Origin of the sequence: Bacillus rhizoplanae (assembly GCF_917563915.1) — a bacterium.
GTDB lineage: Bacteria > Bacillota > Bacilli > Bacillales > Bacillaceae_G > Bacillus_A > Bacillus_A rhizoplanae.
Genome location: NZ_CAKJTI010000003.1, coordinates 1 through 57,671, shown reverse-complemented (window position 1 = coordinate 57,671; position 57,671 = coordinate 1). Strand labels below are relative to the sequence as shown.

Annotated in this window: 57 protein-coding genes, 4 pseudogenes and 1 other annotated feature (1 of these 62 running past the window's edge); of the genes and pseudogenes, 17 read left to right on the top strand and 44 right to left on the bottom strand. The window is 36.7% G+C overall.

Annotated features, from left to right (window positions below; all coding sequences use genetic code 11):
• From hisF to ilvE, 16 genes are all read right to left on the bottom strand, one after another.
• Window positions 1-37, bottom strand: partial view of an imidazole glycerol phosphate synthase subunit HisF gene (gene hisF, locus LRP84_RS04155; RefSeq protein WP_230573922.1) — the beginning only. Its footprint begins 722 nt before the window's first position; the window shows 37 of its 759 coding nt (coding positions 1-37); its start codon is at window positions 35-37; its stop codon lies beyond the left edge, outside the window.
• The gene (hisA, locus tag LRP84_RS04150) at window positions 31-750 is read right to left on the bottom strand and encodes a 1-(5-phosphoribosyl)-5-[(5-phosphoribosylamino)methylideneamino]imidazole-4-carboxamide isomerase (protein WP_230573921.1); all 720 of its coding nucleotides are present in this window, start codon (window positions 748-750) and stop codon (window positions 31-33) included. The genes hisF and hisA overlap by 7 nt, the downstream gene beginning before the upstream one ends.
• Window positions 723-1,352: an imidazole glycerol phosphate synthase subunit HisH gene (gene hisH / locus LRP84_RS04145; protein ID WP_230573920.1), complete on the bottom strand. Its 630-nt coding sequence runs from the start codon at window positions 1,350-1,352 to the stop codon at window positions 723-725. Before hisH ends, hisA begins: the two co-directional genes overlap by 28 nt.
• Before the next feature lies 1 nt (window position 1,353).
• Window positions 1,354-1,938, bottom strand: coding sequence for an imidazoleglycerol-phosphate dehydratase HisB (hisB, locus tag LRP84_RS04140; protein WP_230573919.1), 585 nt, complete (start codon window positions 1,936-1,938; stop codon window positions 1,354-1,356).
• Window positions 1,938-3,230 (bottom strand): histidinol dehydrogenase, encoded by a 1,293-nt coding sequence (gene hisD / locus LRP84_RS04135; protein ID WP_230573918.1) that lies wholly within the window; start codon window positions 3,228-3,230, stop codon window positions 1,938-1,940. Before hisD ends, hisB begins: the two co-directional genes overlap by 1 nt.
• 2 nt (window positions 3,231-3,232) lie before the next feature.
• Window positions 3,233-3,877, bottom strand: a complete 645-nt coding sequence (hisG, locus tag LRP84_RS04130) for an ATP phosphoribosyltransferase (RefSeq protein ID WP_230573917.1) — start codon at window positions 3,875-3,877, stop codon at window positions 3,233-3,235.
• Entirely contained in the window at window positions 3,853-5,115 is a 1,263-nt protein-coding gene (locus LRP84_RS04125; protein WP_230573916.1) for an ATP phosphoribosyltransferase regulatory subunit, read from the bottom strand. The genes hisG and LRP84_RS04125 overlap by 25 nt, the downstream gene beginning before the upstream one ends.
• Before the next feature lie 689 nt (window positions 5,116-5,804).
• The gene (leuD, locus tag LRP84_RS04120; RefSeq protein ID WP_230573915.1) at window positions 5,805-6,383 is read right to left on the bottom strand and encodes a 3-isopropylmalate dehydratase small subunit; all 579 of its coding nucleotides are present in this window, start codon (window positions 6,381-6,383) and stop codon (window positions 5,805-5,807) included.
• Window positions 6,361-7,755: a 3-isopropylmalate dehydratase large subunit gene (leuC, locus tag LRP84_RS04115; protein WP_230573914.1), complete on the bottom strand. Its 1,395-nt coding sequence runs from the start codon at window positions 7,753-7,755 to the stop codon at window positions 6,361-6,363. The genes leuD and leuC overlap by 23 nt, the downstream gene beginning before the upstream one ends.
• Window positions 7,755-8,819 (bottom strand): 3-isopropylmalate dehydrogenase, encoded by a 1,065-nt coding sequence (leuB, locus tag LRP84_RS04110; protein WP_230573913.1) that lies wholly within the window; start codon window positions 8,817-8,819, stop codon window positions 7,755-7,757. Before leuB ends, leuC begins: the two co-directional genes overlap by 1 nt.
• Window positions 8,820-8,833: 14 nt before the next feature.
• The gene (locus LRP84_RS04105) at window positions 8,834-10,357 is read right to left on the bottom strand and encodes a 2-isopropylmalate synthase (RefSeq protein ID WP_230573912.1); all 1,524 of its coding nucleotides are present in this window, start codon (window positions 10,355-10,357) and stop codon (window positions 8,834-8,836) included.
• A gap of 1 nt (window position 10,358) precedes the next feature.
• Window positions 10,359-11,369 carry a ketol-acid reductoisomerase gene (ilvC, locus tag LRP84_RS04100; protein WP_230573911.1) on the bottom strand — a complete coding sequence of 337 codons (1,011 nt, stop codon included), beginning with the start codon at window positions 11,367-11,369 and terminating at the stop codon, window positions 10,359-10,361.
• A gap of 27 nt (window positions 11,370-11,396) precedes the next feature.
• Window positions 11,397-11,912, bottom strand: a complete 516-nt coding sequence (gene ilvN, locus LRP84_RS04095) for an acetolactate synthase small subunit (protein WP_098309517.1) — start codon at window positions 11,910-11,912, stop codon at window positions 11,397-11,399.
• A complete protein-coding gene (gene ilvB, locus LRP84_RS04090) occupies window positions 11,909-13,606 on the bottom strand; it encodes an acetolactate synthase large subunit (RefSeq protein ID WP_230573910.1) in 1,698 nt (565 codons plus the stop codon). Before ilvB ends, ilvN begins: the two co-directional genes overlap by 4 nt.
• A 70-nt stretch (window positions 13,607-13,676) precedes the next feature.
• Window positions 13,677-13,904, bottom strand: a binding site (T-box leader).
• A 23-nt stretch (window positions 13,905-13,927) separates the two neighbouring features.
• Complete coding sequence (gene ilvD, locus LRP84_RS04085; protein ID WP_230573909.1) at window positions 13,928-15,595, bottom strand: dihydroxy-acid dehydratase; 1,668 nt, start codon at window positions 15,593-15,595, stop codon at window positions 13,928-13,930.
• A gap of 14 nt (window positions 15,596-15,609) precedes the next feature.
• The gene (gene ilvE / locus LRP84_RS04080) at window positions 15,610-16,506 is read right to left on the bottom strand and encodes a branched-chain-amino-acid transaminase (RefSeq protein ID WP_230573908.1); all 897 of its coding nucleotides are present in this window, start codon (window positions 16,504-16,506) and stop codon (window positions 15,610-15,612) included.
• A 411-nt stretch (window positions 16,507-16,917) separates the two neighbouring features.
• On the opposite strand from ilvE, the gene LRP84_RS04075 reads away from it, so the two are divergent.
• Together LRP84_RS04075 and LRP84_RS04070 are read left to right on the top strand one after the other, a co-directional pair.
• Window positions 16,918-17,172, top strand: coding sequence for a DUF3911 family protein (locus tag LRP84_RS04075; RefSeq protein ID WP_230573907.1), 255 nt, complete (start codon window positions 16,918-16,920; stop codon window positions 17,170-17,172).
• A 99-nt stretch (window positions 17,173-17,271) separates the two neighbouring features.
• Window positions 17,272-17,514, top strand: a complete 243-nt coding sequence (locus tag LRP84_RS04070; protein ID WP_230573906.1) for a YkuS family protein — start codon at window positions 17,272-17,274, stop codon at window positions 17,512-17,514.
• Window positions 17,515-18,136: 622 nt separating this feature from the next.
• Here LRP84_RS04070 and LRP84_RS04065 read toward each other — a convergent pair.
• Both LRP84_RS04065 and ytfJ read right to left on the bottom strand, forming a co-directional pair.
• Complete coding sequence (locus LRP84_RS04065; RefSeq protein WP_020063024.1) at window positions 18,137-18,226, bottom strand: hypothetical protein; 90 nt, start codon at window positions 18,224-18,226, stop codon at window positions 18,137-18,139.
• A gap of 126 nt (window positions 18,227-18,352) precedes the next feature.
• Window positions 18,353-18,727, bottom strand: a complete 375-nt coding sequence (gene ytfJ, locus LRP84_RS04060) for a GerW family sporulation protein (protein WP_230573905.1) — start codon at window positions 18,725-18,727, stop codon at window positions 18,353-18,355.
• Window positions 18,728-19,025: 298 nt separating this feature from the next.
• Here ytfJ and LRP84_RS04055 point away from each other — a divergent pair, with 298 nt between their 5' ends.
• Window positions 19,026-19,373, top strand: coding sequence for an imidazole glycerol phosphate synthase (locus LRP84_RS04055; protein ID WP_230573904.1), 348 nt, complete (start codon window positions 19,026-19,028; stop codon window positions 19,371-19,373).
• A gap of 237 nt (window positions 19,374-19,610) precedes the next feature.
• On the opposite strand, the gene LRP84_RS04050 is transcribed toward LRP84_RS04055, so the two are convergent.
• The 3 genes from LRP84_RS04050 to LRP84_RS04040 form a co-directional block, all read right to left on the bottom strand.
• A complete protein-coding gene (locus LRP84_RS04050; protein ID WP_230573903.1) occupies window positions 19,611-20,954 on the bottom strand; it encodes a TrkH family potassium uptake protein in 1,344 nt (447 codons plus the stop codon).
• Between the two features lie 436 nt (window positions 20,955-21,390).
• The gene (locus LRP84_RS04045) at window positions 21,391-21,546 is read right to left on the bottom strand and encodes an imidazoleglycerol-phosphate dehydratase (RefSeq protein ID WP_230573902.1); all 156 of its coding nucleotides are present in this window, start codon (window positions 21,544-21,546) and stop codon (window positions 21,391-21,393) included.
• Between the two features lie 359 nt (window positions 21,547-21,905).
• Window positions 21,906-22,325 (bottom strand): MarR family winged helix-turn-helix transcriptional regulator, encoded by a 420-nt coding sequence (locus LRP84_RS04040; RefSeq protein ID WP_230573901.1) that lies wholly within the window; start codon window positions 22,323-22,325, stop codon window positions 21,906-21,908.
• A gap of 481 nt (window positions 22,326-22,806) precedes the next feature.
• Here LRP84_RS04040 and LRP84_RS04035 point away from each other — a divergent pair, with 481 nt between their 5' ends.
• Window positions 22,807-23,361, top strand: coding sequence for a thioredoxin family protein (locus LRP84_RS04035; protein ID WP_230573900.1), 555 nt, complete (start codon window positions 22,807-22,809; stop codon window positions 23,359-23,361).
• Between the two features lie 26 nt (window positions 23,362-23,387).
• On the opposite strand, the gene bacA is transcribed toward LRP84_RS04035, so the two are convergent.
• Complete coding sequence (bacA, locus tag LRP84_RS04030; protein ID WP_230573899.1) at window positions 23,388-24,179, bottom strand: undecaprenyl-diphosphate phosphatase; 792 nt, start codon at window positions 24,177-24,179, stop codon at window positions 23,388-23,390.
• 194 nt (window positions 24,180-24,373) lie between these two features.
• On the opposite strand from bacA, the gene LRP84_RS04025 reads away from it, so the two are divergent.
• The 6 genes from LRP84_RS04025 to LRP84_RS04000 all read left to right on the top strand — a co-directional run bounded on the left by LRP84_RS04025 (window position 24,374) and on the right by LRP84_RS04000 (window position 28,618).
• Window positions 24,374-25,732: an MATE family efflux transporter gene (locus tag LRP84_RS04025; protein WP_230573898.1), complete on the top strand. Its 1,359-nt coding sequence runs from the start codon at window positions 24,374-24,376 to the stop codon at window positions 25,730-25,732.
• 117 nt (window positions 25,733-25,849) lie between these two features.
• Complete coding sequence (locus LRP84_RS04020; protein WP_230573897.1) at window positions 25,850-26,368, top strand: L,D-transpeptidase; 519 nt, start codon at window positions 25,850-25,852, stop codon at window positions 26,366-26,368.
• A 216-nt stretch (window positions 26,369-26,584) separates the two neighbouring features.
• Window positions 26,585-26,980 carry a DUF350 domain-containing protein gene (locus tag LRP84_RS04015; protein WP_230573896.1) on the top strand — a complete coding sequence of 132 codons (396 nt, stop codon included), beginning with the start codon at window positions 26,585-26,587 and terminating at the stop codon, window positions 26,978-26,980.
• 179 nt (window positions 26,981-27,159) lie between these two features.
• A complete protein-coding gene (locus LRP84_RS04010) occupies window positions 27,160-27,336 on the top strand; it encodes a 2-isopropylmalate synthase (RefSeq protein ID WP_098309585.1) in 177 nt (58 codons plus the stop codon).
• An 18-nt stretch (window positions 27,337-27,354) separates the two neighbouring features.
• The gene (locus LRP84_RS04005; protein WP_195933936.1) at window positions 27,355-27,504 is read left to right on the top strand and encodes a hypothetical protein; all 150 of its coding nucleotides are present in this window, start codon (window positions 27,355-27,357) and stop codon (window positions 27,502-27,504) included.
• Window positions 27,505-27,697: 193 nt separating this feature from the next.
• Complete coding sequence (locus tag LRP84_RS04000) at window positions 27,698-28,618, top strand: aminoglycoside phosphotransferase family protein (RefSeq protein ID WP_230573895.1); 921 nt, start codon at window positions 27,698-27,700, stop codon at window positions 28,616-28,618.
• 168 nt (window positions 28,619-28,786) lie between these two features.
• Here LRP84_RS04000 and LRP84_RS03995 read toward each other — a convergent pair whose 3' ends face one another.
• From LRP84_RS03995 to LRP84_RS03985, 3 genes are all read right to left on the bottom strand, one after another.
• Window positions 28,787-29,545: a hypothetical protein gene (locus tag LRP84_RS03995; protein WP_230573894.1), complete on the bottom strand. Its 759-nt coding sequence runs from the start codon at window positions 29,543-29,545 to the stop codon at window positions 28,787-28,789.
• Window positions 29,546-29,569: 24 nt separating this feature from the next.
• Entirely contained in the window at window positions 29,570-30,016 is a 447-nt protein-coding gene (locus LRP84_RS03990; protein WP_230573893.1) for a flavodoxin, read from the bottom strand.
• A gap of 326 nt (window positions 30,017-30,342) precedes the next feature.
• A complete protein-coding gene (locus LRP84_RS03985; protein WP_230573892.1) occupies window positions 30,343-31,521 on the bottom strand; it encodes a M20 metallopeptidase family protein in 1,179 nt (392 codons plus the stop codon).
• A gap of 319 nt (window positions 31,522-31,840) precedes the next feature.
• On the opposite strand from LRP84_RS03985, the gene LRP84_RS03980 reads away from it, so the two are divergent.
• The 5 genes from LRP84_RS03980 to dltD are packed head-to-tail and all read left to right on the top strand — an operon-like array spanning window position 31,841 to window position 36,171.
• Window positions 31,841-31,987: a teichoic acid D-Ala incorporation-associated protein DltX gene (locus LRP84_RS03980; RefSeq protein WP_230573891.1), complete on the top strand. Its 147-nt coding sequence runs from the start codon at window positions 31,841-31,843 to the stop codon at window positions 31,985-31,987.
• 12 nt (window positions 31,988-31,999) lie between these two features.
• Window positions 32,000-33,514: a D-alanine--poly(phosphoribitol) ligase subunit DltA gene (gene dltA / locus LRP84_RS03975; protein WP_230573890.1), complete on the top strand. Its 1,515-nt coding sequence runs from the start codon at window positions 32,000-32,002 to the stop codon at window positions 33,512-33,514.
• Complete coding sequence (gene dltB, locus LRP84_RS03970; RefSeq protein WP_230573889.1) at window positions 33,511-34,701, top strand: D-alanyl-lipoteichoic acid biosynthesis protein DltB; 1,191 nt, start codon at window positions 33,511-33,513, stop codon at window positions 34,699-34,701. The genes dltA and dltB overlap by 4 nt, the downstream gene beginning before the upstream one ends.
• A 58-nt stretch (window positions 34,702-34,759) precedes the next feature.
• Window positions 34,760-34,999, top strand: coding sequence for a D-alanine--poly(phosphoribitol) ligase subunit DltC (dltC, locus tag LRP84_RS03965; protein ID WP_098309540.1), 240 nt, complete (start codon window positions 34,760-34,762; stop codon window positions 34,997-34,999).
• Complete coding sequence (dltD, locus tag LRP84_RS03960; protein ID WP_230573888.1) at window positions 34,996-36,171, top strand: D-alanyl-lipoteichoic acid biosynthesis protein DltD; 1,176 nt, start codon at window positions 34,996-34,998, stop codon at window positions 36,169-36,171. The genes dltC and dltD overlap by 4 nt, the downstream gene beginning before the upstream one ends.
• 31 nt (window positions 36,172-36,202) lie before the next feature.
• On the opposite strand, the gene LRP84_RS03955 is transcribed toward dltD, so the two are convergent.
• Entirely contained in the window at window positions 36,203-37,288 is a 1,086-nt protein-coding gene (locus LRP84_RS03955; RefSeq protein ID WP_230573887.1) for an NAD(P)H-dependent flavin oxidoreductase, read from the bottom strand.
• Window positions 37,289-37,401: 113 nt separating this feature from the next.
• Here LRP84_RS03955 and LRP84_RS03950 point away from each other — a divergent pair, with 113 nt between their 5' ends.
• A complete protein-coding gene (locus LRP84_RS03950) occupies window positions 37,402-38,304 on the top strand; it encodes a S66 peptidase family protein (RefSeq protein WP_230573886.1) in 903 nt (300 codons plus the stop codon).
• 428 nt (window positions 38,305-38,732) lie between these two features.
• Here LRP84_RS03950 and LRP84_RS03945 read toward each other — a convergent pair whose 3' ends face one another.
• Window positions 38,733-39,131 (bottom strand): SseB family protein, encoded by a 399-nt coding sequence (locus tag LRP84_RS03945; RefSeq protein ID WP_230573885.1) that lies wholly within the window; start codon window positions 39,129-39,131, stop codon window positions 38,733-38,735.
• A 515-nt stretch (window positions 39,132-39,646) separates the two neighbouring features.
• Between LRP84_RS03945 and LRP84_RS03940 the strand changes: the two genes are divergently transcribed.
• Window positions 39,647-39,829 carry a DUF3913 family protein gene (locus LRP84_RS03940; protein WP_098309545.1) on the top strand — a complete coding sequence of 61 codons (183 nt, stop codon included), beginning with the start codon at window positions 39,647-39,649 and terminating at the stop codon, window positions 39,827-39,829.
• A gap of 24 nt (window positions 39,830-39,853) precedes the next feature.
• Here the strand turns inward: LRP84_RS03940 and LRP84_RS03935 are convergent, their stop codons facing one another.
• From LRP84_RS03935 to nrdI, 17 genes and pseudogenes are all read right to left on the bottom strand, one after another.
• Complete coding sequence (locus tag LRP84_RS03935) at window positions 39,854-40,882, bottom strand: CPBP family intramembrane glutamic endopeptidase (RefSeq protein ID WP_230574159.1); 1,029 nt, start codon at window positions 40,880-40,882, stop codon at window positions 39,854-39,856.
• A gap of 127 nt (window positions 40,883-41,009) precedes the next feature.
• A pseudogene (locus LRP84_RS03930) lies at window positions 41,010-41,186 on the bottom strand (ABC transporter permease); the annotation flags it as partial.
• Window positions 41,187-41,389: 203 nt separating this feature from the next.
• Window positions 41,390-41,512, bottom strand: a pseudogene (locus LRP84_RS22650) (class 1b ribonucleoside-diphosphate reductase subunit beta); the annotation flags it as partial.
• A gap of 6 nt (window positions 41,513-41,518) precedes the next feature.
• Window positions 41,519-42,736 (bottom strand): acyl-CoA dehydrogenase family protein, encoded by a 1,218-nt coding sequence (locus tag LRP84_RS03925; RefSeq protein WP_230573884.1) that lies wholly within the window; start codon window positions 42,734-42,736, stop codon window positions 41,519-41,521.
• Between the two features lie 13 nt (window positions 42,737-42,749).
• Window positions 42,750-43,937, bottom strand: a complete 1,188-nt coding sequence (locus LRP84_RS03920) for a CaiB/BaiF CoA transferase family protein (protein WP_230573883.1) — start codon at window positions 43,935-43,937, stop codon at window positions 42,750-42,752.
• A 100-nt stretch (window positions 43,938-44,037) separates the two neighbouring features.
• Window positions 44,038-45,420, bottom strand: a complete 1,383-nt coding sequence (locus LRP84_RS03915; protein WP_230573882.1) for a putrescine aminotransferase — start codon at window positions 45,418-45,420, stop codon at window positions 44,038-44,040.
• Window positions 45,421-46,914 carry an aldehyde dehydrogenase family protein gene (locus tag LRP84_RS03910; RefSeq protein WP_230573881.1) on the bottom strand — a complete coding sequence of 498 codons (1,494 nt, stop codon included), beginning with the start codon at window positions 46,912-46,914 and terminating at the stop codon, window positions 45,421-45,423.
• Between the two features lie 213 nt (window positions 46,915-47,127).
• Window positions 47,128-49,257, bottom strand: coding sequence for a sigma 54-interacting transcriptional regulator (locus tag LRP84_RS03905; protein WP_230573880.1), 2,130 nt, complete (start codon window positions 49,255-49,257; stop codon window positions 47,128-47,130).
• A 143-nt stretch (window positions 49,258-49,400) separates the two neighbouring features.
• Complete coding sequence (locus tag LRP84_RS03900) at window positions 49,401-49,649, bottom strand: biotin/lipoyl attachment domain-containing protein (protein WP_230573879.1); 249 nt, start codon at window positions 49,647-49,649, stop codon at window positions 49,401-49,403.
• Between the two features lie 27 nt (window positions 49,650-49,676).
• Window positions 49,677-49,967 carry an SAV0927 family protein gene (locus tag LRP84_RS03895; protein ID WP_230573878.1) on the bottom strand — a complete coding sequence of 97 codons (291 nt, stop codon included), beginning with the start codon at window positions 49,965-49,967 and terminating at the stop codon, window positions 49,677-49,679.
• Window positions 49,968-49,991: 24 nt separating this feature from the next.
• Entirely contained in the window at window positions 49,992-51,287 is a 1,296-nt protein-coding gene (locus LRP84_RS03890; protein WP_302850567.1) for a Glu/Leu/Phe/Val family dehydrogenase, read from the bottom strand.
• Between the two features lie 218 nt (window positions 51,288-51,505).
• The gene (locus LRP84_RS03885) at window positions 51,506-52,855 is read right to left on the bottom strand and encodes an APC family permease (RefSeq protein ID WP_230573877.1); all 1,350 of its coding nucleotides are present in this window, start codon (window positions 52,853-52,855) and stop codon (window positions 51,506-51,508) included.
• A 414-nt stretch (window positions 52,856-53,269) separates the two neighbouring features.
• Window positions 53,270-54,238 (bottom strand): class 1b ribonucleoside-diphosphate reductase subunit beta, encoded by a 969-nt coding sequence (gene nrdF, locus LRP84_RS03880; RefSeq protein WP_230573876.1) that lies wholly within the window; start codon window positions 54,236-54,238, stop codon window positions 53,270-53,272.
• 192 nt (window positions 54,239-54,430) lie between these two features.
• The gene (locus LRP84_RS03875) at window positions 54,431-55,381 is read right to left on the bottom strand and encodes a ribonucleotide reductase barrel domain-containing protein (protein WP_335379703.1); all 951 of its coding nucleotides are present in this window, start codon (window positions 55,379-55,381) and stop codon (window positions 54,431-54,433) included.
• Between the two features lie 384 nt (window positions 55,382-55,765).
• A pseudogene (locus tag LRP84_RS03870) lies at window positions 55,766-56,212 on the bottom strand (ribonucleotide reductase barrel domain-containing protein); the annotation flags it as partial.
• A 312-nt stretch (window positions 56,213-56,524) separates the two neighbouring features.
• Window positions 56,525-57,223, bottom strand: a pseudogene (locus LRP84_RS03865) (ribonucleotide reductase barrel domain-containing protein); the annotation flags it as partial.
• On the bottom strand, window positions 57,210-57,569 hold the full coding sequence (gene nrdI / locus LRP84_RS03860; RefSeq protein WP_230573875.1) for a class Ib ribonucleoside-diphosphate reductase assembly flavoprotein NrdI: 360 nt from the start codon (window positions 57,567-57,569) through the stop codon (window positions 57,210-57,212). The gene nrdI and the pseudogene LRP84_RS03865, both read right to left, overlap by 14 nt.
• Window positions 57,570-57,671: the final 102 nt, after the last annotated feature.

Sequence of the window (57,671 nt, the reverse complement as noted above, 5' to 3'; positions counted from 1 at the left end):
TCACATCTAAACATGGAATAATTCGCTTTGTTAACATATGCCTGTCACCTGCAATGCTTCTTCTAAAATAACTTTTTTATCATATAATGCTTTCCCAATAATAACGCCATATAAGTTCATATCCTGTAATTTCTCAACATCAGCAAGCGAGCTCACACCCCCGGAAGCAACAATTTGAAGCGAAACCTCATCTTGTAATTTTTGTAATTGTTCAAAATTTGGACCTGCAAGCGTTCCATCTCTAGAAATGTCAGTAAAAATAAGCGTCTGCACACCCACTTTCTCCATTTCCTTTGCCAGTTGTACATAAGACGTTTCAGACACATCTAGCCATCCTCGCGTGGCTACATAACCATTTTTAGCATCGATTCCAACAATAATTTTATCTCCATATAAACGAACTGCCTCTTCTACAAATGAACGATCATATAATGCTGCTGTTCCAAGAATTACTTTCATTACTCCAGCTGATAAAAGTGTTTCAATTGCAGCAACTGAGCGAATCCCGCCCCCCACTTGCACTGGAATTCGCACTGCCTTGCAAATATCTTCAATGACAGAAAGATTCTCTGAACGACCAGCAACTGCTCCGTCCAAATCAACAATGTGCAGTACGCGTGCACCAAGTTGTTCAAATAGTAATGCCTGGGCAACTGGGTTTTCATTCATTACTGTTTCTTGTTGAAATTGCCCTTGATACAAACGAACGCAACGACCATTCTTTAAATCGATAGCTGGGAAGATTTCCATGTTTCTATAACCTCCTTAAAATTTCGTAATATTTGAATTCCTATTTCACCACTTTTTTCAGGATGGAACTGAGCCCCAAATACATTTCCTCTTGAAACAATTCCTGGTACGAAAACACCATACTCACTAGCGCCTACTACAACATCATTTGGACATTGCGCATAATAAGAATGAACATAATAGACGAAAGCACCATCCTCTATTTCATCCCATAAAGGATGCTCCTTTTTCTTTTGTAACTTATTCCATCCCATATGAGGAATTTTATATGGTACGTCTAATTTTCTTACCGTTCCTGGAAGCAACCCTAACCCTTTCGTTCTTTCAATCTCTTCACTTTCTTCAAATAAAAGCTGCATCCCCAAACAAATTCCAAACAATGGTTTTCCTGCAATAGCAACTTGCTTCAAAACAGAAATAAGTCCTTTTTCCTCTAAACAACGCATCGCGCTTGGAAATGCACCAACTCCTGGCAAAATAACACCGTCGCTATTTACAAGTGCTTCTGCTTCATCTGTTACAATATACGCTGCTCCAATATGCCTTAACGCTTGCTCTACACTTCGAATGTTGCCCATTCCATAATCTACAATCGCAATCATATTACAACAGTCCTTTCGTGGAATTTACTCCTATAATCTTTTCATTTTTCTCGGCGGCATCACGCAGTGCACGTCCAAATGCTTTAAAAAGTGCTTCAATTTTGTGATGTGTGTTGCTTCCATATAAAACGCGTACGTGTAGTGTTATATTTGCTGCGTGAGCTACTGCACGAAAGAATTCTTCTGCTAGCTCTGTGTCAAAGTCACCAAGTTTTGGATTCATAAATTCACCATCAAATACGAGATAGGACCTTCCGCTTATATCAACAGTAACAAACCCTAATGCTTCATCCATCGGTACATAAGCTGTACCGTAACGATTAATTCCTGCTTTATCACCAAGGGCTTCTTTCAAACAATTCCCAAGAACAATTCCAACATCTTCTACCGTATGATGAGCATCAATATGCACATCGCCATCAGCTTCAATTTGCAACCCGAAGCGACCGTGCTTTGCGAATAATGTCAACATATGATCAAAAAAACCTACTCCTGTTTGAATTGAAACTTCTTGATTGCCATCTAGTTCCAGTGCTACGGAAATCTTTGTTTCAGTTGTGATTCTCGTTTGTTTTGCAGTGCGCATCACTTTTCCCCTCCTCTAAAACGAATCTCAATTGCTCTCGCATGAGCTTGTAATCCTTCTTTTTCTGCTAGATTGACAATATGCTGTTGCACTTGTCCAAGAGCTTCTTTTGTATAAAATAAAAAGCTCGATTTTTTCATAAAATCATCTACAGATAATGGTGAAAAAAACCTTGCTGTTCCACTCGTTGGTAACACGTGATTTGGACCTGCCATATAATCACCTAACGGTTCCGGCGCATACGGACCTAGAAAGATAGAACCTGCATGTTGAATATACGGAAGAGCTGTCATCGGTTCTTTTATGTGTAACTCTAAGTGTTCCGGCGCAATTTCATTTGAGAGCTCAAACGCTTGGTCCAACGACTCTACAACAAGAATCGCTCCGTTTCTGTTAATGGATTCACGAGCTATTTCACTTCTCGGGAGATTCATCAATTGTTTTTCTATTTCTCTATTCACTTCCTGCGCTAATTCTAAACAAGTGGTGATATAAATGGCAGTTGCCCGTATATCGTGCTCTGCTTGTGATAATAAATCAGCAGCAATATACGCTGCATTTCCTGTTTCATCAGAAATAACAACAATTTCGGACGGGCCAGCAATCATATCGATATGAACTGAACCGAATACTTCTCGCTTTGCTAATGCAACATAAATATTTCCTGGTCCTACAATCTTATCAACACGCGGAATCGATTCTGTTCCGTATGCTAGCGCAGCAATTGCTTGTGCTCCCCCTACTGTATATACTTCATCAACTCCAGCAACTTTTGCCGCTGCTAAAATATGCGGATCTACCCCTTCACAATTTGGGGGTGTTACCATGACAATTTTATTGACGCCCGCAATTTTTGCTGGTAAGACATTCATGAGAACTGATGATGGATACGCTGCCGTTCCTCCGGGTACATATACACCAACAGTTTGTAATGGCCGAACAAGCTGCCCGCGAATAATTCCCTCATTTTCTGTATCAATAAAAGCTTGTCTTTTTTGCTTTTCGTGGTATGAGATGATATTCTTCTTTGCTTCTTCCAATGCTGCCAAAAATGCTGGTTCGACACATTTATATGCTGATTCCAGTTCTTCTTTTGAAACTTGAAATTGAGTCAATTCTACTTTGTCAAAAGCCTTCGTATATGAAAAAAGCGCTTCATCTTTCTTTTCTTTTACACTTACAACAATTTTCCTCACATCTTGTTGAATCGTTTCTTCTATTGTGTTTGCCTGTTCTCTTAGCTGTTTTACCTTCCATAAAATATTAGAATAATCCTCATATACAATTTCCATATTTACCCTCCTTTATTTTTTTCTATTAAGACACTTTCCATTTTATTTATAACATTGAATATTTCGTCTTTTTTCATTTTTAAAGATGCTTTGTTTACAATTAATCGTGCTGAAATGTCGCAAATTTCTTCAAATACTACTAATCCATTTTCTTTTAATGTTTGTCCTGTTTCTACAATATCAACGATTGCATCTGTTAGTCCTAATAAAGGGGCAATCTCTACAGAACCTTCTATTTTAATAATCTCTACATCTTCTCCCTTCTTACGGAAATATGCAGAAGTAATATTCGGATACTTTGTTGCAATCCTCTTTTTGTTATAACCGTTTGGACTATACGACGAAACGGAAGCAACGCAAAATTTACAACGCCCTACCCCTAAATCAATCATTTCATATACATCGTTTTCATATTCAAGCAAAATATCTTTGCCGACAACACCAATATCAGCTATACCATGTTCTACATATGTTACGACATCAACTGCTTTTACAAGAATGAATGAAATTTTGGAATTATTACTTTGGAATACAAGCTTCCTTCCTTTATCTTTTAGTTCTGAACAATCAATACCGATTCGTTCAAATAACGGAATTACATGTTTTTCCAATCTTCCTTTCGTTAACGCAATTTGAATGTTACGCATGAGGATTCTCCTTTTTTCTGCATGATCCATTTCCCTTTCCAAACATATTCGACTAAAGCATCTCCCGATACATCAATCACAGTTTTCACATCGCGCGCTCTTGCAAATTGAAATGTACCTTGTAAATTTTCTAGCATTGACAGTTCTACTTTTACACCATCTTTTCCCAATAAAATACACAATTTTTCTGCTTCCGAAATCATATCTAACGAATAATATATGAGGGCATCTATTTGTTTTTGGGTTGAATTTTCTTTATGTTCTTGTAACGTACGTACAATTTGATTTACTTGTATCGCTAAGCCTACTGCAGGTAGAGACTCACCAAAATTCCCAATAAGTTCATCATATCTTCCACCGCTGACAATCTCTTCTCCAACATTACATATATATCCGCGAAAGATTACACCGGTATAATAATGAAGATGTTGAATCATCCCTAAATCAATAGATATATATTGACCATAACCAAGGCGATCAATGTTTTCATATATATTTTTTAACCTCGTAATTGCTCTCTTCATTTCTTTACTCACAGCAAGCTTTTCAGCTTCTTCAATCACCTCTAATCCGCCAAATAAACGAGGTAACTTTTGTAATAATTGCACCGTTTCATCTTGCATATCTAACTGCTTTTCTTGTAGAAAACGGGACAAAGCAGCAAAATTTTTACTCTCAATATATTCTCGCAATGCATATTCATCTTCTTCTCGCAAAGACAACTTTTTCACAATGGATTTATAAAGTTCCACTTGGCCAATTTCAATTTTAAATGATTGAATGCCAGCTGATTGCAAGGCTGCAATCGCACTTACAATACACTCAATTTCAGCACGTATATTATCAATACCAATAATTTCAATTCCAGTTTGTGTAATTTCATTATATTTCCCTGTTAAAGATTCATTTGCCCTAAAAACATTCCCACTATATGTTAACTTCAAAGGCGTTTCCATTCTTTTCGTTCCAATTACACGTGCTAGCGGAATTGTCATATCCGGTCTAAGAACAAGGATGCGTCCCTCAGAATCAAAAAACTTATACATTTTCTCCTCATCAATAGGACGGTTTTGAAATGCAAACACATCATAAAATTCAATCATAGGTGTCCGGATTTCTTCGTATCCTCTCTCGATAAATGTACGTCTTAATCTTTGTTCAATCTCTTCCATTAATGTACATTCTTGAAACAAAAAATCTTTTGTTCCATTTGGATTGGCTCTTTTCCATTTTTTCATCGTTACACCTCTACTTTCTTGGCACATATATACAAAAAATCTACAAAGATAACATATTTAATATGCTTCTCTTATATGTCCATTATGAATTTCTTTAACTACTCTCATTTACAAGTCAGCTAGCGTCCAAAACACATTTGAAGCGGGAAAATTTAGATACATTATTTGTTACGAGTTCATCTTCTCCAGTACTCATACATTCATAACATAGCGCTTAGAAAACGAAAAAAAGAGCTATGTAGATAAAAATACCTACATAGCTCTTTGGAGAATGTAGGTACAATGGAAATAACCCTTGTACCTACACGTTTTTTCACGCTAGGTTCAAGGGTTTATGTATGATGATGTTGTGTAAATAAAATGACTGATTGTAAAGTTAACATTGTCATTACTCCCTTTCTCCTCTTTGTTTGAAGTTAGTATACTACCAATTAAATCGAAAGTAAATAATTTTCTTTTATTTTTTTTGAAATAATATACGATTTATTCTCATATAAATACAAGTTTAAAAACTGAAATAATATCTTTCTTTTTAGATAGAAGAGAGCATCTAGCCATGCACAGAAGCGGCCAGCCCCTCTCTCTTCCCCATACAACGCTAAAACAAAGAGAGGAAACAAGTGCAGGTCACTTTTTCTTCTGCATAGCAGCGACTTATATGCTAAAAAACCAAAATGAATATATATACATTAACGACCTATTTTCATCTCGTATTCTGTAATCGTACTCTCATACTGAAGTGTAACTCCAATATCATCTAAACCACTGAGTAACTTTTCTTTCCACATGGGTTCAATGGAGAAAGAAAAACTATCCTCAGGAGTTCTTATTACTTCATTCTCTAAATTTATTTCTATCATCGTCTGGTGCGCTATAGATGCGAGCTGCTTACGAATTTCCTTTCCCATCACAATCGGAAGAATCCCATTTTTTGTACAATTCATATAAAAAATATCGGCAAAACTTCCTGCGATAATAGCACGAAATCCATAATCCGCAAGGGCCCACGGTGCATGTTCTCTAGAAGAACCGCAACCGAAGTTTTCTCCTGTAATTAGAATTGTAGCACCTTTTCGCTCGGGAGCGTTCAATGGAAATGCATGATTTTCTTGACGATTATCTAAATAGCGCCATTCATCAAACAAAAACTCTCCAAATCCTGTTCTTTCAATCCGCTTTAAATACTGCTTCGGAATAATTTGATCTGTATCAATATTATCATGCATCAATACTGCAGTCGTACCTTTATGAATACGAAATGGCTCCATCGTAGTTCTCCTTTCTCACATCAACAAAATGACCGTAAATTGCAGCTGCTGCAGCCATAGCTGGACTAACGAGATGCGTTCTTGCTCCTTTGCCTTGTCTTCCTTCAAAATTACGATTTGAAGTAGAAGCACAATGTTCACTTTCTGGCACTTGATCTGGATTCATCCCAAGACACATCGAACACCCTGGTTCCCTCCACTCAAATCCCGCCTCTTCAAAAATAAGATGTAATCCTTTTTTCATCGCTGCATCTCTCACTTGCTTTGACCCAGGGACAACAAGAGCCCTCACTCCTTCTTTTACCTTCTTTCCTTTCACAACCGCAGCTGCAATTTCTAAATCAGATAAGCGGGAATTTGTGCAAGAACCGATAAACACGTGGCGAATTGGAATATCCGCTGTACTTTGCCCTGGTTGAAGCCCCATATAAGCATACGCTCTTTCATCATTGATATCATTTGCCTGCGGAAGAACTTCATCAACGCGCAGCCCCATCCCTGGATTTGTTCCCCACGTAATATACGGCGCTAAACTTGCAACATCAACCGTAATAACCATGTCATACACCGCATCCGCATCCGTGTATAATTCACCCCACTTTGCGATCGCCTGTTCAAACTCTTTTGGTGCATGTTGTCGTCCTTTTACATAATCAAACGTCACTTCATCCGGCGCAATAATCCCAGCCTTTGCACCGCCCTCAATCGCCATATTACAAAGCGTCATCCGCTCTTCCATCGTCATCTCTTTTACGGTTTCACCATAAAACTCTATGACATGCCCCGTACCAACGGCTACTCCATATGCAGCAAGTACATGTAAAATAATGTCCTTTGCATATACTCCTTTTGGCAATAATCCTTTCAATTCAATTCCCATCGATTTTGGTTTTCGTTGCCATAATGTTTGCGTTGCTAAAACGTGTTCTACTTCACTTGTGCCAATTCCAAATGCTAATGCACCAAATGCTCCATGTGTTGATGTATGACTATCACCGCATACAATTGTTTTTCCCGGCTGTGTAAGTCCAAGTTCTGGACCAATGACATGTACAATCCCTTGTTCCTCATCACCCATATCAGCTAACGATACTCCAAATTCCTGACAATTTTTGCGAAGTGTATCCATTTGCTGTTTCGCAATTTCATCTGTAATATGCCAAACATCCTTTGTTGGAACGTTATGGTCCATCGTCGCAAATGTTAAATTAGATCTTCTAACTGTTCGATTCGCAAGCCGCAAGCCTTCAAATGCTTGCGGCGATGTCACCTCATGAACAAGATGCAGATCAATATATAGTAAATCCAGGCCGTTTTCATTCGTTGCTACAACATGTCGTTCCCATAGTTTATCTAATAATGTTTTTCCCATTATCTCTCTCTCCCTACCAGTGCCTGTTCCTCCATCGTTTGTAATACATACTTTGTAAACGAAGTTGTCGTTTCATTCCCGCCTAAATCTGCTGTACATTTTCCAGAACGAAGAACAGTAGAAATAGCTTCTTCAATTGCTTCTCCTTCTTTTCTTAATCCAAATGATTGCCCAAGCATCATTGCAGCGGAGCGAAGCATTGCGATTGGATTCACTTTGTTTTTCCCAGCAATATCCGGCGCTGATCCATGAATTGGTTCATAAAGAGACGGACCATTCTCCGCATGACTTGCAGACGGTAACATACCTAATGAACCCGCTAATACAGATGCTTCATCACTTAAAATATCGCCAAATAAATTTTCTGTAACGATAACATCAAATCGTCTTGGATTACGAATGAGTTCCATTGCTGCAACATCTACTAATAAATGTTCTAACTCTACTTCTGGAAAGCGAACTGCTACTTCTTCTGTTACTTGTCGCCATAGTTTACTAGATTCTAAAACATTTGCTTTGTCGATAGACGTTACTTTTTTACGACGTTTTTTTGCTAATTGAAATGCATATGAAACAATTCGTTCTACCTCACGGCGATGATAAGTAAGTGTATCTGTTGCCACTTCTTCTGTCCGCTCTTTCGGAAATGAAAAATAGATACCGCCTGTTAACTCACGAACAACGACAAAATCAACTTGCTCTGCTGCCTTTAGTGGTGATAAGTGCGCCGTTGCCTCTTCAACGGAAACCGGTCGAACATTTGCAAATACCCCTAAGCCTTTTCGAAGTGTTAAAAGTCCTTGTTCAGGACGCTCTTTTGCCTGATCCCAATATGGTCCTCCAACTGCACCAAGTAATACTGCATCACTTGCTAAACACGCTGTTAATGTGCGAGGTGGAAGCGGCTGGCCAAATGCATCAATGGCCGCTCCTCCAAACAATTCATCCTGCAAATAAAAATGATGACCGTATAACCTTTCTACCATCTCTAACACTTGCTTTGCGCTAGCCATAATTTCTGGTCCAACTCCATCACCAGCTAAACAAACGATTCGTTTTTCCATCTTCAAGCACTCCTTTACGATTTTGTAAGTGATCGTAATGTTTTTAATTTCCCTGCTGCATATACGTAGGCACGAGCTGAAGCTTCCAGTACATCTTGCGCTACACCAAAACCTGAAACTTGATGTCCGTCTTCTTTCAATTCAACATGAACATGAGCTAACGCATCTTGTCCTTGTGTAATCGATTGAATACGATAGTCAGCAAGTTCACATTGTAAATGAAGAATTCTTTGAATCGCATTATAAATTGCTTCAATGCTACCGGCCCCAGTCGCGGCATCCTCCAGCACATTTCCATCAGCATCTTCTAAACAGACGGTTGCACTTTGAATGCTGCTTGATACAAAATGAACTTGCAATTGTTTAATATCGTACTGCTGTTTAGCAAACGCAGTTTCTCCCAATACAAGCGCCTGTAAATCTTCTTCTGTAATTTCTTTCTTTCGATCAGCTAACCGTTTAAAAGCATGGAACGCTAAGTCCCGCTCTTCTTCTGTAAATTCATAGCCTAACTCTTTCATTTTTTCTGTAAAGGCATGGCGGCCAGAATGTTTTCCAAGTACAAATTTATTTTGTTCTTCCCCTACAAGAGAAGGTGAAATAATTTCATAAGTAGATGCTTCTTTTAAAACCCCATCTTGATGAATACCAGATTCATGGGCAAACGCATTTGCACCAACAATTGCTTTATTTTTCGGAACAATCATTCCTGTTAAACGGCTTACAAGTGTACTTGTTGCTTTAATTTCTTTTAATTGCATGGAAGATGACGCCCCGTAATAATCGTTTCGAATATGGAGAGCAACTGCAACTTCTTCGAGAGCAGCATTACCAGCGCGTTCTCCAATTCCATTAATCGTTCCTTCTACTTGAAGTGCACCGCCTTCAATTGCTGCTAATGAGTTGGCTACTGCCATGCCAAGATCATCGTGGCAATGGCAGGAGAAAATAGCTTTCTCATAAGATAGAACATGCTCTTTTAAATATCGAAAAAGAGAATAATATTCTTCTGGATTGGTATATCCTACTGTATCGGGAATGTTAATTACATCCGCTCCAGCACGAATCGCTACCTCTGCAGCTTCCGCTAAAAAAGAAGGTGTTGTTCGCGTTGCATCTTCTGCAGAAAACTGCACCGTTGGAAATAATGACTTTCCAAGCTTTACAGAACGATGAATTGTATCTAATACTTCATCCTTTGACATACGAAGCTTATATTTCATATGAATATCGCTCGTTGCTAGAAATACATGTAACCGAGGAGATACGCCTCCTTGTAACGCTTCATATGCAGTACGAATATCACTTTCCTTTGCACGGGCTAGGCTCATAACAGAAGCATTTTGAATTGTTTCAGCAATACGTTTCACTGACCGAAAATCACCTTCAGAAGCGGACGCAAAGCCCGCCTCCATCACATTAATTCCAAGCCTCTCTAACTGCCGTGCAATTTGTAATTTTTCTTGTTCATTTAAATTTACTCCAGGCGATTGCTCCCCATCGCGAAGCGTCGTATCCATGAACAAAATTTGCTTCATATTACTTAACCTCCATTTTCACTCTCGGCTTTACAAATGGCATCATCTCACGTAATTTACGACCTACCACTTCAATTTGATGCGCATTCTCCTCTGCATTAATTGCATGGAATTTTTGTCTTCCTGCTTTATGTTCAGCGATCCATCCTCTAGCAAACGTCCCATCTTGAATATCTTTTAATACTTCTTGCATCGCTTGTTTCGTATGCTCTGTTACAACGCGCGGCCCTGATACAAAATCCCCCCACTGCGCTGTGTCCGAAACTGAGTAGCGCATATTTTCTAATCCGCCTTCATACATAAGATCGACAATAAGCTTTAGTTCATGTAAACATTCAAAATATGCAAGTTCCGGTTGATAGCCAGCTTCTACTAATGTTTCAAAACCCGCTTTCACAAGAGCAGTTGCTCCTCCGCAAAGTACTGCTTGCTCTCCAAATAAATCTGTTTCTGTTTCTTCTTTAAATGTTGTTTGGAGTACACCGGCGCGAGTTGCTCCGATTCCATCTGCATACGATAGTGCCTTTTCATAAGCCGTTCCTGTTGCATCTTGATAAACCGCAAATAATGCCGGTACCGCTGCACCTTCTACAAATGTTCGGCGCACAAGATGCCCCGGTCCTTTTGGCGCTACAAGGAATACATCTACATCTTCCGGCGGTGTAATTTGATCAAAATGAACGTTAAACCCATGAGCAAACACGAGTGCATTTCCTTCTTGCAAATTCGGTGCAATTTCTGTTTCATATACATCCGGCTGTTGTTCATCTGGAAGCAATACCATTACAACATCTGCTAGTTTTGTAGCTTCAGCAACCTTATATACAGAAAATCCATCTTCTTTTGCCTTTTCCCAAGACTTTCCTTGACGAAGACCTACAACAACATCAAAACCGTTATCACGTAAATTTTGCGCATGAGCATGACCTTGAGACCCATATCCAACAATCGCTACTTTCTTTCCTTTTAATACATTTACTGTTACATCCTTTTCATAATAAACTTTTGCCATTTTCTTTCTCCTCCTATATTTTAAAAATTAATTAATTAACATTACTTGTTGTTTGTCTTGCTTTTTCATACTTCTTGTAAAGGCTGTTACTCCCGTTCTTGCAATTTCTTTTAAACCATATGGACGCAATAATTCAATAAGCGCTTCTACTTTTTCTTGTGCCCCTGTTACTTGAACGACGATGGAATCCTTTCCAACATCTATAACAGCTGCGCGAAACGGTTCAATTAAACTATATAATTCAGATCTAGAAGCAATTGTCGTAGACACTTTAATAAGTGCAAGTTCTCTTGCAATCATTGCTTCTTCTGTAATATCAGATACTTTTAATACATCAATTTGTTTATGAAGTTGCTTAATAAGCTGCTCTACTTGCTGGACATCTTCAACGTGAACAACAAATGTCATTCTTGAAATATGTGATGATTCTGTATGACCCACTGAAATACTTTCAATATTAAAATGTCTTCTCGTCATTACACCTGTAATACGGTTTAAAACCCCACTTTGATTTCGAACCGTTGCTGTAACAATCCGTTTCACTCTTCCACCCCCTCCATTTGGTGAACACCTTTTCCCGGAGCAACCATAGGCATAACTTTTTCAGATTGTAAAACACGGCAATCAATAAGCACAGGTTCTTGCAAACTCATCGCTTCTCGTAATTGTTCTTTTGCCGTTAGCGGATTTTCAATACGAATCCCTTTAATTCCATAAGCATGAGCTAGCATGGAGAAATCTGGTTGACAAGAAAGCACAGAATGAGAATAACGCTGATTATAAAACTCATCTTGCCATTGCCTTACCATACCAAGTGCTTCATTATTTAAAATCAGCACTTTAACAGGAAGATGATGTTCCTTTAAAACACTTAATTCTTGCAATGTCATTTGAAAACCGGCATCACCTACGATCGCTACAACAAGTTCATTGGGCTCGGCAATTTGCGCTCCAATCGCAGCTGGCAGACCAAACCCCATCGTTCCCAATCCTCCTGATGTAACCCATTTATCGGGCTGTTTCAATGCATAGTATTGTGCAGTCCACATTTGATGCTGTCCAACATCTGTCGTTATAATTGCATTTCCATTTGTAACTTCATGAAGCATTTGAATTACAGCCTGCGGTTTTAACATTTGTGAATCGTCTTTATAGCAAAATGGGTAACGATTCTTTCTTCTTCGTAAAAGCTGTAGCCATTCTTTATGATTTTGTTTCTCTCCTTCGCACTCTAACAACGCTTCTAGAGCATGTTTAGCACTGGCCACAATTGGAATTTCCGTCACAACGTTTTTTCCAATTTCTGCAGGATCAATATCAATATGCGCTACCGTTGCTCCCTTTGCAAAGTAAGCTAAATTTCCAGTTAGACGATCATCAAAACGGGCCCCTATATTTATTAACAAATCACATTCATACAAAGCCATATTTGCTGCGTAAGAACCATGCATACCACCCATTCCTAAAAACAATGTATCATCCGATGGAAATCCTCCAAGACCAAGTAATGTATGAACGACCGGAAGATGATACATGCGAGCAAATGTGGTTAATTCACTTGCTGCTTTCGCATGCAATACGCCAGCACCCGCTAAAATAAGTGGCTTCTTTGCTACTTCAATTGCTTGTAGCAGTTTGTTAATTTGTAGTTGATTCGGATGATAATTCGGCTGGTATCCAGGTAAATCCATCTCTACATTGCTACATCGCTCTCCCATTTCTACAACCATATCTTTCGGAAGATCAATGACGACCGGACCTGGTCTACCTGTTGCTGCAATATGGAATGCTTCTTTTATAATTCTTGGTAAATCCGAAACATTTCGTACTTGATAGTTGTGCTTTGTGACAGGCATTGTAAGTCCGATGATATCCGCTTCTTGAAAGGCATCACTTCCTATAAGCGTTGTTGAAACTTGCCCAGTAAATACGACAAGCGGTAAGGAATCCATCATCGCATCCGCTAAACCAGTAATCACATTTGTCGCCCCCGGCCCACTTGTAGCAATAACAACACCTGGCTTTCCAGTAATTCTTGCATATCCCTCTGCTGCATGAATTGCTCCTTGTTCATGCCTTGTTAAGATATGAGGAATTTCACAATCGTAAAGCGCATCATATAGCGGCAAAACAGCTCCTCCTGGATAGCCAAAAATGACTTCTACCTTTTCCTTTCTAAGCGCATTTAACAATAACTGTGCACCGGTTGCCATTTTCTCTTCCGTTTTTGAAGACATCGTTTCTACAAACCTCCTTTATGAAATACGCGTATAAAAAAAGTCTTTCGCCCACACTCCAGCTATGTGCTGAAGGGACGAAAGACTTCGTGGTACCACCCTTCTTTGCAAGAAATATCCTTGCCTCAGTGACTCTAATAGAGTCAAGCTAATAACGGAGCTACCGTCCAAACCTAAGCAAGTGCTTCAGCTTGGCACTCAAGGGCGATGTTCGTCAACGTGAACCATCGGTTTCCACCAACCACCGACTCTCTGTGAGGCTTCACAATCAACTACTCCTCCCTATCAACGCTTTATCCTCCCGCGAACGGAAGTTTTACTTTATACTTTCATAATTCCTCCTGTATTTGCCGAAGTAACAAGCTTTGCATATCGTGCTAAATATCCAGTTTTTACTTTCGGCTCTGGAGAAATAAATTGTTTTTTCCGTTGCTCTAATGCTTCTTTAGAAATTTCCCAATGAATAATGCCATCTTTTAAATTAATAATGATTGGATCACCGTCTGCCACATATGCAATCGGTCCTCCTTCAGCCGCTTCTGGTGATACATGACCAATCGCAATCCCCCTTGTTGCTCCGGAGAAGCGTCCATCGGTAATCAATGCAACCTTTGTTCCCAGTCCTCTTCCAACAATCGCTGATGTTGGAGCTAACATTTCCGGCATGCCAGGTCCTCCTTTTGGACCTTCATATCGAATGACAACAACATGCCCTTCTTTCACAACACCACTATGAATCGCAGCAACCGCTTCATCATGAGAATCAAAACAAATCGCTTCACCAACAAGTGATGTAACAGATTCATCGATAGCTCCAACTTTTAGGACAGAACCATCTGGTGCTAAATTTCCAAAGAGAATGGAAAGACCACCTGTTTTACGATATGGTCGTTCTTTCGGACGAATTACTTTTTCATCTAAGATTTTTCCTTCTTCTACTGTTTCATAAATGCTTTTCCCCGAAATTGTAATGCGCTCTGGATGAATTGCCCCTGGGATTTGTGAAAGCTCTTTAATAATAGCTGCCACTCCACCCGCTTCATGCACATCATGCATGGAATAATGAGAAGCTGGGCTAATTTTCGCTAAGTATGGAACACGCTTTGCAATATCATTAATACGCTGCAAATCATATTCAATACCAGCTTCATTCGCGATGGCTAACATATGTAAAACTGTATTTGTCGATCCCCCCATCGCCATATCTAATGCAAAAGCATCATCAATTGCTTCTTTCGTAATAATGTCGCGCGGCTTTATATCATGCTCAATTAAATCCATTAAATGAAAAGCAGCTTGACGAATTAAGTTATGTCGTTCTTCACTTGTTGCAACAATCGTTCCATTGCCAGGAAGTGCAACACCAAGCATTTCCATGATGGTATTCATAGAATTTGCTGTAAACATCCCTGAGCAAGAGCCACACGTTGGGCATGCTGATTTTTCCATATCAATCAGCTGCTCTAAAGTTAATTTCCCTGATTTATGAGCGCCCACTCCTTCAAATACAGATGCTAATGAAAGCGGAGTGCCATCTTTTGATTTCCCCGCTTCCATTGGTCCTCCAGATACAAAAACAGAAGGAACATTCGTCCGAACAGATGCCATTAGCATTCCCGGTGTAATTTTGTCACAATTCGGCATAAACATAACTCCATCAAACCAATGAGCTTGAATTACTGTTTCTGCTGCATCTGCAATGATTTCCCGACTTGGGAGTGAATATCGCATCCCGATATGTCCCATTGCAATTCCATCATCAACACCAATCGTATTAAATTCAAAAGGAACACCTCCTGCTTCACGAATGGCAGCTTTCGCTACATCAGCAAGATCTCTTAAATGAATATGCCCTGGAACAATATCGATATATGAATTACAAATTGCAATAAATGGTTTATGAAAATCTTCTTCTTTAACGCCTGCTGCATGAAGCAAACTTCGATGCGGCGCTCGGTCAATACCTTGTTTAATCATATTGCTTCGCATCGGTTACTCTCCTATCAACTTACTTTATTTTCTTCATAAATTTTTTCGCCATCTTCTACAACAAGCTTACGAAATTCTTCTAACAAACGATTTGTATGCGCTCCTGGTTTTCCAGCTCCAATTTCTCTGCCATCAACCATTGTTACCGCAATAACTTCAGCTGCTGTACCTGTTAAAAATACCTCATCTGCTACATATACATCATGACGTGTAAATAGTTCTTCCCTTACGTCATAACCAAGCTTCTTACCAATTTCCATAATCGCATTTCGCGTAATTCCTTCTAGTGCTCCAGCAGAACTTGGCGGTGTAATTAACTTATTACCTTTTACAATAAATACGTTATCACCAGAACCTTCTGCAACATATCCTTGCTCATTTAACATTAACGCTTCCGCCACACCGGCAAGTTTCGCTTCAATTCTCACTAAAATATTATTTAAGTAATTTAGTGATTTCACTTGTGGTGTTAATACATCTGGACGATTCCGTCTTGTTGCAACTGTTACAACCGGAATTCCTTTCTCGTAATATTCTGACGGAAATAATGCTAATTGTTCAGCGATTACAACAACATTTGGCTTTAAACACGAATCAGGATCTAAACCAAGATTTCCAGCTCCGCGTGATACAACTAAACGAATATATCCATTCGATAATTGATTACGTCGAATCGTTTCAACAACAATATTGGTCACTTCTTCCAACGTATATGGAATTTCTAGTAAAATGGATTTTGCTGATTCATACAAACGAATGAGGTGCTCTTTCAATCGAAAAACATTCCCACTATAGACACGAATGCCTTCAAATACCCCATCACCATATAAATATCCATGATCATAGACAGAAACTTTTGCTTCATCTTTTGGAACAAATTCTCCATTTAAGAAAATCCATTGCTCGTTCACTTGAAAGCGCCCCCTATATCTTTGAATTTTTTTTATTGGTTCCTAGTTTACGCCCCCTTTTCAAATAAATCAAAGAAATTTTTTGAAAATTTTAAATTTTAAAATTTATGAACAACCCTCTTTATATTGATATATCAACATTGTTAACGTTTACAAAATGTCAAAAAATTTTTTTCGACATTTTTCTTACAAAAAAATATTTGTTTAGGAGAAGGAATTTTGTCAAAAGATGCGAATCTATTGTATTCAATAAACGGACGTTTTATCACATGTTTTCCGAAAAAAAGAGTAGTAATAAAGCGAGGTGAAAAAATAAAAAATAAAATTTGAGGATAACACTCATATTTTTTTCTTATTACTCATAATCCTATTTTCAAAAATCATTTTGACGAATTTAAGGGGGCTAATAATATGGCATGTTTACAAATTAAAGGAACAAGACAAGAAGTAATGGAAATGCTTCAGTTATTTGATTTAATGAATACAAAAGGACTGTGTAAATTAGAAGATTATGTAGAATTACTTCCATATGCAGAGCAAAATAGAACAACGCAAAATCCTATGTACATTGCCTCAGTTGATGTACAATCAAATGATTATACGATGCAAGATGTACAAAACGATCGTTTTGTAAGCGACATGTTGACTGGGGTTTATAACGACTAACTCTTTCCTACTCCTGCCAAACATGTGAAACCTCTTTGTTAATTAGTGAATATTCTTCCGAAAAAGGAACATATTACTAGATGGCAGGAGGTGAATGATATGGCGAAAATTGGAGTAGAAAATTCTTTAACGAACGTAAAACAAGCACTAGAACAAAAAGGGCATGAAGTAGTCTCATTGCAATCTGAAAGTGACGTTCAAGGATGCAACTGCTGCGTTGTGACCGGGCTGGATTCTAATGTAGCGGGGATTAGCAACGCTGCGATAAAGGGATCTGTTATTGAAGCAAGCGGATTAACAACTGAAGAAATTTGTCAACAAGTTGAAAGTAGAATTCAATAAAGTGAAATTTTAATCAGCGGGGGTCTTCCTCATCCCTGCTGATTAAAAGCCCCACTAATCGGGCTCTTACGGGCTGTTTCATATTACAAGACTCCCTTAACATACTGTCCGTTTCGTTTAAGATAAAGTGAAACTTCCATCAGCGGGAGTTTTTTCATTCCCCACTGATGGTTAGTTGAACCAATCGGGCGCATGCCAGCAGTTATCCCCCACCTATCCTCTGCATCTTGAGGTGGGGATCTTACTGCCCAAAAATAGCGGGATAAAATAAAAAGAAGGCTACCTTTCACAAAAAGGCGCCTTCTTTTTTTATATTTAACTAACGGGAAAGTAACATATACTGGATGAAAGCCCTGCCTCTCTTTCATCATTGCGGTTCCAACGACCGCTCCTTATACACTAGTACGTGTGTACAGCTTACAAATACAATTCATCATATACACGATCACTAAAGTTGTTGGCATCATCGCCCGATCTTTAGCAAATTAGTGACTTGTATAAGTAAGGAATAACCAATATATACTAGCTGTAACCGAGACACGAAAATTAATTTTACTTCTTTCCGATAAAAATGTCAACACTTTTATCAAAATAAAAACAGACTGCCAAGTAAGCCTGTTTGTTAAAATTGTGCTTTTTCTTTTAATACGTACACAACAAATCCGCTCACTAACATACATAAACCGACAACAAAATTCTTGATGTTAATCATTTATACCTCTCCCTTGTTCCTTCTTAAATCATAATTCTCTATATAGTCATTTACTTTATATTCGTATAATTTTTAAACACACTTCATCTACTATATCATAATTTTCTTAAAATGCAAGGCATTGCGCTAACTCTTATTTACTAACCGCTGCACTGCATTAGGTACTGTTTCCAATGCTTTTTCTACAAGATGTGTACCGCTATGTAAGTGCATAACCTGAATTCCTTTTGCCCCAACTACTAAAAATGCAACAGGATTAATCGACACCCCTGCACCACTTCCACCACCAAACGGATGTAAACTCCGCCCTTCTTGTGGTTGTCCATTTCCTTTGAAATCACTTCCACCTGCACCAAAACCAAAAGCAACTTTTGAAACGGTTAAAATAACATTCCCATCAGCTGTTGATACTGGCTTTCCAACAATCGTATTCACATCCACCATTTCTTTTAAGTTTGCCATTGTTGTTTTCATTAAGTTTTCAATTGGATGTTGTGTCATACAAACCACCTCTTTTTCCTATCAATTCCTTTTTATCGTTTCCAAAAATGCGGAAGTCATACCAACTTTTGTAATTTAACCATCTCATGAAGTGAAACTTTCATCAGCGGGAGTTTTCTTCATCCCCACTGATGGAAAGCTCTTGCCAATCGGGCTCTTACGAACAGTTATCTTCCATTTTTCTTCTTTATTTTCTCAAAATCTTGACGTGAGGATCTTATTGCACGCGAAGAGGAGGATAAAAAAACAAAAGCAGTTCATACTAAACATGAAGCTCTTTATGAAAGGAGATATCAAATTGACTGATAAACATGAAGAACGTTATAGAGAAAGCGAAGACCATTTTGAAGAAGAATACGCAGCTGAAATTGCACCCAATGGTGTGCCTTACGATGGAAGAGAAGAAGTAACAACAAAAGCAGGAGGAGCAACAGCAGGATTTATCGCTCTTGCCCTTGCAGTCTTAGCTTTATTCGTTTTCCCAGTACTCTTTGGACTTCTTGCTGTCCTAATTGGCATATATGCCTATAACCGCGGTGCCACTGTTACAGGTGGAATTGCAGCAGTAATGGGCGGCGTAACCGCGATTGTTGCACTAATATTTCGAGCAGCTATTGTCAGCTTGCTGTACTCTCTTTTTACGTAATAAAGTGAAACTTCCATCAGTAGGGGAAGGTTTATCTCCTACTGATGGTTAGTTGAACCAATCGGGCTTTTATGGGCAGTTGTTCCCACCTCTCTGCTTTGCTTTTCTTTGAATATTGAGGTGGGATCTTACTGCCCGTTAATGCGGGATAAAGTGAAACTTCCATCAATTAGGATCTTCCAGACAATTTTTCATCACGGAACATAATAAAAGGTATCTCGCTTTTCGCGAGATACCTTATCCTGTAAACACATCCTCAGATGGATAGCGAATTTTTTGTTTTGCTGGCCGTGCAAGTGAAAACACAAGTGTTAATGGTCCAATTAATCCACAAAACATAACAAACATAATAACATATTTCCCAAAAACTGATAAATCAGCCGTAATTCCCATTGATAATCCAACTGTTCCAAAGGCTGAAATCGTTTCAAACAACAGTTCAATAAAACTAAAGTTTTCAGTAAGCATAAGTACAAATACTGCTACAAAAATTAAAAATTGACTTGCAATTACAATCGACAAAGCTCTCATCACTGTTGACATTTTAATTGTACGATGAAATAAAACAACATCTTCTTTTTTCTTAAAAAATGAAATAACAGATGTAATTAAAATAACAAAAGTCGTAAGCTTAATACCGCCTCCAGTTGAAACACTTCCGGCTCCAATAAACATAAGCACCATCGTAAAGAACAACGTTGATTCATTCATACTTCCGTAATCAATTGTATTAAACCCAGCTGTACGTGGTGTAATTCCTTGGAAGAATGATGCCCACAATTTTTCACTTAACGATAAAGAACCCAACGTTTCAACATTACTATACTCTAATATAAAGATGACAATCATTGAAAAAACACTCAACGCAATTGTACCAACAATCATGATTTTTGAATGCAGTGCTAATTTTCGAAAACTTCGACTGTACCATATATCAATTAGAACTGTAAAACCTAAACCACCTATTACAATTAAAGAACAAATACCAATATTAACGATAGGATCTCCAACATATCTTGTTAAATTATCTGGCCATAAGGCAAATCCTGCATTATTATAAGCAGCCACGACGTGAAACAAGCTGTAATATAGCCCTTTTCCCAATCCGAATTCAGGAACAAAGCGAATGGATAAAAATAAAACTCCCACTAATTCAATACAAATCGAGAAGAAGAACACTCGTTTTACTAATTTTACAAGTCCGCCAATATTCGTTTGATTTAATGCTTCCCCAATAAGAAGTCGATGACGTAATCCTATTTTTTTTCCGAGCACCCAAACTATTAAAATAGCAATTGTCATTAACCCTAAACCGCCTGTTTGTATAAGAAGCATGATGACAACTTGTCCAAATATTGTAAATGTACTATTTACATCTACTACACCTAAGCCTGTTACAGTCGCAGCTGAGGTTGCTGTGAAAAAAGCATCAACCCAACTAATAGACGTTTTCGTCGCAATCGGTAATTTCAATAATATGCCGCCAACAATAATTAAAGCAAAAAATCCAATCGCTAAAATTTGTGGTGGACTTAATCGTATAAAACGATCATTCAAGTCACGTTTTTCTATCATTTCCATAATACTAACTCCCTTAATCCGGCCTTCATACTCCATACATAGTTGAGCATAATCTTTTTTTATATGAATTTCAACTTTTATTTTCATATAAAAAAATAGAAAATTCCTTATTCCTTCACGCCAAATTCACATTGAATTCACATCAGTATTTTATAGTATAACTATCGAAGCTGTTCCTCCCTAATAATGAGACATCCCCTAATGTCTCGAACAGCTTTCTATCCCTAGCTTAAATTGACAGAAATTGTCCCCCCCCTTCCTAAGCCATCTTGCAATGACAAGATGGCTTTTTTTTATCCCGCTACGTGTAGGTCATAAAACTTCCGTCGCAAAATTCTTAAAAAAGAAAGCAGATAAGTGAGAAATACCTGCTACCATACACCCGATTGGTAAAAATTTTTACTTTATTTAATAATAAAGAAGAAGTGAATATGCTTCACTCCTTCCTTGATTTACTCCCTTTTTTCGAGCGATACTCTTTTCCTTTATTATCATCACCGATAACAAACTCTGTGCCGAACTCCTGTTGATATTGTCCTACTTTGGGTGCTCCTTGATTCCCGCTTCCTTTACTACCATTACGACTTGACATACTTCTTTCTTCCCTTCTTTATAATGATATTATTAGTATGCTCCATTCCATTCTAAATACACATGAAAAGCCTTCGCATTGATTGCGAAGGCTTTTGTATAGCAAGACCGCTCCTTAGTATGGAATTTATCCCTTATTAACGGGCAGTAAGACCCCCAACCTCAAGATGCAGAGAGAAACCAGGAAGATAGGTGGGGATAACTGCTGGCATGTGTCCGATTGGTTCAACTAACCATCAGTGGAAGATGAAGAACCCCCCCACTGATGGAAGTTTCACTTTGTTATCTTCAATACATCATATGATTCCCTAACTTTTCCACCATTTACTTAACAATATGAAATATTAACACTATTTCTTACTAAATTAGCTTTTGTAAAATAGAGATCATGACTTGCATTTCCTCTTCAGACAAAGTAGAAAATCGCTCTTTGAAATATGCCTTCTTTCGCATTTCCATCTCAGCCACTAATTCTTTCCCTTTATCAAGAATCTCCAAATACACAACACGACGGTCTGATGTACAGCGCGAACGCGTTACAAGTCCTTTTTTAATTAATTTTTCTGCAACAGCCGTAATGTGGCTATTCGATACGTTCAGTTCATTTGCAACATGGGAAACCATTTCTTTTTGGACCCGATTTAAAATACGCAACACGATAAATTCATTCCATGGAATATAATCACCGAAAATTTTGCCCATATCATTACGTAATGTACGAAACATAGCAAAAAAATTCGTAGACAAATCTTCCATTAGCAACTCGCGATTATTAGACATTTTGTACAGCACCTCTATTTATTTAATATGATTAAATAAAAACATTATGAATTATATTAACGTACTTTTTGGAATTTGTCATCCATTTTATTGGGAAAATCATGTATCTTTTTTTAGTTACTTGGCAATAGATGATAAAGGTTGCTTTCATAAAATGCTGTGAATTTTATCAGCAAGAAAACAGGGTGCACAGAAGCACCCTGTTTTCATTTTATCCCGCATTAACAGGCAGTAAGACCCCCACCTCAAGATGCAAGAGAGAAGCGAGGAAGATAGGTGGGGGATAACTGCCCATAAAAGCCCGATTGGTTCAACTAACCATCAGTGGGAGATGAAAAAACTCTCCACTGATGGAAGTTTCACTTTATTGTTCTAGCTTTTTACACTCGACAAAATATGGATTACCGATAAAAGTAACTTTACCAGCTTTCCCGTAAAATATTTGGTACAATATGAACAAATAGAGAAAGAGGTGTAGTACATGACATTACTTCAATGGTTTAAAAAAGGCATGTCCTTTGATGCATATGTAAATAATATGACAGTGAATCAACACGAATTACTACATATTTATAATAATTTCTTAATTCCAAATGAACTTCTTCCTGTTTTAGAGCAACATCAAAACGATCATTTAAAAGTTATCGTTTTAACAGCAGATTGGTGTGGTGATGCCCTTCTTTGCGTACCAATTATGAAACGCATTTGCGAAGTTGCCAATATCGAGATGAGCCTACTCATTCGTGATGATAACTTAGAATTGATGGATCAATATTTAACAAATGGTACAGCACGCGCGATTCCAATTTTCATTTTTATGGACGCAGCAGGAAATGAAAAATATGTTTGGGGGCCACGCGCTCCAAAAGTTCAAGAGTTCGTTACTTCTATGCGCGCTACATTACCAGAAAAAGATGATCCACAGTTTGAAGAAAAGCAAAAAGAAATGTATGCTGTGTTTCGTAAAACATTAACTTCTGATACTTCCATTTGGGAGCACGTAATGGAAAATATGATTGAAAAAATAGCAAAATAAAAAACTGCCAAATGGCAGTTTTTTTATTATAAAACAAAGAAGTAAAACACCGCGGCAACAATAAAACGATAATATGCAAATGGTGTTAATTTCACACGAGATAATAATTTTAAGAATGAAACAATTGCTAACATAGCAACTACAAATGCAGTAATAAATCCAGTTGCAAATAATGGGATATCTGCTGCGCTTAATTCATTCCAACTCTTAATTAAATCAAGACCTGTTGCAGCTACCATCATTGGTACCGCAAGAATAAATGTATATTCAGCAGCCGCTGTATGAGATACACGCGCTAACAAACCGCCACTAATTGTAGATCCTGAACGAGAAAAACCAGGCCATAATGCTAAACATTGAAACATCCCAATCGTAAACGCTTGTTTATACGTAATGTCATCAAGTGTTTTCGCTGTGCTTGGCTTTGAGAATTTCTCAGCAATAATCATTAAGATACCACCAGCAATTAAACTAATAACAACTGGACCTGGTCCAAATAAAACCTCTTTAATTTTGTCATGTAATAAAACACCAAGTAAGCCAGCTGGAATCATACCGATAATAATATGTAATAAGTTTAACGATGGCCCTTGCTTTACTCGTCCAATTCCAACTAACGACCATAATCGCTTCCAAAATACAACAACAACCGCTAAAATAGATCCTAATTGAACAACAATTTCAAATGTTTTTGCTTTATCGCCTTCAAATCCAATTAAATGCCCTGTTAAAATCATATGCCCTGTTGATGATACAGGTAAAAACTCCGTCAACCCTTCAACAGCACCCATGATTAATCCAATTAACCAATCAGCCACGACCGTGCCTCCTTAATACCTTATGGTACTTTTTTCATACTTTATCATAATACCTCATCTTCACTAAACACGCATCGTTTTTTTCATATTCGTTCAAAATGCACCAATGTTGTTATAAATACATATTACTTTTCTAAATTCCTATTCAATAGTATGATTGAAGCGGCCTATTCGTATTTTAGAAAGGAGTATATATGAAAGAAACTACATCGATTTCACAAAAAATAAAGCAATTTATCTTATTATTTTTCCCCATATTTGTTACACAAATGTCATTATTTTCAATGAGTTTTTTCGATACGACGATGTCAGGACATGCAAGTGCCACTGATTTAGCTGGAGTTGCAATTGGAACAAGTATATGGCTTCCAATTAGTACAGGATTAACAGGTATTTTAATGGCAACAACTCCTATTGTTGCTCACCTTGTCGGCTCCAAACAAAAAGAAAATGTAGCTCACGTTGTGACACAAGCCGTATACTTAGCAATCTTGGTCAGTGTTATTGTTCTAATCATTGGATTCCTTGTGGTTTCACCAATTTTACATGCCATGCATTTAGAGAAACAAGTAGCCCAAATTGCTGCTCAATTTTTAAGCATTATCGCATTTGGTATCATTCCGCTATTTGTATATACAGTACTCCGCTGTTTTATTGATGCCTTAGGAAAAACACGTACAACAATGATTATCACTTTACTATCTTTACCGATTAATATCATTTTGAACTATATATTCATTTTTGGTCATTTCGGTTTCCCAAAACTCGGTGGAGTTGGAGCTGCCATTGCTTCAACATCGACATATTGGTGTATTTTACTTATCACTACTGTCATTATCCGTACGAAAGAGCCTTTCTCTTCTTATGGTGTCTTTCAACGTTTGTATCGCCTCTCTATATCAAGCTGGAAGGAATTATTAAAACTTGGTGTACCAATTGGATTTGCAATCTTTTTTGAAACAAGTATTTTTGCTGCTGTTACATTATTTATGAGTAATTTTGACACAACAACCATTGCCGCTCACCAAGCCGCGATGAACTTCGCATCTCTTTTATATATGACACCACTCAGTTTATCCCTGGCAATGACAATTTCTGTCGGGTTTGAAGTCGGTGCTTCCCGATATAAAGATGCCAAGCATTATAGCTTTATTGGTATAGGATTAGCACTAGCTTTCGCACTGTTATATTCTATCTTACTGTTTTTATTTGATGACAATATTGCCTCTATTTATACAAATGATTCTGCAGTACACGACTTAGCGAAACAATTTCTCGTGTTTGCAATTTTATTCCAATTTTCTGATGCCATTGCAACACCAGTACAAGGTGCACTTCGCGGTTATAAAGATGTGAATGTAGCACTTGTTATGACACTAGTTGCATATTGGATAATAGGTCTCCCGCTCGGTTATACACTTGCAACATATACAACTTTGGCTGCAAAAGGTTATTGGATTGGTCTAATTTTAGGATTAGCTTTCGGTGCAATCTTTTTACTCGCTCGGCTATTTCAAGTACAGCAAAAATATATTACATTAAAAAGCCGCTGAATAGCGGCTTTTTTACATGTCCTTAATATTTTTTATATAAATAAAAAAGTAATAGGATTCCTTATAAAAGAAAGCTATAATAATTTTTGATATTTACACAAAGGAGACTAATTTAATATGAGGAAGATTGCGATTGCACTATTATTATTCTTTTCTTCTATGCTTCCTGTTAAGACGGCTGATGCAGAGACATACCGGCAAGAACATTTGTTAATTGTCAATGTAGCAACGAATAAGATGACATATTATGAAAAAGGTAAATTTGTAAAAGAGTTTACAGTTGCTACCGGAAAAAGCAGCACACCAACACCCCTAGGAAAATATGATATTGTCAACAAAATTAAAAATCGACCCTACTACGCCAAAAATATTCCTGGCGGTGATCCACGCAACCCATTAGGAGACCGCTGGCTCGGTCTGAATCTCAAAGGAACAAAAGGAACAACATATGCCATTCACGGAACTAATAATGCAAGCGCCATTGGAAAATGGACAACACTCGGTTGTGTTCGCATGTATAATAGTGACGTACATTGGCTATTTGATCGTGTTCCTATCGAAACAACTGTAATCATCACAAATAAAAAAACAACATATAAAGCAATTGCTGCTACATATGGATTCAAACTCACATAATGTTTTTTGGGAGAAAAGGTTCTTTAAGTAAGAACACCTTTTTTTCCTATAAATTATATATAAAATTTATAATAACGTGATATCCATATATAAAACAACTATTTTTATAATATCTCCCAAAAATAATTTCCCCACTATTTTTATAGAAGCATTTTTTTCATTCCATGTATAATACAAGGGAAATATTGGATTTTTAATAAAAGAAAGGAGAAAAACGTGAATTTATTCCTAAATTTTTTCATATATGCTGGAACGGGACTTGCTTTACTATGTATCGGTTTTCTTCTATTTGATTGGACGACAAAAGTAAAGGAATTTCAATTAATTGCAAAAGGAAATGTATCTGCAGCTATGTCAATTGGCGGAAAATTACTTGGCCTTACGTTTATAGTTGGGGCAACCATCGCTCAGTCTGTTTCACTCATCGATATGATCATTTGGAGTGCTATCGGTATCGTAGCGCAAATTATCCCTTTTTACATTGCAGAACTTGTTACAATGCGCTTCAGTATTAAGCAAGCAATTGAAGAAGATAATCGTGCTGTCGGACTTATGATTCTCCTATTATCCATATCTATCGGCTGGGTTCTCGCTCAGTGCTTAACATACTAAGAGTATATTTCTTCCTTATAACGTGCAACATATCAATAAAGTGAAACTTCCATCAGTGGAGGTTTAGTTGAACCAATCGGGCACATGCCAGCAGTTATCCCTCATCTATCTTCCTCGCTTCCCTCTGAATCTTGAGGTGGCCGTTAATGCGGGACAAAAAACATAAAGGAGTTGCAACAGTGGACGAAAAGGAAGAACAACAATCTTATCAAGAAGAGTTTGCACCGGAAATTTCACCTGGTTATCGTCAAGATGTACATAAATCACCTCGTTATTCTAACATGACGTTTTTAGTCGGCATTGTCATTTTTGGAGCTGTGCTGCTATTACTTATTACTTTCGTATATTTTAAGTAAAAGAAAAGGAGAATTCATATGAATAATAACTCAGCAAGTTCAAGTAAAAGGGTTATAAAAACACAAAAAGGATACGCTGGAGATTCTTTAGACAAACATAGAGCTATCGAAAATGCAAATCTTGATTTGAGTAAAAAGGAGATACAACAGCAAAACGAGAATTTATAAAGTGAAACTTCTATCAGTGGGGGTTCTTCATCCCTCACTGATGGTTAGTTGAACTAATCCTTACGTAAAATTGTCTCACCTTTCAATCAACTCTGCATCTTGAGGTGAAATTATCCGTTAAATACGGGATAAGAAAAGAAATCCCTAGCTAGGGATTTCTTTTCTATTATAACTAAACGAAAGAGGCAAAAAAATGACAGACTTAGACTATATGCAATATATTCAAAAAACACTCCCGAACTTGCCTATCCATTCCTTTCATCAAGATGAAAGCGGTTGGGATAATGTTGCTATTCTCATAAATGATGAATGGTTATTTCGATTTCCTAGAAAAGTTGAATACGCGAAAAAAATTCCTCGTGAAAAACAGTTATATGAAGTACTGTCTCCTATGCTGCAAACACAACAAATAGAAGTACCGAACTATCATATTCTATATGAAAATAAAGCAGATACAATTCCCGTTTGCAGTTACTATAAAATAATTCATGGTAAACCATTTAAACCATCTTACTTACATAACCTCTCAATTAATGAAAAAACGAAAATTGTTACACAACTTGCATCATTTCTTGCTGCTTTTCATACAGTTCCTACTACAATTGCAAAAGAGTGGGGATTTCAGGTTGAGCAAACAGCTGAATATTGGAAGAAGTTATATATGAAACTAAAACATTACCTGTTTACTACATTTATAATAGAAGAAACTAAACGATTGAATACATTATTTCAAACATTTTTTGAGCAATTATTTACAAGCTCCTCTCCACAAACAGTTATTCATGCCGACTTAACACATAATCATATTTTATTTCATCCTCTCCTGAGGCACATCGCTGGTATCATTGATATAGGAGATGCACAAATTGGTGATCCCGCATTTGATTTTGCTGGATTATACGCTGATTACGGCCATGCCTTTACATTAGAAGTATACGAGGAATATACTGCTTTAACGAATAGCACGGATACAACATTTTTTGAACGGATTATCTCCTTTTATCAATATAGTCCTATACTGCATGACCTTGTATATGGTTTTGAAACAAATAATTCAAAAATGATTGAACACAATACAAAACGACTGCTACATGTTTTAAGGGGAATACGCTAAACGTCTTCCCTTAATTTCTTTTCTTCAAACGTCATTATGTTTGTATCCATTTTGCTACTCCCTTAATGCAAGTCACCTTCCTTTCACTTTACCTCCATAACATATCAGTGTAATTCATGAAGATGTTTTCATCTCAACAATGAAAAAAGGCGCTTTTTCCGCACCTTTTTAATGTAAGATTTGATTTTTCTGTGGCTGATCACACTCACATTCATTACGAAATGCACAGCCTATGCATTCCGAGCTAAATGATCGTTTTGTATAATATTGAGGTTCCTGAAGCATTTCTTTCATTGTCTGTAAATAATTCATTCCTGCCGCAACGTCCTCTTGTTTTGGAATACAAATATGACTTATTCCTTCTATTAGATTAAACATTTCAATTCTCTCTGGAAGAACACCAAAAGCTTTGTAGCAAAATACAGCTGTCAGCTTCTGAAAAAGAGCGAGCATATCTTCATTAGTATCAATAACATATTTTCTTATAACAAATGATTGTGCAGACCATTCTCCAACTTCAAGTGTTAGCGCAATATGGATCCCAAGCTCTTCCATATATGTTTGTAATTTTTCATACAAAAATAATGGCGGTATTCCACTTTTATCGCTCTTTACATATTGCAATAAGTTGTTTGTTATCTTTGCAAGCACCACATAATATTCGCTCTTTGATGAAAACATGCGTATATGCACCTTACGCCAATGTTTCTCAAGTAATTCTAATAAAAGCAAAGATGTTTGTTTTTCATTTGGCGTAGTATAATACTCCCCTACAATACGGTTCACAATCACTTGCACAATTTGTGTCCACGGTAACGAAGACGGTTCTTTTCCCTTTATGTAACGAAAATAAAATTTGTACGGACAACGTATAAAATCATGTAAATGATAATCCGTCATTGTTTTAATCGAGATTTTCCCCTGCACTTGCTCTTCATCTCCCTATCGCCATTAAGAAAGGTGGTTTGTAAATTCTGTACCAAAACGAAGGCACGCTTCAACATCTTCGTCTTCTGGTGTTAATTCTACTTTTAATCCTTCAAGTACAACGCTAGCTCCGCGCTCCTGTAATTTTTCTATTAAAATATCAACAGCTGCCCCGTATTTTGGATATGCAGAATCACAAGAACCAAACACCGCTGCTTTTTTCCCCGTTAAATCCAATTTATCCATTTCATCATAGAAATCTAAGAAATCATCTGGTAAATCACCATCTCCCCATGTGTAAGCACCTAATACAATCCCCTCATAATCTTCTAAAACAGACGCTTCTGGTGATGTCATAATATCAATTACTTTAATCTCTTTTCCAGCCTTGCGAATTGCCCCGGCAATATGATCTGCCATCTCTTCTGTATTTCCACTCATACTTGCAAAAATCATTACTAACTTACTCATTTTACTCTCTCCCCTTATTATGTATCTCATTCTCTTATTTTTTATATTCTATATTTCCTTTAGTACAGAATAAATGAAAATGATAATTATTATCAATCAGAAAGATAACATTAGATTACTTGATAATAATTATCAAAGTCAATATTTTTTTTGAAAAATTAATGAAAAGATACAAGCTTGTCCGTAAGACATACATATATTATAAATGAGCATAGTTCTTTCTTAACCCTCTCTAACGGAAAGAAATAGAAGCAACTGCGATATTCGCAGTTGCCTTTTTTTATCTCGTAATATAATTTCAACTATCCACTGTTTGTTAATTTACTTTATCCTTTTAATAGCTTCATTGCCGCTTGTAAAAATAATTGTGCACCACGAATTAATGCCGTTTCATCCACATCAAATCTTGGATGATGATGCGGATAACAAGTATCTTTGTTTACATTTCCCGTTCCTAACTTTACAAAACAGCCTGGGGCCTTTTGTAAGTATGCAGAAAAATCCTCACCTCCCATAGAAGGGGAAAGTGAGATAATACTTTCTTTTCCAAACAATTCAATGGCACTATCTTCTACTATCTTCGTTACATAGGAATCATTTATTACCGGATTGTATCCGTAACGATACGTATATGAGTACGTTGCATCATGCGCTGCTGTAATCCCCTTCACAATTTGTTCAATAATTTCTTTAGATTCTTGTCGTAATGTGTTCTCAAAGCAACGCACCGTTCCTACAATCGTTGCTGTCTCAGGAATGATATTATCAGCTGTTCCTGCATGAAATTGCGTGACTGATACCACTCGTTGTTCAAACGCATCCGTACGTCTTGACACAAGATGTTGCAAATTCGTAATAATTTGTGCTCCAATTGCAATCGGATCCACTGTTTGTTTCGGATGAGCAGCATGTCCTCCTCTTCCTTTAACTTCAATTGTAAATACATCCGGTGCTGCCATCGTTGGTCCATAGGAAATTCCTATTTGTCCACTTCCTAGCCCTGACATTACATGAAGACCGATGACATAATCGACTCCATCCATAACTCCCGCTTCCACCATCTCTTGTCCTCCACCAGGATATTGTTCCTCAGCATGTTGAAACAAAAGACGAATTTCTCCACCCCACTCTTCATCATATTTCACTAAGGCCTCGGCTACACCTAACAAAATTGCCGTATGTGCATCATGACCGCAAGCATGCATAACTTCTGGTACACTAGATGCATACGGCTTCATCGTTTGTTCCTGAATCGGAAGTGCATCTATATCTGCTCGAATCGCAATGATATTACCTTTTCCTTTTCCTTTTCTTCTTGCCATCACACTATATGCTGTTGGTCTTGTTAGATCAAAATAAGAAAATGAGTGTAATGTATCATATATAAACTGTGATGTATGCTTCTCCTGAAACGACAATTCAGGATACTGATGTAAATGACGTCGCCACATTCGAATATTTTCTTCAGAAAGATATAATAACCAATCTACTTGAGATGACTTCATCCGTTTCAACCCCTTATTCTATTTTTAACAATCTAATTCCATCATAATGACCGTATTCCTTTGTATAACAAGAGTTTATGTGCGATTTTAGTTAAAGGGAATATAACCTTACCTCTTTCAATTGCAATGGAATTACAATTCTATCTAGAATGTAATATAATTGTTAAGTTAGGGATTTTCTTTTTTAACATTTAGTGCTACTATCAGAAAAGAGCCTTTTTGCCTTACACTTCCCTAAAATGTGGGATTTCTGTGTTTTTCAAAGTGATGTAGGATATGATACTTACATACGGATACTATTTTATAGAGGGGGAAAGACATGAAAATATTAAAAGAAATATGGTCTCAACCACTCACGCAATGGGTTGCAAAAACTTGTTACTACTTTGCGATTTTACTTGCTTTACTATGGTTGTATGGGTTCCAAGATACAAACACAAGTACATTTATTTACAATGAATTTTAGGGTGGGAGCGTTATGAAGTTATTAGAACAAATCGAAAAGTGGGCGGTTGAAACGCCTGACCAAACCGCTTTCGTTTGGCGAGATGCGAAAATTACATACAGACAATTAAAAGAAGACTCTGATGCATTAGCATATTGGATTTCTTCCCAATATGAAGATGATCGTTCACCAATTATGGTATACGGACATATGCAGCCAGAAATGATAGTCTGTTTCTTAGGGTGTATCAAAGCTGGACATGCGTATATTCCAGTAGACGTGTCAATTCCAACTGATCGTGTGCTGCGCATTGCAGAAAGTTCTGGTGCAAAGCTACTTTTATCTCCAACAGATGTTACAGTGGCTGATTTACCAGTTCAGATTGTTGATGGAAAGAAATTAGAAGATATTCTTCTTACTCATAAAGGAAACATTGCAAATCCTGAATATGCAGTACAGGGTGAAGACAACTTCTACATCATTTACACATCAGGGAGTACAGGAAACCCAAAAGGTGTACAAATTACGTATAATTGTCTTGTAAGTTTCACAAAATGGACAGTTGAAGATTTCAACTTACAAACTGGACAAGTCTTTTTAAACCAAGCGCCATTCTCATTTGACTTATCTGTTATGGACATTTATCCGTCATTAGTAACAGGTGGTACACTATGGGCAATTGATAAAGATATGATTGCACGTCCAAAAGATTTATTTACTTCTTTAGAACAATCAGATGTACAAGTTTGGACGTCTACACCATCCTTTGCAGAAATGTGTTTAATGGAGCCATCTTTCTCAGAAGGTATGCTTCCAAACATGAAAACATTCTTATTCTGCGGTGAAGTACTGTCTAATGATGTTGCAAGAAAACTGTTAGAGCGCTTCCCAAAAGCTACTATTATGAATACGTATGGACCAACAGAAGCGACTGTTGCTGTAACTGGTATTCATGTAACAAATGAAGTAGTAGACAAATATCAATCTCTTCCAGTCGGTTACTGTAAATCAGATTGCCGCATCATCATTATGAAAGAAGATGGTACTGTTGCACCTGATGGTGAGAAGGGTGAAATCATAATTGTTGGTCCAAGTGTAAGTACTGGATACTTAGGAAGCCCTGAATTAACAGAAAAAGCGTTCACTGTTATTGACGGCGAACGTGCTTATAAAACCGGTGACGCTGGTTATTTAGAAAATGGACTTCTTTTCTATAATGGTCGTCTTGATTTCCAAATTAAGTTACACGGTTATCGTATGGAATTAGAAGAAATTGAGCATCACCTGCGTTCATGTTCGTATGTGGAAGCTGCTGTGGTACTTCCAATTAAAAAAGGTGAAAAATACGACTACTTATTAGCGGTTGTTGTTCCAGGTGAACATTCTTTTGAAAAAGAATTTAAATTAACATCTGCGATAAAAAAAGAACTCAATGAGCTATTACCAAATTACATGATTCCACGAAAATTCATGTACCAATCTTCTATTCCAATGACACCAAATGGAAAAGTAGATCGTAAAAAATTATTGAGTGAGGTTACAGCATGATCCCATATGCATCATTTTATTTTTTCGTGATTGTGGGCATTTTGCTTATCCCTACCATCATTGCTGGGTTACAAGGGAAAATGCTGCGCAAATATAATGCAGTTGTAACACTTATTATGTTGGCAATTATCTTTTCTGATAAACCAACACAAGCTGTTGCATTGGCAATATTTGCAATTTGGCAATTTGTTTTAATTAAAGGATATTTAACATTGCGACAGCGTGATAACAAAACAAGTATCTTTTGCACTGCTGTTATTTTATCGATCTTACCGCTTATCTTAGTAAAAATTGCACCTGTTGTACCAGCTTTAAAATCAATGGTATTTTTTGATATACCAGCTATGAAATTAGTCGTATTTCTTGGTATATCATACGTAACATTTAGAGCAGTACAAATGATATTTGAAATTCGTGATGGACTTATTAAAGAAATATCACTATTTAAGTTTTGGGAATTTCTTCTGTTCTTCCCAGCGATTTCAACGGGTCCAATTGATCGATATCGTCGCTTCCAAAAAGACGTAGAGAACCCGCCATCAGCTGATGAGTATAAGGTAATGCTTTATACAGGAATCAATCGTATTTTCCAGGGTTTTCTTTACAAATTTATTATTGCGTACTTAATTAAAAACCATATTTGGGATGCAGCAATTTCTAAACAAGCTACATTTATTTCATTTATGACTGATATGTACTCGTATAGTTTATATCTATTCTTTGACTTTGCAGGATATAGCGCATTCGTAATTGGTGTAAGTTATATGATGGGTATTAAAACGCCTGAAAACTTTAACAAGCCTTTTTTAAGTCGTAATATTAAGGACTTCTGGAACCGCTGGCACATGAGCTTATCATTTTGGTTCCGCGACTTTATTTATATGCGCTTTGTCTTTTTTGCGACAAAGAAAAAACTAATTAAAAACCGTTATACAATTTCTTATATCGGTGCATTTTTAAACTTTGGAATTATGGGAATTTGGCATGGACTAACGTGGTATTATATTACGTATGGCTTATATCATGCAATTTTGTTTATTGCGTTTGATATATTTGAGCGTAAAAATAAAAAGCATAAGTTTTGGCCAAATAATAAATTCACACATGCCCTTGGAATTATCATTACATTCCACTTCGTTTGTCTCGGTCTCCTACTCTTCTCAGGCAACCTAGGCAGACACTTTTAGTTAAAAACTTCTTAGGAAGTTACACATAATACATTATGGATATAAAGGAGAATACACAATGGCTGAATTTAAAGATCAAGTATTAGATATTTTAGAAGAAGTATGTGAAAATGATATTGTAAAAGAAAATACAGATGTACAATTATTTGAAGAAGGTATTCTTGATTCTTTCGGTACAGTATCTTTATTAGTAGAATTTCAAGAACGTTTAGGTATTGAAGTGCCTATTTCTGACTTTGATCGTGACGAATGGGCAACGCCAAACATGATTGTTAAGAAACTGGAAGATATGCGATGAAAAAACCAACGTTTGGCCCGATGCTTCTAGCATTTGCCCTTTTTTGCGTGGTGTTACTTATTCCATCACGCTTTCTTTTACCACTTATCGGGGAGCAAAAGGTCAACGATGCCTCAACATCTTTAAACAAAGAAATGTTCCAGGGCATTGCACTGCAACAAAAAGCGCTAGAAGATCCAAAATACCTTCCGATGTACGGTTCATCGGAATTTTCTCGGTTAGATGCATATCATCCATCTAACTACTTTAAAGTGAAAAATGAAGAATTTACTCCGTTTCTTATCGGTCGCGGTGGAACACAAAGTCTTACTCATGTGTTAAATCTAGCATCGTCAATGGATCAGTTAAAAGATCGCAAAATTGTCTTCGTCCTTTCACCGCAATGGTTTGTAAAACAAGGGTTAGACGAAGTTCATTTTGCGCCAAACTTTTCATCTCAGCAAGCGTACCATCTCATCTTTAACAATGAATTAAAGCCTGAGACGAAAAAAGAAATCGCAAACCGCTTATTAAGTTTTGAAATTGTTCGTAAAGATACACTCCTAAAAACTTCTTTAGAAGGAATCGTATATGACGATACAAAACATAAAGTGAAAGCAGCGGCGGCAAAACCATTTGCGTATGTATATCGTAACATTTTAGATCGTAAAGATTTAGTTACATCAATGTTTGATATTAAACCGCGAAAAACAAATACAGATGCTGAATTAAAATCCCTTGCATGGAACGATATTCGTAACCATGCAGAAAAAACTGGCGAAGTAGAATCTCAAACGAATCCATTCGGCATTGAAGATCGCTACTATAACCAAAAGATTAAGGATAAATTAAAACGTCTAAAAGGATATCGAGCAAATGAATCATTCGATGAATCGCCAGAATATGACGATTTCCAATTAGTTTTAGACATTTTAAAACAACAGCACGCAAAACCATTATTTATTTCTGTTCCAGTTAATGGTCCATGGTATGATTATGCTGGATTCCCGAAAGAACGACGTGATGTGTACTATAAAAAAATAAATGACCAAATTAAAAAAGCTGGATTCCCAGTTGCAGATTTTTCAGACCATGAATATGATAAGTATTTCTTAAAAGATACGATGCATTTAGGTTGGAAAGGCTGGGTATATGTCGATGAGGCAATTCAGCAATTTTATGAGAGTAACTAAAAAAGAACGCTTGAATTTTCAAGCGTTCTTTTTATATATAGATTGTACTTTGTAATCTTTCTAATGTCTCTTTCGCTTCTTTAATCACTCTCATTATAATTTGCTGCGCCTCTTCTGTTCTGGCTAAAGCAGAAGCTTGTCCTGCCCACAGTGACATATATTGGTGATTATTTTGTATCGCTGCTGCTTGGCGAATTTCTGTTGTTAATAGATTTTGAATTGGATATACAGGAAATTTTCCTTCTTTACTTTCCAATTGTTCAATAAAAGTATTTCGAATCCCTCTCGCATATTTACCCGAAAATGCACGAGTCATTGTCGTACTTTGGTCTGTACTCATTATAATTGCTTCTTTATGTGCCTCATGAGCTACACTTTCATAACAGGTTAAAAATGCTGTACCCATTTGTACCCCTTCTGCACCAAGTGCATAGGCTGCCACTACTCCCCGTCCATCCATGATCCCACCTGCCGCAACAATTGGAATATGCGGAACAGCATCAACAAGCTGTGGAATAAGCGCAGTTGTTCCAATCATAGAATCTTGTTCTTTTCCTAGAAATGTTCCACGATGTCCCCCTGCTTCACTTCCTTGCCCAACAATAATATCTACTCCTAAATGAGCTAATATCTTCCCTTCTGCTACATTCGTTGCTGTACCAATTACTTTTATGCCATTTCTTTTTAATAATTCTATCTCCTCCTGTTCTGGTGTATCAAAAGTAAAACTAAAAACAGGAACATTCTCCTCAATAAGAACTTGTAGCTGCTCTTTGTAACTTTTCGGCAGCTGTAACGTTTGCTTTGCTATTCCCAATTGCAATTTTTCTCGAATGGGCTTTAACAGATTTTGTGCCTCTTCTACTTGTTTTTCGTCAAATTTCATTTCTTTTGTAATAAATAAGTTCACCGCAAACGGCTTATCTGTTAACTGACGAATAGTACGTACGGCTAAGCGGATTTGTTCAGGGCTCATATATCCTGCACCCAATGTACCCAATCCTCCACTATTAGATACAGCTGCTACCAGCTCTGGGGTTACAATTGTTCCTGCCATACCAGCTTGAATAATAGGGTATGTAATTTGCATTTTCTCACATATTCGACTATGGAACATCTTTTCTTCTCCCCTTTCTCTTATACTTTCTTATCATACCAAATGATTTCCTTCTTTTCACAAGGATTGAATATCCTATAAGCGAATATAGTGAAAGAAAAGGGGGGAATTTGATGCAGTATCCCAAACCATTAAAATACGGAGATACCATTATGATCATTGCTCCAGCAGGCCCACCATCTATAGAGCATATTCTTCAAGCAAAACAGAAATTAGAAGAACTAGGATTGTTCGTTATAATTGGACAGAGCGTACAAGAAAAACGAGGCTATTTAGCCGGAGATGATGCTATTCGTGTTCATGATTTACACAAAGCCTTTGCAGATCCATATGTAAAAGCTATTTTTTGCGCAAGAGGCGGATATGGTACTGGTCGCCTTCTACCTTATATTAATTATGCACTAATTCGAGATAATCCAAAAATCTTTTGGGGGTATAGCGATATTACTGCCCTACATATTGCTTTTGGACAATTTTCACAACTCGTTACTTTCCATGGTCCCATGATGGAGGAAGTTGGAAAGGGTCTTGATTCTCTCTCTTTCTCCTCTTTCAACCAACTCTTCCATCCGTACTCTATTATTTTGAAAGGAGTAGAATTTATTCATTCTTTCTCTTGTTCTATCACCGCTCCTCTTGTAGGGGGAAATTTAACTGTAATTACAAGCACACTCGGTACACCTTACGAAATTGATACAAAAAATAAACTACTTTTATTAGAAGAAATTGCGGAGGAACCATATCGTGTTGATCGTATGTTAAATCAATTACGCTTAGGAAAGAAATTTGAACAGTGTGCCGGTGTGATCTTTGCAAGTTGTCACAACTGTACATCTCCAAAGCCATCTTTATCTATTTCTGATATTCTACATGATCACATTACATCTTATACGATCCCTCTTTTAAGCGGCTTACCAATTGGGCATATACAGTCAAACATAGGAGTGCCTCTTGGCGTTCCTGCTACAATAAATGGACAACAAAAAATACTTTCCATATCTTCTGGTATCAAGTGAAACTTCCATCAGTGTGGGCTTCTTCATCCCACACCTATCTTCTTCGTTTTCTCTGAATCTTGAAGTGGGAATCTCATATTTCCCGTTAATACGAGGTAAATTTTTATAGAAATAAAAGAAGGAGAAGCTACTTGCTTCTCCTTTTTCTATTCATTAATTCTTATTGTTGTTATTGTTGTTATACCAATTATACCAGCAACAGTTGCCGTATTTGTTATTGTTATTCTTGTTGTTATTGTTGTTATTATTATTGTTGTTATTGTTGTTATTATTGTTGTTGTTATTGTTGTTATTACGGTTATTCCAATAGTTCCAGTTATTCCAGCAGCAGTTGTTATTATTGTTATTATTGTCAGCCATCTATCTCCATCCCCCCTTGGTCAAGCTACTAATACTATATGACGCAAAGGAAAAATGGTAACGGTACTTTATTGATAATAATTAAAAATTCTTCTTGAAGCAATATCAGCAATTTCTGGAGGTGTAAATGTTTTATCAAGATCTGTACCAATATTTAAGACTGCTGTTGCTTCAGCATCAATGTTCTCAAATAATTCTTTTCCACGAATCGTAATCACAGGTACATCTTCAGGCAGTACGGCTTGTAAAAATTCAAGCTGTGTAAAGAATGGTAAAATCCATCTTCCATCACCTTGGAAATAACGTAAATGCACTGTTCCTTGTGAATCTCCTTCTTCAATATCAACTGTCCCTGCAACATAAACGTATGTTGTTAACAATGTCTCATAAAATTCTTTTTGTTTTTGTTTATCATCATCAGCTAATGCTAATAATGTTTCTAGTTTTTTTACTGGGATATGTGCCATACGCCGCCACCTCTGTTTTCAAAATTATTGTAATGTAATTATACAAAATATTCTTATTTTTTTCTATAAAATTATTCTTTATTTTCTTACTATAATATTAAATTAAAAACATTTTTTACTGCAATCTTTATCCCGCAGTAACGGGCAGTAAGACCCCACCTCAAGATTAGGAGAGGAGCAAAGAAGATAGGTGAGGGATCACTGCCCGTAAAAGCCCGATTGGTTCAACTAACCATCAGTGGGGGACCACTGATGGAAGTTTCACTTTATCTAAGCAATTTTAAACTTCTTCTGCGGTAACAAGTGTTACAAATTCATCCCCTCCCTACTCATTGGGCTTCACCCTTCTCATTCCTTGAGGAAGGGGAATTCTTTTGGAAGTATGTTAAACATGGCTTTCCTGAATGAAATTTTTTTTGTTAAATTCATTCAAAAAATACGTAAAAACCCCTTACAAAAAGAATAAAAATGTATTATCATGTATTAAAATACAAAAATAAGAAAGGGGCATCACGGTGAAAATTTGGTTTTACGAAAAAACAAAGACAATGGATGATTTGCTTGGTATCTGGGACAATGTTCCAACTATTCCGAGAATCGGTGAAAAAGTAGAAATTTTAAAGCAAGTACGTACTGTAACAGATATTAAATATATAAAAAACGGAAACAATTTCCACGTAGAAATACTTATTTACTAAAGAGAAAAGCTCTCCGTATTCCCTTTAGGAGAGCCTTTCTCTTTCATCTACTTTTTTAATCACAATCATATTATCAACTAGTTCCACTTTTACGTAATCACGTTCTTCTAAACACAAATGATTAACAGCTTCATCAGGCAATTCGACAACCATATAGCGTTTTGTTAATACAACTTGGCTATATGCGGCTTGCTGTGCAATCCAGTTAGCTTGTTTTTCTTCTTGAATAATTCGTAATGACGGCAATCCAAATTCTTTTACCGTGCGCCAATTGTTACGAATAAAGGGAACAAGCCATAATAAACTAATGATAATAATAGCAAAACCAATCCATAAATTACTTTGTGCTTGCAAATCAGCAATTTTCACTGTTTCTTGTGCACTGCTGCTATCACTAAATTGAATGATGCTAACAACACTATTGTTTAAAGCATGCACAATGATATTGGTCCATAAGCTTTTCGTCTTAATATATAACAGGCACATGACTACGCCAAATAAAAACGCACCAATCACATCTATATGTCCGAATCCAAAAATAAGTGAAGAAACGATAATAGCACGTTTCAGCCCCCATTTATACGCCATTCGATTTAAGAAAAAGCCTCGAAAAATTACTTCCTCCATAATTGGTGCAAATATACAAGCTGAAATCACACTAAAAATCTTTGTAAAAGTAGTGCTCATATCAATAACATTTCCATCATTTAATAAATCAACTAGAAAGTCAGGAATCAGCTGAGCTAATATGTAAAACTGAATAAAAGACATACCAAATGCAAAAATCATTCCCATAGCCGTAGCAATCAAAATTAACGCCCATGGAATTGATGCTGGTTTATCAAAAAAACTTGTAAATACTGCGTTATGTTTTTTCATCTTATAAAATAACCAAAGTAGTGGAAAGATAAAGAAAACCAATGTTTCTGAAACAAAATCAAATGAACTACTTTCAGCACCTATTATGCCTAATGGAAGATATGCAGCCACCGCACCTAAAATCATCCATCCAAAAAAACTGCGAAGCCGAATACGTGAAAATGCAAGATTAATAGAAAACACCTCCAAGATGATATATTTATATTATAGTATCAATATGCTGTAATTTCTTCCTTTATTTATCAATTTGTTTTTATATCATCCGATAACTGCAGAAAATAAATTCCCGTTCTTGGAACAATGCACTTAAAGCAATAAGTAAAACAGCTAGAAGGATTGTAATATGCTTTGACAATAATACTATAAGCCGCTTCCTTGGATGAATTAATAATTGTTTAATTGTTCTTTTTTGAAACTCTTCTGTAATTGTATGAGATGCTAACCCACTTCCAAAGATTGTTGTAAATGTAGCAATCATTCAAATGTTTTACTCCGCAAACATAATAAAGTCTTCAATTTTTCTTTCAGGTGGAGGATAACTGCCCACAAATAGCGGGATAAAAAAGAAACCCAAATAATGAAATTTGATAAAAATATTATGTAAACTATAAATTTTACTTACTAAATGAAGAACAAGGCTATCTCCTTCTTGGAGACACCCTTGTTCTTCAACTTACTATATTAAAACTCAATAATAAAATCCTCATCCGATAACTTCTCAACATTCGTTGCTTTTACAGAAAAGAAATCATGGTTTATCGTATCTGTACGTAAACCGTTTAATACGATTGAGTTAATTTTTTCTTAACTTTATTTCGTTACCATTTCTGCCTCATTTTCTTCAAAAGGCCACTTCGGTAACATGTTACGAAGCTCCTTATCAGAACGATATCCAAGTGCGTATTCCGCTTGCATAATCGTATGAATTTCACGTGTTCCTTCGTAAATAACTGGAGCTTTTGCATTTCGTAAATATCGTTCTACTGGGAATTCATTCGAATATCCATAGGCACCGTGCACCTGCACTGCATCATTTGCAGCTTCAAATGCAGCATCACAAGCAATCCATTTTGCTAAAGATGTTTCCTGTGTGTTACGTTTCCCTTCATTTTTTAACCATCCTGCTTTATAGACCAATAAACGTGATATTTCAAGATTCGCAGACATTTTCGCAATCATTTGCTGTACAAGCTGATGTTTTCCAATTTCTTTGCCAAATGTTTTACGCTCTTCACAATACTTTACACTCGCTTCTAAACTTGCTTGAATGAGCCCACACGCCCCTGCCGCTACCGTAAAACGACCATTGTCTAATGATGCCATTGCAATTTTAAATCCTTCTCCCTCTTCTCCAAGAAGATTTTCCACCGGCACTTTCACATCATCTAGAAATACCTCTCCTGTATTGCCCGCTCTAATACCAAGCTTTCCTTTTATCGCTTTTGTCGATACCCCAGGAAATGTTCGTTCTACGATAAAACAAGAAATACCGCGGTGCTTTAACTCTGGGTTTGTTTTTGCAAATATTAAGAAGTGGTCTGCAACATCACATAAAGAAATCCATGTTTTGGATCCATTTAATACGTAGTAATCACCTTGTTTTACCGCTGTTGTTTGCATAGCAACAACATCTGATCCTGCATTTGGTTCAGTTAAACCGAACGCCCCAATTTTTTTACCTTTCGCTTGTGGAACAAGGTACTTTTGTTTTTGTTCTTCTGTTCCCCATTGGAGAAGTGTCATGCTATTTAATCCCGTATGTACAGATACAGCTGTACGGAAAGCTGTGTCACCACGTTCTAATTCTTCACAAACAATAGCGAGCGTATTATAATCCATACCAACACCGCCATATTGCTCTGGAATACAAACGCCCATAAACTGTAACTCAGCTAAACGCTTCAAGATCTTTTCTTCAAAATGTCCTTTTTCATCCCATTCTTTAATGTATGGAATAATTTCATTATCTACAAATGATCTCACTACTTTTCTGACACTTTGTTGTTCTTCTGTTAAAGAAAAATTCATTTGTACAGCCTCCTTATATCCATTGGTTTTTTTTCATTTCCATAATGCTTTCCTGCGAATACCCCAGTTTTTTCAAAATCTGTTCTGTATGTTCCCCATGGAGTGGCGGATGTTTCTGCATCCGCACTGGTGTCTTTGCAAGTTTTAATGGTGAACCTACAAGTGTAAGATTTTCAATGGTTGGATGTTCCATATGAATTGTCATATCTCTCGAAACTGCCTGCTCTGTTTCTAACGCTTCCTTCACATTGAGAATTGGTCCATTTGGAATCCCTGCTTCATCCAAAAGTTGTTTCCAGTCCTCTTTCTTTTTCTTTTTCATTTCTTTTGCAATAATATCTACAAGCTCTTCCTTATGCAAAAGACGATTTGCATTTGTCTTATATCGATCTAAACGAGATAAATCTTCTCTACCAAGCAATACACAAAATCTATGAAACTGTTCATCATTTCCGACTGCAACAACAAGATCTCCATCCTCCGCCTTAAATACTTGATACGGAACAATATTCGGATGCTGGTTTCCAAGTCTCTCTGGCAATTCTCCTGTACACAAATAATTGCTTGCTACATTTACTAATGCTGCTAATTGTGAGTCAAATAAAGAAATATCAATTTCTTGCCCTTCTCCTGTTCTATTTCGGTGCTGCAAAGCGGCTAAAATCCCGATACACGTAAAAAGGCCTGTGAGCACATCTGCAATCGCAACTCCCACTTTTGCAGGCTCTTCATCCTTTCCTCCTGTTATACTCATAAGCCCACTCATCGCTTGAATCATATAATCATAACCAGGAAGATGTGAAGCAGGACCCCTTTGACCAAAACCACTAATAGAAGCTAGAATAATGTCTTCCTTCACCTCTTGTAACACTTCATAACCAAGTCCCATTCTCTCAAGTGTTCCAGGCTTGAAATTTTGTACAACGATATCAGCTTGAGAAACAAGTTTTTTCAAAACATCCTTTCCCATTTGTGATTTTAAATTTAATGTAAGTGACTCTTTATTACGATTGGCACAAAGAAAGTAAGCGCTTTCTCCTTCTACGAAAGGTGGTCCCCATCCTCTTGTATCATCACCATTTCCAGTATTCTCAATTTTTATTACCTCCGCTCCCAAATCACCGAGAATCATCGTACAAAAAGGACCGGCAAGAACCCGAGATAAATCAATAATTTTGATTCCGTGTAATGCTCCCTCCAACCCCTTCTCCTCCTATAGTAAAAACCAGTAAAACCAATTAGAGCGAACATAAGCATGGTGGTTTTACTGGTTTGTTTTTACACATTATTGTATGGAATGATTATTGTACTTTTACTTGTGCTAACACTGATTTGAAAGTATTGATTACCATATCTACTTCTTCATAACTAATTGTAAGAGACGGTTCAATACGAATTGTTTTTGAATTAATTAACGTTCCTGCAACAAGGATGCCTCGATCAAACATTGCCTTCGATACTTCATAACCAATTTCATCTTTATGGAATTCGATACCAATCATTAAGCCTTGACCACGAATTTCAAATACTTTGTCTTCGTGTCCTTCCGCAGCTCTTTTCAACCCGTTTAAGAAATACTCCCCAACTTCCGCAGCTCGTTCTGGTAATTTGTCTTCCAATAATACATGGATTGTTGCAATTGCAGCAGCACATGCAAGTGGATTTCCACCAAACGTTGTTGTATGCATGAATGGGTTCTCAAACCAACTTTTAAATACTTTTTCTTTGGCAACAATTGCACCTGCTGGCATTACACCCCCGCCAAATGCCTTCGCAAGACAAATAATATCTGGTACTACATCATATAATTCTGCAGCAAACATTTTCCCTGTACGTCCCATTCCAGTTTGCACTTCATCAAAAATAAGTAGTGATCCAAATTCATCACAGAGTTCTCTTACTTGTTTTAAATAATTTTCTGGAGGTAAAATAATACCGCCTTCCCCTTGAATTGGTTCTAAAATAACAGCTGCAACATCTTCCCCTACTAATGCACATGTTTCAAATGTTTTTCTCATCATCTCGATATCGCCAAATGGAACGTGACGGAAACCTGGAATTAATGGTAAAAATGGTTTACGGAACATTCCTTTTGCTGTTCCAGATAAAGATCCAAGGCTCTTACCGTGGAAGGCGCGTGTTGTTGAAATGAAAGTTGTTCGTTCACTATACATTTTTGCTAGTTTTAATGCCGCCTCCACACTTTCTGTCCCACTATTTGTAAAGAAAGCATATTTCAAATCACCAGGTGTAATATCTGCTAAAATCTTTGCAAGAATCGCACGAAGTGGATCTAGTAAATCCTGACTATGCAATGCTTGACGCTTTAATTGATCCGTTACAGCTTTTACCACTTTCGGATTACGGTGTCCAACATTATAAATCCCGAATCCACCTAAACAATCAATATATTTTTTACCATTGATATCCATAAAACAAGATCCTTCATCAGACCATTCTACTGCTGCAAATTGCCCATCTTTTGTTACTGTTTTTCTATATGCAAGAAAACCAGGATTGACATGCTCTCTAAATCCATCTACTGTTTCTTTTTGGATCCAGTTAGCCTCTTCTTCAGAGACCTTTTCTTTTTCAATTAATTGCAGTACTTTCGTAATATACTCATTTACATTTAAATTGTTTACATCCTTCTCATTGAATTTACTTTTTACATTCGTCACCATCTATTTCACTCCTATAGTCTTTTTATTTGCAAACCAACCAATTGGTTCTACTTCTAGATTTATATTAATCTGCTTAATTTCTTGGAATTCTTCTAAACCAAACGTTCCTAAACTACGACCGATACCACTTTGCTTATATCCGCCCCAAGGCGCCTCGTTGTATGTTGGATGATAACTATTAATCCACGTAATCCCTGCGCGAAGCTTGCGGATTACGCGCATCGCTTTTGCGCCATCAACTGTAAATACACCTCCAGCTAAACCGTAATCTGTACCGTTTGCTAGCTCAATTGCTTCCTGTTCATCCTTAAACTTTTGGATAACTACAACAGGACCAAAAATTTCTTCCTGCACAACACGCATATCAGGTTTTACATTGACAAAGACTGTTGGTTCAATAAAGAAACCATCACCTTTTCCATCCGTTGTAATACGCTTTCCTCCGCAAGCAATTTCTGCTCCTTCGTCTTTCCCAATCTCAATATAGCGTAATACTTTTTCCATATGCTCTTGACTAACAAGTGGTCCCATCTCTGATTCTGGGTTATCACCAGGTCCAACATTAATTTGCTTTGCTCGTTCTACGAAACGAGTAATAAATTTATCGTAAACGCTTTCCTCTACAAGGATTCTTGATCCCGCTGAACACACTTGACCAGTACCTGCATAAATACCAAACAACGCATAATCGACCGCTGTTTCAAATTCGGCATCTGCAAAAATAATATTAGGTGATTTTCCGCCTAATTCTAACGAAATCTTTTTCATGTTATCTGCTGCTGTTCTCATAATGTGTTTTCCTGTTTTTGTTCCACCTGTAAAGGAAATCATATCAACTTTATTACTTGCTGCAATCTCATTTCCTACTGTTGGCCCAGCCCCCATTACCATATTTGCAACACCTTTTGGCAACCCTACTTTCTCAAGGATTTCAAATAACTTTGTTGCAGTGATTGGTGTAACCTCAGACGGTTTAAATACAATCGTATTTCCAGCCGCTAAAGCAGGTGCAATTTTCCATACACTCATTAATAACGGATAATTCCAAGGAACAATTAATCCACAAACACCAACTGGTTCTCTGACTACCATAGCTTGCATTGGATCAGCTACATGATATGTTTGTCCATCTGGTTTTGTAATAAGCCCAGCATAATAACGGAAGCAAGCTGCCGCATCCCCAATATCACCTTCTGCCTCGCGATGTGTTTTTCCATTATCCATTGTTTCAAGACGTGTAAGTTCTTCCTTATTTTTATCAATTTCATCTGCTATTTTAAATAAATAAGATGCTCTTTCAGCAGCGGATGTTTCTGACCAAATTCCGCTATCAAAAGTCGCTCTTGCCACTTCTATTGCTTCTTTTGCATCCTCGATCGTTCCTTCAGGCGCATATGCGATAACCTTGCCATTCGCAGGGTTAATAATAGGTCGTTTCTCTTGATTACTAGACTCTCTCCATTCACCATTTAGATACATTTTTAAATCTAGCATTGTATATAGTCCCCCTTTGTCGATCGTTCATATATTATATAAGCAATAATTGTGCCAACATTTAAAATACCAAGTAATCATACAAAAACTGACTATTTCTTCAAATAAAACATACCAACTTATGCGTTTTTGCATAGATTATTACATTTTGCATAATTACAGCAAAAATAACAAAGAAAAAGGAGTAGTTCATGTAAACTTCCCCTTTCTCTTTTAGAAATATGAAATTGTATCAACTGCTATTTCCTTTTCATTCATGATTTTTTGATATTTACGACTAACCGAAGATTGACTAATTCCAAGAGCTTTTGCGGCCTTCGTCGTTGTTTTATACTGCTTCATCGCAAGTAAGATTAATTGCTCTTCTACAGAATGTAATGCTTCTTGTAATGGTAAGACCCTTGTAATAACTGGCTTTGATTTTTTAAAGTCATAACCAAGGGTTAAAAATTTGCTAACAAATTCAGCTTCAATAACTGGCTCATCTGCTGATACTACTAAACGTTCAATCATATTTTGTAATTCTCTCACATTTCCAGGCCATGAATAAAATTCTAGTAAATTCAGTGCATCTGGAGTTAAATGGTAGTTTTTATTATATTTTTCATTTAATTGTTGTAAGAAATGAAATGCGAGTACTGGAACATCTTCCATTCGTTCCCTTAACGGGGGAACATGCAGTGGAATTACATTTAAGCGATAAAATAAATCTTCACGGAACGTACCAGCTTCCACCATTTTTTCGAGACTTTTATTTGTGGCCGCAATAATTTGAACGTTTATTTTCGTAGGTACCGTGCTTCCGATTGGAATTACTTCTTGCTCCTGTAACACCCTAAGTAATTTCACTTGCAAATGTAAAGGCATTTCTCCAATCTCATCCAAAAATAAAATCCCTTGATCCGCTCGCTTAAAATACCCTTCTTTTCCATTTTTATCAGCGCCGGTAAAAGCACCTTTCGTATATCCGAACAGTTCACTTTCCAATAATGATTCTGGAATTGCACCGCAATTTAATTTTAAAAACGGCTTTGAAGATCGATTTCCCAGTTGATGAATTGCTTGGGCAATTACTTCTTTTCCAACACCCGATTCTCCAGAAATAAGAACATTAGAAGAAAATTCAGCTATTTTTTTAGCTTGATTAATAATTTGTTCCATTTTCGGACTACAATAAATAAGTTTCTTAAGAAAACGATCTTTATTCTTATAGTTGTCCAATTCCTTCTTATATTGTTCAGATATCTTTTTCATCTCATGCAATTCCGTTTTTAATCTCGTTGCCTCTGTAATATCCCTTGATGCAATAATAATACGATGCAGTTCTCCGGTTTCATTAAACACAGGGTTTCCAACCGCTAATATTTTTCTACCACTTTTTGTTTCTTGTACAATCGATACCTTTTTCTTTTGTTCTAGTACCAAACGAGTAACAGATGGACTAAATAAACCTTTTTGCTCTAAATCTAAAAGATTTTTTCCTAAAAGATCCTTTAAATCTCCTCCCCAAAAATCATTGATAATGGTTTCACTATAACGAATTAATTCCCCTTTATGATTGACTACTAATATTTCATCATAAATACTAGATAAGATTGCATGTAAATCTTTATTTAAATCCTTTATATATTCAATTTCCATGGCCATTTCCTCAACCATTGGTAAATCTTGTACAATAATAACCATTCCTTCAATGCTTTGATCGAAGCTAGGAATCGGACTATAATCAACTAATACTCCCATCTCATTTGTTATTTGTAACTGATTTAAAATCGTTTTTCCCGTTGCATATACATTGTTAATATGTTCTCCATTAAAAATCTGTTCTGCTGGTACATTCAATACTTTTTCAGAAGTAGATTTAATCATCTTTAAACCAGATTCATTACAATTTACAATTTTCTTTTCCCGGTCTACCACAAAAATCCCCATTGGAATAGACATTAAAATGATTTTTAGTATATCTACACTTTTATTTTCTTGCTTAAATAATTCTGCAAAAACATCCTCTCTTCTTATGTATCCTTTTAACTCTCCTATTTCATTTTTCACAATCGCAATAGGCGCCCCAATAATTTGAAAGAGAGCTGTTAAGGAAATATTTTTGCTAAGGTGACAGATTGTATCTAGTGAAACAGCATTTGAAAGTAATACTTGGGCAGTTAATCCCTCATTTCTTGATAGCAGATCCTTCACATGGACGTATGCAAATAATTGATCCTCCCTTTTTAAAAACAGAAAAGGTTCTGTTATATTTTTAACATCTATATTCCATTCCTTTTCAGGTTGATCAATAGGTAGAGATACAATCTGTCTAATTTTTTTATGAGCAATGGAAAACATTCCGCTACCCCTCCTTTGAACTACTTAACTTGTATTGTATCACTAAAAATAGATTTTTTTAATTAATCTGACAATAAACTTTTTTCCTTTATTTATTAAAAAAAAGGAAGATGAATGCTTCCATCTTCCTTTTTGTTCTCTAATTAATCACTACCACTCATTAAAATATCTTCTTGAATATAAGCTAATACCATCCCTGGAATTACCTTATCTCCTGCTTCTACTTCTAAAGATTGTACTTCTCCACTACATCCCATTTTAATTACTTCCAGCTGACCATTCATATCTTTAATAGCAAACAGTGGTTCCCATTCGTAAATTCGGGAGTCCTTATCAATAGACACTTTTTCAACCGTTCCATAGCATGGGCTCGTAACGATCTCATAATACAAAATGAATCATTCCCTTCTTTTATTCTATTAATATTGTTCTGCCAACATTTGTGACTGAAGAATCATATGGAAAAAACTTCGAAAATCTTCTACATCTTCTACTTCAATCCCTAACTTAGGTGCCCAATATTGTTCCTGTTCAATATCTTCTTGACTTAATAGAATCATTCTTCCATTCTGAATAGAAGTAACCATTGCTTTTCCCAAAAATTGCTGTGAATACGTAACGGCTATATCATATCGATGACAATTCGACACGATACAATAATAACCGATTGCTTGTCTTTCAATTTCTTCTAATAAAATATCAAGCTTCATTTTATTCCTCCCTTTGTTAAAAGGTTAAAAATTCAACCAACCCCTTAGGCGCGATGCCTCTACAATCTTACGAACTCCCTCTATATAAGCAGCAATTTTCATATTTACTCCAAAGTGTTTTGAAGTATTGAATACATCAGAAAAGCTAGATGTGATTTTCTCCTTTAAGCATTGGTCGACATATTGCTCTGTCCAATAATACCCTTGGTTATTTTGACACCATTCAAAATAAGAAACAATAACACCTCCAGAGTTTGCTAGAATATCTGGAACAACCAAAATGTCTCTCTCTTCTAACATTGTGATTGCCTCTTTTGTTGTCGGACCATTTGCGGCTTCAATTACAATCTTACATCCAAGCCTTTCTGCATTATGTTTCGTAATCACTCCTCCAATTGCTGCTGGAATGAGTACATCACATTCTTTTTCTAACAACTCTTGGTTAGAGATTGTTTTACTAAAGAGGTTTGATACTACTCCAAACGAATCTCGATTTTCTAGTAAATAAGGAACATCCAAACCATCTGGATTGTAAATGCCACCTAAAGCATCAGATACTCCTACCACTTTCACACCAATATCATATAAATATTTCGCTAAATGACTTCCAACGTTTCCAAACCCTTGAATGATTACTCGCATATTTTGCAGTGAAATATGTTTCAGCTCACTCACTAACTGAAGTGTATACAATACCCCTTTAGAAGTAGCTGTTTCCCGCCCTTGTGATCCTCCTAGCATCAATGGTTTTCCAGTTATAAAGCCCGGGGAATCAAATTCTCTAATATGATCATATTCATCTAGCATCCAAGCCATAATTTGAGCATTTGTATACATATCAGGAGCTGGAATATCTTTAGTAGGCCCAACAATTTGGCTCACTGCTCTTACATAACCGCGACTAAGTAACTCTAGTTCTCTAAGACTCATCTCCTGCGGATTACAAATAATCCCGCCCTTTGCCCCTCCATATGGAAGACCCGTCACTCCACATTTCAAGCTCATCCAACCAGCAAGCGCTTTTACTTCCTCAGCTGTAACATCTGGATGAAACCGAATACCCCCTTTTGTTGGCCCTGCTGCATCGTTATGCTGAGCACGATACCCTTGAAATACTTTTGTTCTTCCATCATCCATTCGAACAGGAATGCTTACTTCTAAAAAGCGCATCGGCTTTTTAAGAAATTCGAATACTTCTTCTGGATAACGTAAAATTTGGAGCGCCTCTTTTAATATAGACTGAAATTCCTCTAAAGGATTTTCAATCTCAACTTTTCCCTGCATAGATTGAGTTGTATTTTTTTCTGATTGAATTGCCACGATAACACCTCATTTATATATTTTTACTAGTTTTATAAAGCAATAAGCATGCCAAGTAAAAATATAATGTTTATCCCGCTATTCACCCTTCTCTCTGGCACTGATTTACAAATTTTCTCTCGTTCCTTATGAATCGTTGAATGACTTATGCAATATTGCATGATTTTAAAATCCCCAAAACAAAAAACATCGGAAAAATTCCGATGTTTTTTGTTATTCTATATTTCCTGTACTTCTTCAAAATGCATTTGCGGCGGAGCTGCCCGAAACATGTTCGTAATATATAAAAGGTAACCGATTCCAACTGCAGCCCAGCTAAGTCCAAGAATAAGCGAATGAATATTGAGATTAAACCATAACACAGCTACTGTACCTGCTCCTAAAATAGGCAGAACTAAGAAATTTAAAAAGTCTTTTACTGTTTTATACCTTTTTTGCTTTATAACATAGTAAGCAATTACAGATAAATTAACAAATGTAAATGCAATAAGCGCTCCGAAGTTAATAAGAGATGCTGCTGTTTCTAAATCGATAAATATAGCGGAAAGTGAAATAATTCCCACAATAATAATGTTATATACTGGAGTTTGCAAGCGAGGATGAATGTATCCGAATATCTTCTGCGGGATTACATTATCTCGCCCCATTACGTATAATAATCGCGACACACTTGTATGAGAAGCTAAACCTGATGCCAATGTTCCCATAAATGTCCCTACTAAAAAGAATGTTTGAAATAATTTCCCTCCAACGTATAGTGCAATTTCTGGTGCCGCTGATTCTTGATCTTTAAATACGGATGCTTCTGGGAAAAAAGATTGTGTGAAGTACGTAGTAACAATAAATAAAATTCCGCCAATTAAAGCGGTAAGAAAAATAGCCCGAGGAATTGTCTTCTCCGCGTTTGGTGTTTCTTCCGAAAATGTAGTTACCGCATCGAAACCTAAAAATGAAAAACAAAGAATTGTGGCCCCTGCAACTAACGGCGATATGTGTATATCTGATTGAAAAAACGGCTGAATGGAAAAAACTTCTCCAGTTCCTTCTCCTGCTATCAATCCTTTTATAACAAGAACTACAAACACAACCATTACTAATATTTGAAACACTACTAAGAATGTATTGAAATTGGCAGTAACATTTATACTAATGATATTTACCAGTGTAATCAGTAGGACAAATCCAACGACCCATAACCAAGAAGGAACACTTGGAAAAAGTGCGGACATATAAATCCTCGTTAATAGCGCGTTTACCATTGGTAAAAACAAATAATCTAATAACGCTGACCATCCAACAAGAAATCCAAGCCTTGTACTAATTGTCTTCTGTGTATAAGTATAAGCAGATCCCGCAGTAGGAAAAACCTTTACCATTTTGCCGTAGCTTGCAGCTGTAAATAACATTCCTGCTAATGCAATAAGATAAGCTCCTGGAACATGCCCGCTCGTTTTTTCAGAAACGATTCCAAATGTATCAAACCCCACCATCGGCGTCATATACCCGACACCTAGCATGACAATTGACCAAAGTCCTAATGAACGTTTTAAACCAACTACTTTTCCCACCTATCATTCCTCCTACTTTCTCTATCTAATTTCCATGTAAAGTTTGATAATTAAACAGAAAACGCTTTCAATAAACCGTGTATATTATATATCGCATTCCAAAACCCCTCCTTTTATTTTTTAAATATTCATGCAATTTTTGAGCCAAAATTTTCTTATTCAAAAAATTGAGAGGATAAGCCAATTATCACGCTTCAAAGATACAACAGGTGAGATTATTTTCTTTAAATTTTTTGTTGGTTTTTATTCATTTTGACATAACTTATTCAGTCTCTCATACCACTATATACACGTGAAGTGAAACTTTAATCAGTCGAAAAATAACAAATTTATCGAGAAATAATAACATTATGTAACTATCAATACCAAAAAAGCTGCCTTTATATAAAAGACAGCTTTTTTCAACCCTATCTATTAAAAATCAAATACGAAATCATCATCTGATAATTTTTCAACATTTGTTGCTTTTACATAACCGTTCCCTTTTACAGAGAAGAAATCATGATTTTTCGTATCAGTACGTAAACCATTTAACACAATTGGGTTAATTTCTTCTTCTTCAAAATGCGGTTCTAATCCTAAGTTCATTAGCCCTTTATTCGCATTGTAACGAACAAAACGATTCACATCTTCCACAAGACCAATAGATGTATAAATTACTTCTGTGTATGCTGTTTCAATTTCATACAGTTCCACTAATAAATCCATCGTTTCTTTTTGCACTTCTTGTTGTTCTTCAGCAGAAAGCTCTGCAAAAACTTGCTGTGCTAAAATACCGACAAATACACCGTGAATGGACTCGTCCCTGATTATCAAGTTGATAATTTCACCACTCGCTGTTAATTTTCCTTGTCCAGCTAAGTAAAGCGGATAAAAGAATCCACTATAGAACAAGTAACTTTCTAAGAACACGCTTGCTACCATGGCCATGTATAGCTCTTTTTTCGTTACAGTTGGCTTTAATAAGCGGTGGTAGTATCTTGTAATAATACCTGCTTTTTTCTCAAGTAATGGATGCTTATCTACCCATTCAAAGATTTCATCAATTTCTTCTTCACTTGCTAATGTCGTAAAAATGTGACTGTAACTTTTCGCATGTACTTCTTCCATTGCTCCCATGAAAGCTAATACACTTTTCGCTTGTAAGTTCTCAAGGTGCACAAGAATAAGAGGCATTCCCTCGCCGCCTTGCTTCGTATCAAGGAGCGTTAAACCACCTAGCACGCGCTTATACGCCTGTTGTTCTTCTTTTGATAGCTGCACCCATGTGTTTTTGTCAGAAGAAACCGCGATCTCCTCTTCTGTCCAAAACTGAGCGATGTTTTGCTTCCAAAACATTAAACTAAAATCGTCTTCTTTCTTGTTCCAGTTTACCGCGCGCATTGAATCGCCCCTTTTTTATATTGTTGCATCGTTCTAACGTGCGGTAAAACTTCCATTTCATAATGAAAATCTAACCGCACGTTAGAACGTAAATTTGATAACTAAGCATGAGCAGGGTTTTTCTGACCCTGCTCATACTGTTTTATCATCTATGATAAATTTCAATTGTACGCTCTTCTTCCAAAGAACACATTATACTGTGCAGGCTACACACTCTTCAACGCTTAACTTACGTGTTCTTGTGTAATACAAGCTCTTTAATCCTTTTTTATGAGCATAAATATAGTAACGTGCTAATTCACGAGTAGAAATATCGCTATTTACATAAAGAATTGTACTAATCCCTTGGTCAATATGCTCTTGAATTTCTGCGATTAAATCAATTAACTTAAATTGATTCATATCGTAAGAAGATTTATAATACCAGAACGTATCTTTCGATAAATACGGCATTGGGTAATATGTCGTTGCATTCGCATACGTTCTTGATTCAATTTGACTTACGATCGGCATTACACTTGAAGTCGCATTTTGAACGTAACTGATCGATTGTGTCGGAGCAATGGCTAAACGATATGAATTATATAAACCATGCTTCTGCACTTGTTCTTTTAAACTTGTCCAGTCTTCTTTTGTCGGAATATGGATTCCTTCAAATAACTGCTGTACTTTCTCAGTTACTGGACTGTAATCTGTTGTTTCATACTTCTCAAAGTATGTTCCTTTTGCATAATCCGACTTATCGAAGTCTTTAAATGTTTCGCCTTTCTCTTTCGCAATTTCCATACTTTTCTCAATGGAGTAGTAATTTAGCATCATAAAGAATGTACGAGCAAACTCTTTCGCTTCTGCACTTTCATAACCAATTTTATTTTTCGCTAAATAACCATGTAAGTTCATTGCTCCGAGACCCACAGAATGAAGCTCATCATTTGCTTTTTTCACAGTCGGTGCATTTGGAATTACCGTCATGTCAGAAACAGCTGTTAAAGCTTCCATCCCTGCATGAACCGCTTCACGAAATTCTTTATTCTCCATCACGTTTACGATGTTTAACGATCCTAAGTTACAGTTAATATCACGGCGGATAATGTCATCTGTACCGTAGTCATTGATTTCGGATGTTTCTTGTAACTGGAAGATTTCGGTCTCTAATGTTCAACTGAGGTCGCTACTCTCAGCCCGTTGCTTACACAACTGCTGTATGTCACCATACAGGACAGACTATATCATCACCTACAGCATAACCTGATTAGGTGCTCCGCTTTTCGAGCGCCGATTGCTTGCGCCCTACTCCCATATGGGATAGTCGTTAGGCTTTTACTTATCTTAGTCTTTCAGAAAGTCTCTTATCGTTTCATGCTGTCTATTTTTTAATTGTACATATACAAAACGATAAGATACCCTCTGAATAAAATAACTTACTCTAAAATAAGATTTAGCACGGTAGGTTACCTCATTTTTGAGGCTTTCCCCGTTTAACGGAGTTTTCGACTAGCATTTCTACTAGAAGGTGCTACATAGTTAACACAAGTTAGACATCTTCACAGTTCCAATATCCTTTAACGGATGCTGCTGATTCGCATTTGATTTAAACATTAAGTATGGATAACCAGACTCAAGCTGAATCATTGCAATTTTAATAAGCATATCACGTGCGCTAATATCAAGCGGCTTCTTCTTCACATTCGGATTGCTCATAAGTTCGTCGTACATTTCATCAATGTCAATATCATCTAAATGTTTTCCGTACTCTTTATACACTGTATAAGGCGCGAAAACATGGAATGGTTCGTTTTTCTCAGCAAGCTCAAAGAACTTGCTTGGAACGATAACTCCGATTGAAAGAGATTGAATACGGCTCTTCTCGTCGGCATTTATTTTTTTTGTATCAAGGAACTCAATAATATCCCAATGGAAAATATTTAAATACACCGCTCCGGCACCTTTTCTTTGCATATTGTTACTCCACACCCTTAAAACGTATGGGGGATAGTCATTTCTGCTATCCTCTCTATATCGCTATAGAGTTCAGACCATATCTTCTTCTCAATAGATACACCCTTTACATTTGGTTTGAGAAGCCAGGTTCGAGCTATATAGTCACCTACATAGCTGCTTGGTCGTTGAACCTTCTCCTTATCTAACAGACTTAGGAGCTCGGCTGCTGATTTCCTGCAATCTTGGATTTTTAGGGAGCGCTACGTAATTTCTCCGTAGTATCCTACCTCGATATACTCAGGGGTTCCAGCAATTGACCCGGTTTTATAGTTGAGCCATAAGTTAACCCAACTGATTCGCATACGAAAACGAATCTTCAAGCAATTTCATAACTGGTACAACACCGCTTGCCGCGTTCTCGATACCTTTAATTTGTTCACCGCGTGCGCGCAGCTTGCTCAAGTTGAGCGCTACACCACCGCCGATTTTTGATAACTGCATAGCCGTATTAATGTTAAATCCAATCGAGTTTAAGCTATCATCCATCTCTAACAAGAAACAAGACACCATTTCTCCTCTTCTGCTTCTTCCCGCATTTAAAAAGGTTGGTGTCGCTGGTTGATAGTTTTGTTTTACAATCATACTTGCGAATTGTTTCGCCTTCTCAACATTCCCTCGTCCTAAGTATAACGATACGATTGCTACGCGATCCGGATAGCTTTCTAAGTATCGTTTTTGATCATTTGTTTTTAACGCATAATCTTTATAGAACTTAGATGCCGCCATATAAGATTGAAATTCGAAATTTTCGCCATATGTGATATCGTATATAGCTTCTATCTCGTCCATCTTATATTCGCTTAACACATCATAGTAGTAATCGTTCTCCAACATATACTTGATGCGTTCTGCCACGCTATCAAAGTGAACGGTATTCTCTTTCGCCTCTTCCATAAAGACTGCTAGTGCCTCTTTATCTTTGTGCAGCTGATAGAATCCGTCCTGCATTTGCGTGATCTCATTATTCAATTCAATGTGTCGCAATCTCCAGCACCCTCTCTTTAAAAAATTCTATATCTTTATTTGTTCCAGATAACTCAAATTTCGATACAACCGGCACCTCATATCTCGTTGCAATCTTGTCTGCACTTGCCCCAAACATATCTCCCCAATTGCGATTTCCGCTTGCAGATACTCCTTTTAAGCGATCATGATTACGTTCTAAAAATTTCAAAACACGTTCCGGCACATTTCCAAAACCTGTTGTATACGTAATAAGGATAAATTCTTCATCTAATACGAGATTCTCATTAATTTGAACGGCCGGCATATTTAATTTGTGAATGAAACGCTTCACGTTTCCTGTCATAGAATCATATGCAACTAACATCTCCGACCCTCCTCTTACATCTTTTCACATTATGTTCGTTCTCGATGATTTCTCCATATATTGTATTACTTTTTAAAAAAGGACACAAGATATATGTATAAT

Bases quoted from the DNA above. Each gene is read 5' to 3' on its own strand.
- LRP84_RS03990 (WP_230573893.1), bottom strand. From the start codon at position 30,016: ATGAGTAAGTTAGTAATGATTTTTGCAAGTATGAGTGGAAATACAGAA.
- LRP84_RS04125 (WP_230573916.1), bottom strand. From the start codon at position 5,115: ATGAAAAAATGGAAAAGAGCCAATCCAAATGGAACAAAAGATTTTTTG.
- LRP84_RS04050 (WP_230573903.1), bottom strand. From the start codon at position 20,954: ATGGAAATGATAGAAAAACGTGACTTGAATGATCGTTTTATACGATTA.
- LRP84_RS04065 (WP_020063024.1), bottom strand. From the start codon at position 18,226: ATGATTAACATCAAGAATTTTGTTGTCGGTTTATGTATGTTAGTGAGC.
- ilvB (WP_230573910.1), bottom strand. From the start codon at position 13,606: ATGTCTTCAAAAACGGAAGAGAAAATGGCAACCGGTGCACAGTTATTG.
- dltA (WP_230573890.1), top strand. From the start codon at position 32,000: ATGAAGTTATTAGAACAAATCGAAAAGTGGGCGGTTGAAACGCCTGAC.
- dltC (WP_098309540.1), top strand. From the start codon at position 34,760: ATGGCTGAATTTAAAGATCAAGTATTAGATATTTTAGAAGAAGTATGT.
- hisB (WP_230573919.1), bottom strand. From the start codon at position 1,938: ATGCGCACTGCAAAACAAACGAGAATCACAACTGAAACAAAGATTTCC.
- LRP84_RS03915 (WP_230573882.1), bottom strand. From the start codon at position 45,420: ATGGTGACGAATGTAAAAAGTAAATTCAATGAGAAGGATGTAAACAAT.
- LRP84_RS03950 (WP_230573886.1), top strand. From the start codon at position 37,402: ATGCAGTATCCCAAACCATTAAAATACGGAGATACCATTATGATCATT.
- LRP84_RS04035 (WP_230573900.1), top strand. From the start codon at position 22,807: ATGACATTACTTCAATGGTTTAAAAAAGGCATGTCCTTTGATGCATAT.
- LRP84_RS03895 (WP_230573878.1), bottom strand. From the start codon at position 49,967: ATGAAGCTTGATATTTTATTAGAAGAAATTGAAAGACAAGCAATCGGT.
- LRP84_RS04025 (WP_230573898.1), top strand. From the start codon at position 24,374: ATGAAAGAAACTACATCGATTTCACAAAAAATAAAGCAATTTATCTTA.
- LRP84_RS03945 (WP_230573885.1), bottom strand. From the start codon at position 39,131: ATGGCACATATCCCAGTAAAAAAACTAGAAACATTATTAGCATTAGCT.
- LRP84_RS03910 (WP_230573881.1), bottom strand. From the start codon at position 46,914: ATGCTAGATTTAAAAATGTATCTAAATGGTGAATGGAGAGAGTCTAGT.
- nrdF (WP_230573876.1), bottom strand. From the start codon at position 54,238: ATGCGCGCGGTAAACTGGAACAAGAAAGAAGACGATTTTAGTTTAATG.
- dltD (WP_230573888.1), top strand. From the start codon at position 34,996: ATGAAAAAACCAACGTTTGGCCCGATGCTTCTAGCATTTGCCCTTTTT.
- LRP84_RS03955 (WP_230573887.1), bottom strand. From the start codon at position 37,288: ATGTTCCATAGTCGAATATGTGAGAAAATGCAAATTACATACCCTATT.
- hisG (WP_230573917.1), bottom strand. From the start codon at position 3,877: ATGCGTAACATTCAAATTGCGTTAACGAAAGGAAGATTGGAAAAACAT.
- ilvC (WP_230573911.1), bottom strand. From the start codon at position 11,369: ATGGCAAAAGTTTATTATGAAAAGGATGTAACAGTAAATGTATTAAAA.
- LRP84_RS04020 (WP_230573897.1), top strand. From the start codon at position 25,850: ATGAGGAAGATTGCGATTGCACTATTATTATTCTTTTCTTCTATGCTT.
- dltB (WP_230573889.1), top strand. From the start codon at position 33,511: ATGATCCCATATGCATCATTTTATTTTTTCGTGATTGTGGGCATTTTG.
- LRP84_RS04045 (WP_230573902.1), bottom strand. From the start codon at position 21,546: ATGTCAAGTCGTAATGGTAGTAAAGGAAGCGGGAATCAAGGAGCACCC.
- LRP84_RS04005 (WP_195933936.1), top strand. From the start codon at position 27,355: ATGAATAATAACTCAGCAAGTTCAAGTAAAAGGGTTATAAAAACACAA.
- nrdI (WP_230573875.1), bottom strand. From the start codon at position 57,569: ATGTTAGTTGCATATGATTCTATGACAGGAAACGTGAAGCGTTTCATT.
- LRP84_RS04070 (WP_230573906.1), top strand. From the start codon at position 17,272: ATGGCGAAAATTGGAGTAGAAAATTCTTTAACGAACGTAAAACAAGCA.
- LRP84_RS03925 (WP_230573884.1), bottom strand. From the start codon at position 42,736: ATGAATTTTTCTTTAACAGAAGAACAACAAAGTGTCAGAAAAGTAGTG.
- LRP84_RS03905 (WP_230573880.1), bottom strand. From the start codon at position 49,257: ATGTTTTCCATTGCTCATAAAAAAATTAGACAGATTGTATCTCTACCT.
- LRP84_RS04000 (WP_230573895.1), top strand. From the start codon at position 27,698: ATGACAGACTTAGACTATATGCAATATATTCAAAAAACACTCCCGAAC.
- ytfJ (WP_230573905.1), bottom strand. From the start codon at position 18,727: ATGACACAACATCCAATTGAAAACTTAATGAAAACAACAATGGCAAAC.
- LRP84_RS03980 (WP_230573891.1), top strand. From the start codon at position 31,841: ATGAAAATATTAAAAGAAATATGGTCTCAACCACTCACGCAATGGGTT.
- hisD (WP_230573918.1), bottom strand. From the start codon at position 3,230: ATGGAAATTGTATATGAGGATTATTCTAATATTTTATGGAAGGTAAAA.
- leuD (WP_230573915.1), bottom strand. From the start codon at position 6,383: ATGGAGCCATTTCGTATTCATAAAGGTACGACTGCAGTATTGATGCAT.
- leuC (WP_230573914.1), bottom strand. From the start codon at position 7,755: ATGGGAAAAACATTATTAGATAAACTATGGGAACGACATGTTGTAGCA.
- hisA (WP_230573921.1), bottom strand. From the start codon at position 750: ATGGAAATCTTCCCAGCTATCGATTTAAAGAATGGTCGTTGCGTTCGT.
- LRP84_RS04075 (WP_230573907.1), top strand. From the start codon at position 16,918: ATGGCATGTTTACAAATTAAAGGAACAAGACAAGAAGTAATGGAAATG.
- leuB (WP_230573913.1), bottom strand. From the start codon at position 8,819: ATGGAAAAACGAATCGTTTGTTTAGCTGGTGATGGAGTTGGACCAGAA.
- hisH (WP_230573920.1), bottom strand. From the start codon at position 1,352: ATGATTGCGATTGTAGATTATGGAATGGGCAACATTCGAAGTGTAGAG.
- ilvD (WP_230573909.1), bottom strand. From the start codon at position 15,595: ATGCGAAGCAATATGATTAAACAAGGTATTGACCGAGCGCCGCATCGA.
- LRP84_RS04105 (WP_230573912.1), bottom strand. From the start codon at position 10,357: ATGAAGCAAATTTTGTTCATGGATACGACGCTTCGCGATGGGGAGCAA.
- LRP84_RS04040 (WP_230573901.1), bottom strand. From the start codon at position 22,325: ATGTCTAATAATCGCGAGTTGCTAATGGAAGATTTGTCTACGAATTTT.
- LRP84_RS03985 (WP_230573892.1), bottom strand. From the start codon at position 31,521: ATGAAGTCATCTCAAGTAGATTGGTTATTATATCTTTCTGAAGAAAAT.